Origin of the sequence: Paenibacillus sp. LPE1-1-1.1, from assembly GCF_040676435.1 — a bacterium.
In the GTDB taxonomy this organism is placed as follows: domain Bacteria; phylum Bacillota; class Bacilli; order Paenibacillales; family Paenibacillaceae; genus Pristimantibacillus.
In genome coordinates, this window is the sequence record NZ_JBEGHY010000001.1 from 56,433 (window position 1) to 114,103 (window position 57,671).

The window sequence follows — 57,671 nt, forward strand, 5'->3', positions numbered from 1 at the left end:
AATCGTATATGTTTAACCTGCGTTAGAACGCGGTCATACGCTTTCTTGATTTTGCTTCTGTGATCCGGCAGCAAGCTGAGCTTTGACATTGCCGCAATCTGCTCTGCGATCTCGCTGACCGATGAATGCTCCGTGTCTACATGATGCCCGAATCGGGCATCCGCGAGCCCGCTCACGCATCTTGCCATTTGCTGCTCCGCCCAACAATTTGGACGCTCGCCTCTGCCCCGAAGCCTTTTCTTTATCGTGGCTTCAGAAGCGCATAGCGCATAATGATGAACGTCTGCCCCGCTATCTCGGAGGCGTCCTACAATTTCATCAAAAAAAGGAGGATCTACGAGCGTCATCGGCACAATAATGATACCATCATAGTCCTCGTCCAGATGCTTCAGCATCGCATAATTCATGTCTCGCCACATGGGATATTGTTGAAAGTCGCTTTTATGCGTCGAGGATGGCGTATTCTTCCTGATAAAATAACCCGCGTTTTCCGGATCGTAAAGGTAAGAATGTTCCAATCTTCTATGCAATTCATGCGCTGTCTGCGTCTTACCCGCCCCAAAGGCGCCATTAATCCAAATGATCACGAGCAACACCCCAATATGTAACAGCTATCACTGTTCTATACTAACGATTACCTTCGCGATATTCAACTTCAAATTAAAAATCGGCAGTCTGTTATTCAAGCTGCTGCTGTCTGATGTAGATGATGTAATCCGTCGCTGCAGGCTCAAAGCCCGCTTCCCTTAGCTGCGAAGCGATTTGACCGCGATGATAGCTGCCATGCAGTGAAACATGGGTCAAAATATCGCTTAGCACCGTCGAAAACGGCGTTCCCTGACTATTTTTATACGAGATAACAGCAGCAAAATCAGCTTCGCCAAGTCGATGAAACAACGCTTGATATCCTTTTTTATTTTGTTCTGCCAAATGCTCACATTCCTCTAAGGAAAAGGTTGGCCATATGGAAATATTGGAAGCATCCTCTCCGTTTATGCGCGTAAGCCACACCTTCTCCGCCGAAAGAATATGGCAAAGCAAGCTTAAAGGCTTTGCTAACGGTAACGGTTGCCCGCTCTTTTGAAGGGCTTCAATGACTTGTTCGTTTGCCCACGCGATATGATTCCAGCTTTGGATATAATGGTTTTTTAGCGCCGATTGTGCAGATGAATCATTATTCGGAGTATTAAAATCCACCGTAACTCCCCCATTCCTATTATTGTTCACCCGATTTACTTTTCATTTTCCTGACTACGTACGTCAAGCAGTCGCTTTTCAACAAAATAGCCCGTTCGTTCCTAACGATTGAAAATGCCAGAGGTTTTACGTGCGTGTCCAATACCTCCCAGCCTGAATAGGCCTCTCGCAGCAATTGTTCAGCCGCCGCTGTATCCAGGTTTATCTCGACGAGCGGAAGCAAGCTTTCCCCGCTTTGCTGATCAAGCTCTACAATGTTCGTATTCAATATGATACAGTTTATACCCTTTGCTTTCGTACCTCTGTTCATTTGACCCAAAACTTTCATAAATTCTGTTTCCGATCTTACATGCTCAAGCGAGGAAACAGCGACGATATAATCAAACTCCTTCCACGGAATCGCATAATCTCCAATATCGCATGCAACCGGCTTTAACCACTCGCTTACGCCATGCTGCCTGCCGTAGGAGCTGAGCTTGAGCAATGCCGATTCCAACAGATCGACGCAAACCACTTGGCCATTTCTATGATGCTCTTGGATTGCCTTCGCAATCGGAATGCTGTTTCTCCCGACTCCGCAGCCTAAGTCCAGCACGGAAAGAGGTTCGGCACCATCGAATAAAGCAAGCAAATTTAAAACGGTTTTCACTGGCTTATGCAGCCATGAGCCTTCTTCGAATAATCGGTTTTGCTCATAACAGGCTTCATGATACTTTTTCTCTTCTTCCCGGATATAACGGATCCTGTCGCTCATGCCTACAACTCCCATCAGCAGTTATAGCTTTTTCTCATAACAAACACTGCTTTCACAATCCACATAAGGACCGAATCGATCGATCAATCCGTATCCATGCTTCCTATAAAAGTTTAATGCCTCGGGCTGTCCTTCCCCCGCTTCCAGCTTTATGCTGCGAAAATCCATTCGTCTCGCCCTGTCTTCCAGCTCCCATAAGATCAGTTTCGCTATCCCTTTATTCCGGTAAGCTTCTTCCACGAAAAACCGTTTCAGCTCGCAGGCTGTTCCATCAATCGGCTTAATAGCCCCGCATCCGACTGGCGTTCCGTTTACATAAGCAACGATGAATAAGATATCGTTAACCTTGGCATCCGAGAAATCAATGCCGAATATTTCCTCTGCCGGGTAGCGCTGAAGCAAATCCATATCGAGTTGACGGATCAGCTGCCGTAAGTCTTCATTTTCAGGCGAAACAACGGTCAGCTCGACTTTTCCCATCACGGCTGCACCTCCATATTCAAGTTTTGTCCGGTCAATCCGGCGCGGCGCAAAATAACCTAACTTAATAATCCGAAGCCAGCAGCTCTTTAATCACTTCTATATTTTTACCCGCACGCTGATTCAGAGACCTTTTATCCTTTAGTCCCAAGGATTGCAAGTCATGGCCCGGATCGGCAATCAATGGCTTTGACATAATGTCATCCAAGATTTGGGCAGCGGTTTTATACGCTCTATGAAGCAGTTCGGTTTCTGCTTTGCTCTTGACCAGCTTTATGATTTCAATAATATGCTCGGCGTACATAAGCTTTACAATGCTGTCCGAGGACATAACATGCCGGGAGGCGAATGCGATGATTCGTTCTAAAATATGGCTGTCCGGATGGTTTTTTGCGACCAAGAGCAGTTGAATTACTGCATCCCAGTTTCGAATGGAAAGCCCGTTTACGTTCATTTCGATTAATTCCGCATACCAAGCGGCTTCTTGTTCCTTCGTTATCTCGTAAGTCTTGTACTCTTCGTAATTTCCTTCGCGATGCATTTGAAAATAATTGCCGTAATGGTCGGTAAATATTTGTTTTGCCCGCGCGGCTTGCTGTGTCATCCCGTCACCTCCTTATATGGTTTAGCCAATTGCTTGTTCAAAGCGGATGCACAACTCTTCAATCTCATCGCGCCGAGCCAGCTGCTGAAGCCAGTTTTCGGGAATAGCATCCAAGCCGTAGCAGATACCTGCCAAGCCGCCGGTAACCGCCCCTGTCGTATCCGTATCCTCGCCCAAATTCACAGACCGAAGGACGGCTTCGGCGTAGCTGCCTGTGGTCAGCAAACTCCAGATACTTGCTTCCAGCGTGTGTACGACATATCCGGAAGACTGCACATCCTCCTGCTTTAGAAGCGACAAATCACCTTCAAGCACGCGCTCAAAGCATTTCTTATGTTCAGGGCGTGATTCCTTGAATAGCTCCGCAGCCGTCTCTCTCATTTTCCGCATGCTTGTCTCCGGATCTAAGCCGTCAATCAAATGAATCGCAAGCTCTAGGTAGATGACGCATGCCATTATTGAGATCTGATGCGCATGCGTGATCGCGGAAACCTTGGAAACGACAGCAAGCCGATCCTCGGGGGTTTCTTCCTTCAATACGTAAGCGAGCGGCAGTATACGCATTAACGAACCGTTTCCGTTGTCTTGCAGCTGTGTTCCGCCTGCCAGGTCAGGTCGGATGCACATTTGTTTGTACCTTCCGATTGCGGCCGCGGTTGCGATTCCGACATCAAAGGTCTCGCCATGCGGCGTCCAATAGCCATGCTCCAGCCACTTAACAAACCTTTCCGCAAGATCATAAAGATCGATTTGAGGAAAAGCTGCTGCGCTTTCCATTAGGCAAAAGACGAGCGAGCTGTCATCAGACCATGTTCCTGCCGGCTGCGAATGTGTGCCATAGCCGACCATATCCGTTAAAGGTTTTTTCTGTAAAGCTTGACGTGACAGAAATTCGACGGGAACGCCTAGCGCGTCGCCGACGCATAGCCCCAAAATGCCATCGCGTAATTTCATCATGTCTGCATCACCTCCATGATTATCCGGAATATCACAATAATTCCTTTCAGTATAGCAACATTGCTTTTATTTCGAAACTATCTTGCACGCAGCTAACAAAAAAGACTCCACGTCCAATATCTGACGTGAAGCCTCTATAATCGTAACAAGCATTTTATTGATTCCTATACTTCCAAGCCCAAGGCCCTTAATTCTTCTTCATACCTTCTGATCAGCGAATCCTTCTCGCTGCCCGTTAAAAATGCCGCGCGGACGCCATTCATGATCACGTGGGCCACCTCGGTCATCGAAAGTCCAAGATGCTCCATCAGCAGCTCGTATTCCTTCTGGATCGTCGTGTCCGAGACCGTCATATTATCCGTGTTTACCGTAACGGCAATTCCTTGCTCTAAGTATCGGCGAAGAGGATAGGCGTCCCAGCTTGGAACAGCCTTTGTCTGCAAATTGCTTAGCGGACACATCTCAAGCGGAATTTGGCGCTCTTTGACAAGTGAAACGACTTCGGGGTCTTCCAGCATCCGTACGCCATGTCCGATTCTCACGGCGCCCAAGCTTGTGATGGCGACTCTTACATTTTCCGCGCCGGCCGCCTCGCCCGCATGAATCGTCACTGGCATTCCGTGCTGACGGACATCCGCGAACAGCTGCTGGAACAGCTCCGCCGGAAAAGAAGCCTCGTCCCCAGCCAAATCGACGGCAACGACCCCTTTTTTATAAAATCGCGCTGCTTCTAGCACAACGTCCTTATTCAAATCATAGGAATGATTCCTCATACAGATGATGATCGCTCTCGCCGTCATTCCAAAAGCTTGCTCCCCGCGCTGCAGCCCGTGAATAACATGATCGATTACTTCATAAAGGGTTAATCCTTCCATGCGATGGAGCTGTGGCGCGAAGCGCACCTCGATATAATGAATGCGCTGCATGGCAGCCTGCTCAACAACCTCGAATGCTGCTCTCTCCAGCGCTGCTCCGGTTTGCAAATAAGGCAGTACATAACTAAACTTGCTCAAATATTCCGTCAAGCTCTCACAGTGCTCGCTTACTTGCATATGATTGAGCAGCTCCTCATGCGAGCTGACCGATAATGGATTTCCTTGCTCGTTAGCAAGCTCTCGCAATGTTTCCGGCTTTATGCTCCCGTCTAGATGCACATGCAAATCGACCTTTGGCAGCTGCGACAATAACGTCCTTACAGCTGCCGATTGTTCATTTATTAACGTCATCGCCAAATCCCCTTTCGGTATATTCATTCACCTTCGTTACCGCTCATATACATCCCGAAGCGGGATCTAGCTCCCGCGATACGTACTGTACCCTCCGGGAGCTACTAATAAAGGCACATGATAGTGCTTACTTGCATCCTGAATCCGGAATCGAATCGGAATGAAATCAAATATACTATCTGAGATAGCAGATAGATGCTCCATACGGCCAAAATATTCGCCAGCAGCAAAAATAAGCTCGTAAACCCCCGGCTGTATCTCATCCCCTGCCAGAAGAGGCTGATCTATTCTCCCGTCTGCATTCGTTTTATACGCCCCAATGAGACTGGGAGACTGCTCCGCTCCCGCTGCCACGCCCAAATACCACAGCTCTAGCGATATTCCCGCAACGGGTTTTCCGCCTGCTAGATCCAGTACATGCGTCGTTATCCGGCCGCTCATGACGGCTCTCCCCCCTCCTCCAAATCAGCCTTCGTCAGAGTGAAGCCTTGGAAGCCATATGGCGGACGAGGCTCCGTGTATACGCCTGCAGCCGTCGCGTTTTCCGGCTCGACGACCGTCTCCCAGGTACGGTTATTCGATTCGAAACGAACCTCAGCCAGCTGCGGAAAGGTTTTTAAAATGCTGAGTCCGATTTGATAGATTAAATATTGAATAGACGGCGAATTTTCGGAATGGAACTGCGTATGGGCCAGATCATGAATCTGCTCGGAAGGAACATAGCGGCTGCGGGAGCAGTCGGATGCATCCTCAGCTTCCTCATAAGTCCAATAGATATCAAGGAATATAAACAAAGGGCGGTCGAAGCTCTCGGGCAAGGTGGTATATTCATCGCGTACGAAGCCGTAAAACGAGCTTCCGCTTACCTTAATGAGCTGAATATGCGACAATGCGCACTCTTGCTCCGCGAGCGAGATCCCGCCGCCTGTGCGTATCCATTTTTGCGATGCGCTGGCATGCTCATTATGCGAACGGCGAAATACGAGCGGGCTGTCGCTCCAGCCGCTTCCTTCGGCTACCGTAACCGGGCTGAACGGGAGGCGGTCCGCTTTAATTTCAATGGCATCAATATGCGGATAACGCTCCAGAAACCGTTCGCTGATGAACGCGATGAGTCCCTCTGTCGTGCTACCGCCAAATTGTGCCGTTTGGCGCAAAATGAAATTTTTCATCGAGTCCGTTGCTACGACCTGCGAATTGTCCCCTTCGGTGAACGAGGTTAGCAGAACTTCGCTGCTGACCGAGAAAGTTATGTTATGGGCAAAAATAATGTTGCTGTCACCCGTAAACGGCGATTGGGGTATCGCTTGGACAACGAGCGGGGCGGCGTAGGTCCGGTAGCTCAGCACATCCCCTTTTCCATAATAAAGCGTGCGGCCGCTGCGTAATTTTAGCATAATCCTCCGTCCTCTCTCTACTCTATGATGAGATCTTTTAAACGAAACCCGGATATTTTCTCAATTTCACGCAAGGCCTGCTCCAATTCTTCCGCAGTAGAATTCCGAACTCTCGCTTCCATCGCTTCAAGGATTTGTTCCTTGTTCTTTCCTCTCACCGCGAGAATGAACGGGAATCCAAACGTATGGACATAGGTCTGATTTAAGCCGTAGAAATGCGCATACTCCTCTGCAGATAACCGGTCAAGGCCAGCCCCCTGCTGCTCCAAAGCGGAGAACTCCGCAACCGCTAGCCGCGTTCCGAGATCGGGATGCGCGCGCAATAAATCAAGGATCGTCTCGGCCCGGGATTCACGTACGACATTGATCATCGCGGTATGCAGGGCATGGACGGAATCAAATGGCCTAGCATGAAAAGCGGAGGATGCCACCCATGGCGAATGCTCGAAAATCGCGCCAAGCCACTCGATGAATTGCACGCGACTGCTCCCGTTTATTTGTTCCATCGTTAGTTTCATGTCCAATACCCCTCATGGACAGCCACGGCTGCTTCCTCAACCTCCGGAAACGGGCCGAAGACTTGAATGGCCTTTCTTCCCTGTGCAAATACGATCCGGCAGGGTAAATCCAGCGTCGGGTTTTGTTCATCATCGCCCGTTAACTGCGCCAAGCGTTTTTCGGAAATGCCGTAAACGACCGTGCCGACATTTCCCCAATAAATGGAGCCGGCACACATCGCGCACGGCTCTGCCGTCGTGTAGAGCGTAAAACGCCAAAGCTCGTCTTTGCTGTATCGTTTCGACGCTGCTTCCATAAGCGTTCTTTCCGCGTGGCCGGTGCAGTTGGATTCCGTAATTTCCACATTCCCCTGCTTGAGCACGATTTCGCCTTCTGCGTTTACCAATATCGCGCCAAAAGGCGTATTCCCGGCTTCCCTGGCCTGCCGCGACACTTCGATGCTTTCCAATAAATAAAATAAATGCGGATTCCGATTTGTCATGTCGTTGGACGCCTCCCTTCCATGGCTCGTTTTACTGCCCGCCATATCCCGCCGTAGCCGGTACAGCGGCAAATATTTCCCGATAAGGCTTCAGCGATCTCTTCATCCGAGGGATTTGGATGGCCATCCAGCAGCGCTTTAACCGATACGATCATACCCGGTGTGCAATAACCGCATTGAAAGCCGCCCTCCTCCAGAAATGCTTGCTGAATCGGGTCGATTCCGCCTTCAGCTATCCCTTCGATCGTCGTGATGCTTTTTCCCGAGCATTGATAGGCCATCGTTAAGCAAGAATTAACGGCTTTCCCGTCCATCAGCACCATGCATGCGCCGCAGCGGCCGATTTCGCATGAACGCTTCGTGCCGGTCAGCCCCAGCTCATCCCGTATCAGAGTGAGCAACCTGGCGGATGCCTCCGTCTCCATCGTATTAACACTGCCGTTAATGATGCATTGGAGCGCAAACGGCGTTTGAACAGGTTCAGTTTTATCGCTCATTGCCGATCACTCCTTCATCAGAAAAAATGGTTCCTCCTGCAAGAAACTCGGCTCAATCGGTAATTTTGTCACCCATTTGCCGCTTGCCTGGCGCACTGCCGCAGCTATGGCCGGCGCCAAGGTTACGGACCCGACCTCGCCAATGCCGCGCGGGCCGTATTCGTCATTTTCCGGCAAATGCTCAATCGGCTCGACCTCCACCTGTCCCTGCTGATCAACGATCGTCGGTACCAAATACGTATCCAGGTTACGCGTGATATAATGTCCCCTATCCATCACGGCATCCTCCATTAGCGTAAAGCCAAGCGCCATGCTGCTGCCGCCCTCGATTTGCCCGAGATAGCCCTGCGGGTTTACGACCGGCCCAGCCGCAACCGCATGATATTGCTGCAGTACCCTCACCCGTCCCGTCAGCGCGTTAAGCTCGACCTTGACCGCGACAGCTGAATAAGTGTACATAAAATGGGCGCCTACCCGGTCTGTTGAAGATATCGGGAAGGAAAAAGAAGTTTCGCAGCGGATCGGAGGGTCATTGCCTTTTGCGAGCTCCTCATAGGTAAGCAGCAGCGACTCATGCGATACGCCTTTTATCCCGCCTTCACTAAGTCGGAGCTCCTCTGCGGAACGGTTCAGCAGCGTTTCTGCCCGCATGAGCAGCTGCTCCGTAAATGGCTTCTTCAGCCTTTGCAGCGTCTTCCACATCATCGCGGTCGCGCGCGAAGCCGTCGTAGATCCGCTGTCAGGCACAATATCGGTATCGCCGATTATGATCCGGATATCTCCCGGGCCAAAGCCATACTGCTCGATAAGCATTTGCTCCAACGTTGCAATGAGACCTTGGCCGAACTCCTCGTAGCCGAATACCGCTTCGATTTTCCCGTCGGGGGCAAGCGCCAATCGTCCGCCGGCCGGATCGGGAATGCCTACGCCGAGTCCTGCGCCATGCATCGTAAACGCAGCGCCTATTCCCGTTTTTATCCACGGTTCTGAACTCGTCGATTCCGGCTCATTCGAAGCCGACCTCTCCTGCCACAAATCACTCTTTTCGATGGCCCGCCACACCTGCTCGGCACCCTCCGTCATGGCAATCGGCTGATCGAATGGACCGGGATCCTCTAATTTCCGCATATTCAGCTTCCGGAAAGCCCATGGCTCCATGCCCAGCCGTTCCGCTAGGCGATCCATTTGGCCCTCCAATGCGAAAATCGCCTGGTTGCCGCCAAACCCCCGGAATTCCCCTGACATTCCGTTGTTCGTAAATACCGATACGCCTTTAACATCCAAATGCCCGTACTTATAAGGGCCAATGACATGCTCGGTCGCGAAATTCAGCACCTCTGCCCCCAGCGTTGAATAGGGCCCGGTGTCCGATAGGATGTTGACTTGATGCGCCACCAATTTGCCCTTCTCATCTACGCCTGTTTTCATCGATATTTTCATGGGATGGCGTTTTAAGCCAGCGCGAACCGATTCTTGGCGTGAATTATGCATCTTGATCGGTCTGCCGGTCTTCACGGCCAGCAGTGCCCCGTAGGGCTGCACGTTCAGCTCATCCTTCCCGCCAAAAGAGCCTCCGATGGGACTCGATACGATTCGAATGTCTTCCTGCGGCTTCGAAAGAATCCGGGCCAACTGCATACGATCCATGAACCCATGCTGCGTAGGGGAGTAAACCGTCAACCGTCCGTCATTGCCCGGAACGAATAAGCCGCCTTCCGTTTCCATGTAGGTATGCATTTGGCGAGGAGTAACGTAGGTCTCTTCCACGATATGCGCACATTGTTTAAAGCCTTCGTCCGGATCCCCTCTGGAGAATGAGGTCCTGTGCATCGCGTTCCCCTGGGGATGCAGCTTCGGCGCATCATGCAAGAGCGCCTTTTCGGGATCATCCACTATTTGCAAAATTTCGTATTCCAATTCGATCAGCTCAAGCGCATGCTGTGCAATGGCAAGCGACTCTGCCGCCACCGCGGCAAGCGCATCGCCGACGTACCGCACAAAATCCTCGCATAAAACCGGCTGATCCGGATGAGCGATCCCGAAAGCATTTAGTCCGGGAACGTCCAAATAGGTTAACACCGCATGAACCCCCGGCAATTGCTTGGCTTTGTCCGTATGGATAGATAGGATTCGGGCATGCGGATGTTCACTGCGAAGGACAAGGCCATATAGCATTTGATCATGGGTCATGTCCGTTAAATAAGCTAAGCTTCCTGTCACTTTGGCTAGGCCGTCCGGGCGAATGCGCCATCGGCCCCCGCTGCTTGATCGGTTTAAGAGCATACGCTTCCTCCCCCTGTTTGCGCTTCGTTCCGGGCGGCCTTCCAAAGCTCGCTTACGATGACGTTTGCCGCTGTCTTTTTTCGATAACCGGCCGATGCGAACAAATCCTCGCGCGGCTCATACAGCTGCAGAATCCGATTGTATGCATGCTGAAGCAATTTGGGATCGACGGCTTCTCCGGTCAACTCCTTCTCCAGGTCCTCAAGTCTCAGCGGAATCGTTTGTCCTCCGCCAAGCGCTATGCGGATCTCCTTGACGATCCCCGTATTCGATAGTGCCCCGTTAATAGCACCCGTTACGACTGATGGCGTGAAAGCTTCACGTCGCCCAACTTTATGGTAAGCGCAAAAACGCCTTATTTTCGAGACCGCGGCCTGCTCGCTGTCAGCATCGTCTTCTCCCGCTTCCGACTGCCCGTAGAAGGGAAGCTGAATTCCGAGGAGGAGCCTCTCCATACCATGGCTGGAATCATTTGCAAAGCGCAGCCAGTCCGCAAGCATATCCCGCTGCTCCGCAGTCCCGTTAAACCAGATTACTTCAGCATCGTACGCGAGCAAAGCGGGAAGCGAATCACCGATATGGGAAGCGACATTGCCGCCTATTGTTGCCAATTGGCGAATGGATGGAGCGGCAATCCCTCGAATAGCCTCGGTGACCATCGGAAAATGACACAAAAGAAAATCATTCGTCCGACAGGCCTGCAGGCTCATTTGGCCTCCGATCAGAAGACCAGTCTCGCCGACTCTCATTTCATTCAGCCCCTTCACGGCGCTTAGATCGATTAAATGCTTCGGCATTGCAGCCGATCCGGATTCCCAATGCGTGCGGAGCAAGGTGCCTCCCGAGATATATACGCCATCCATTCCATGGGTTTGTTTCAAATGCCAAGCCTCCGCAGGCGTTTGCGGATGCCACACAAGAGGAGACGTCATGGTCTCCTGAACATTTTTGCCCATCGTTCTCCCCTCCGTTGTCTTTTAAAATCGTTGCTCCCGCACGTAAGGCACGCCAAGAGCTTCAGGCGAACCGGAAGGCTTGTTGCGATTTCGCCAGCCGAGGAACATCAGGACCAAAATCGTTACGATATACGGAATCATTTTTAAAAAATAAGAAGGAATGTCGCTCCCGATTAATTGAATACGGAAGCCCAGCATGTCTAAAGCGCCAAAGAAATAAGCGCAGAAGAGCGCGCGAACCGGGTTCCATCTTGCGAAAATAATTAAAGCTACCGCGATCCAGCCTCTCCCCGTCGTCATCCCTTCGGTCCAGGTCGGCGAATAAACGAGCAGCAAATCCGCACCTGCCAAACCGATTAAAATGGAGCCCGCGATGATGTAACCGTATCGACAAGCCTGTACGCGAATGCCCATCACATCTGCCGTGGCGGGATTATCGCCCATCGCCCGCAAATGCAAGCCCCATGAGGTCCGGTGAATAAACAAATGCAGAACGACGACAAGCACGAAGCTGAACCAGGTCAATAAATCTAGATGGGCAAAAATCCGTCCGATGAAGGGAACGGCTTCCAGCCAAGGCATATCGAGCTTAGGGACGGCTCTCGGCACCGGAAGGCCGCTGACCGGCTTGCCAAGATAGGCGCTGAGCCCCGCTCCGAATAACGTCATCGCCAGGCCGCATACAATCTGGTTCGCCTGCAGCGATACGCTTAAAAAGGCATGAATGCCACCTAATAGAATACTGATTCCGCATACGGCGAGCAGCGTAACGGTTAAGCTGCCGGTTTGCAGAAAGGTCAGGCACGCCGTGACGGCCCCCATGAGCATCAGCCCTTCAGCGCCAAGCTGAATGATGCCCGATCTCTCGATCAAGATGCCGCCAAGCGTTGCGAACAATAACGGTGTACCAGAGGATATGGCGGCCAGCAGCATTTGATACATGATTTCCATCGGTTAGATGCTCCTTTTCAGCGGATTTTTCGAAGCCGGAATTTGCTCATCGTCCCGCCGGCAACGAGAAAAAACAAAATGGCCCCCTGCAGCATTTCGGAGATCGAGGAAGGTAAGCCTATCGTTTGAACGCTGTATCCGCCTACGATCAATCCGCCGAATAAAAACGATGAAACAGCCAGCCCAACCGGATGTAGTTTAGCAAGCCATGCCACAATAATTGCCGTATAGCCGTAGCCTGGCGAAATCCCGTACATGAGCCGGTGCGTGACGCCGGATACCTCAGCCATACCGGCAAGCCCGGCAAGCCCGCCGCTGATGAGCATGACCAGCAAAATATGTCTGCTAATGCGGATTCCCGCATTTTTGGCCGCTTCGGGATTAGCGCCGATTAACCGCAGCTCATAGCCCCAGCGCGTGTATTTAATGAAGAAACCGTAAAGAACGATGGCGATAATGCCGAACAACAAACCGAGATGCAATCTCGTATCGCCGAGCACGGGCAAGGATTGGGCAGCCGTAAACATCGGCGTACCCGGAAAATTCATCCCCTTTGGATCCTTCCATGGCCCAAAAACAAAATAATCCATGGCCAGCAGCGCAACATAATTAAGCATTAACGAAGTAACAAGCTCATTTACTTGAAAGTAGGTGCGGGGAATCGCGGTTAACAACCCCCAAACACCGCCGGCAACGATACTGAATACGATCATGGCAGGAATGATAAGAATGCCGGGCATATTCGGAAAATAAATCGTAACCGCCGTCGCAGCCATTGCTCCGGCAGCAAATTGGCCTTCCGCGCCGATGTTCCATACGGATATGCGGTAGGCAATCGCCACGCCAAGTCCGCAGAGGAGCAGCGGAATGGCTTTCACGAGCGTTTCCGTTAAGCCGTAAGAGGTCCCGAAGGCGCCTGTAAACATTTTCTTGTATACAGGAAACGGGTTCATTCCGTTCGCAGCGATAAAGATTCCGCATACCGCGAGGGCGAGCAGTACCGATAGAAAAGGAATCCACCACGAGCTGCCTTTTTTTGAGCTGTCCATTTCAAAGCGATAGGATCGCCATTTCCATTTGCCCGGTTCAAGAGCTGGTTTCAAGGACGCCGTTCCGTCATGGATTACCCCCGGCTTTTGTTCGCTCATCCCGCTACCTCCTCCGCGTCTTGGAGACCGGCCATATACATCCCGATTTTCTCGCGGTCTGCGGCTTCACGGGACATCTCTCCGACGATTTGACCGTTATAGATGACCAGAATCCGATCGGACAGCTGAATGACTTCATCCAAATCCTCTGAAATAAGCAATACGCTCTTACCGTTGTCCCGCATGTCGGCTAATAACCGGTGAACTCCTTCCGTGGCACCAACGTCTAGCCCCTGTGTCGGGTGTACGGCTACCATCAGAAGCGGTTCTTGATGAACCTCTCTGGCGAATAACAGCTTCTGCTGGTTTCCGCCGGATAATTGCTGAACCGGCGTATCAAGTCCCGGGGTTCTCACATCGAACCGTTCAACCAAGCCTTCGGCCCAAGAACGATTCATTCCCATTCGCAGAAAACCAAAGCGCGAGCGTTCTTTTGACCGGTAGGACTTGAGCAATAAATTGTCAACAATGCCGAGACTGCCGGCAAGACCGCTTTTCATGCGATTCTCGGGTACGTGAGCAATGCCAGCCTCCATTGCGGCACGAACCGATCCGTTCTTCAGATCCTTTCCGTCAAAATATATCGTCCCGCGCTTCCATGCCTTTAAGCCCGTAAGCATCTCGGCAAGCTCCTTCTGGCCGTTGCCGGCAACCCCCGCCACACCTACGATTTCCCCTTCATTTACATGCAGCGAAATGAGGTCCAGCGCTTTCCTGCCTTGGTCTGCATACACGTCAACCTCCTGCACTTCCAGCAATCGTTTTCCTTGGGGACGCGGCTGGAACGTACGGCTTTCACCAAGCTCTTTGCCGACCATCAGCCTGGCCAGATCCCGCTCATTCGTAGCTGATTTTTCCATGCTGTGAATGAGCTTCCCTTTCCGCATGACCGAAATATGGTCCGATGCTGCCATGACTTCCTTTAATTTATGCGTGGTCAGTATGACCGTTTTCCCCTCAGCCTTCATATGCTGAAGCGTCTCAAACAATTGCTCGGCCTCGCCGGGCGTCAGCACCGAGGTCGGTTCATCCAAAATAATGAGACTGGCGCCGCGATATAGGGTCTTCACGATTTCGACTCGCTGCTGCTCCCCCACGGATAGCTGCCAGATCGGTCGGTCTACCGGAAACGGTAAACCGAATTGCCGGGCAATCGCTGCAATTTCCTGCTGCTTGTCATTCATCCAGCCCGCGCCTCGCCAAAACGATGTTTTTTCGCCCAAGACAATATTTTCGGCAGCCGTAAGCGTCTGAACGAGACGGAAGTTTTGAAAAACCATGCCGACGCCGAGCTTCATCGCATCCTTTGGCGAGCGGATTTTTGCTTGCTCTCCACGGAGGATGATCTCGCCGCTGGTCGGCCTGTACACCCCAGACAGCATGCACATCATCGTGCTCTTGCCCGCTCCGTTCTCGCCAAGCAGCGCATGGATTTGACCAGGCTTTGCGCGGAAATCGACCAGATCATTCGCTACGACGGAGCCAAAATGCTTAACGATCTGGCGCATCTCTACCGAATAGTTTTCATGCATGGGGTCCCTCCTAAAGGTTTGTCTAACAAACCTGCATCGTAAGCATGCTCCTACTCCTATCCAAAAAGCTGTGAATAAATCAACAAATCCCTTCATTCAGGGATTTGTTGACTTCTTCTTATAGTAAAAACCGGTTATTTCGGAATCGTGCCCTCTACTCCGCTGACGAACCAATCCATAACTAAAATGTCGTCCAGCGTCAGGGTCTTGCCCTCCTCAACCTTCACTGCTCCCGAAGCGTCCTTAATGGGACCCGTAAATACATGGAGCTCGCCGCTTACCAGCTTCGCTTTCGTTTCGGTTACCAACGTTTTCACGTCCTCCGGCACGCTAGGACCGAGCGGTGCGATATCCACCATGCCGTCTGCCAACGAACCGGAATACTGCTCGCTTTTCCAAGTTCCGTCGATGATGGATTGTACGGTTTTCGTATAATAAGGGCCCCAGTTCCAGATCGGATTCGTTAAATATGCCTCGGGAGCAAACCTTGTCATATCCGAGTCATTGCCGCCAGCCATAGCGCCCCGCTCGGCTGCAGCTTGCAGCGTAGCCGGCGAATCCTGGTATGCCAGCAGGACATCGGCTCCTTTATCCAGCAAACTTACGGCTGCTTGACGCTCAGTGGTCGGGTCATACCAGGTATTTGTCCACACTACGCTAACCTTCGCTTCTGGGTTAACGCTTTGAACGCCCAGCGTAAAGGCGTTTATGTTATAAATAACTTCCGGTATCGGAAAGGCGCCAACATAACCAATGATGTTTTTCTTCGTCATTTTTCCGGCTGCAATACCGCTTAAATAGCTGGCATCGTAGTTCTTGCCGAAGAAGGTACCCATGTTGTCATTCGTTTTATAGCCTGCCGTATGAAGAAACTTCACATTTGGAAATTTCTTTGCGACGTTAAGGGTGTAGTCCATGTAACCGAAGCTCGTTGTAAAGATGACGTCGTGGTTCTGGGCGAGCTCCGTAATAATGCGTTCGGCATCTGCGCTCTCAGGCACGTTTTCGACCGTATCCGCTTTGATGCCTAGCTCCTCTTCCATGAACAGCCTGCCTTTGTCGTGCTCAAAAGTCCAACCGCCGTCACCGGGAGGCCCGATATAAACGAATGCGACGCGCGGCAGTTTAGCCGGCTCATCTGTCGCACCCCCTTCGGCTGGTGCTTCCGTAGATGCATTTGCCGCACCCTCATTGGTTTTGTTCGCATTGCCGGAACAGCCGCTAATGACAAATGCGATGGCCAATATGAGGGATAAGCTTACGGATAATGCTTTTTTACGCTTTTTCATACGGTTCCTCCCCGAACTCTATTTTTTTCGAAAGCCGATAACGTACAAGTCAATCTTGTACACTGTCACTCTCTCATCGCGAAAAATTCGATAGGCCGCTAACATCGGCGATCATCGGATTCGCTAGTTTTGGTAAAAACCAACAACGTAATCTCAATATAGGACCATGTCATTTATATGTCAATATATATAACATTAATATTTTTAAAAGCGAAAAATATGCTGAACCTTGTGCGATTCGCACAATTCAACCGTTATTTATGTTATATATATTCACATAAGGATCATCTAGCACTGCAATCCCGGTCTGAAAAGTATTTTTTTGCCCACTCCAAATCGGCAGGCGTATCCACGTCAAATAGAGCCTGCTCATTTGCAGCCACTAATCCTTCCCCTTTGAAATTAGGCGAGCGAAATAATTGGCGCGCTCCCGCATCACCCTTTAACTCAAGTAAATCAGCGAACATGGACCGGGACAATATAGCAGGTGGCGTTAACACGATCTCCTTCTTCCGCGCATCCCGCATGGCAGTCGCAACAAAGTCGAGCTCCGGCCGCCTGGTCCAGTAATGGATCAGCTCCGCAATCATAGCAGCGCTAATAAACGGCTGATCTGCAAGAGCGATCAATACGGCATCGGCTGCCGGTTCATCTCTGATAATTTCTAGAACACCCTGCTTAATCGAATAGGACATGCCTTTTGACGATTCTGCGCAGGAAACAATGGACTGGGAAAGTCTTGCGGAAGAAACGGCAAAATCTGCCATTCCTTCCGCAGCAGCGATCCAATCTCCGGGATCATCCGGACTTACGACCACTTTAACGCTTGTAAGTGGACTGGTTAATAGAGCATGCAGCCCCAGGCTTGCGAGCGGCCGGTCTTTCGCCAGCTCGAGCGACTGCTTTCGCGTTCCCATGCGTTTGCTCTGTCCCGCCGCTAAATAAAGGGCTGAAATATGCATCTCTCCCACCCCCCTTTCGATGTCCGGCTTGACGCCCCGCGCGTATAGCAATTAATTCTGCCGCCACGCTTACCGCAATTTCAAGGGGACCGTCCGCCCCAATGGATAGTCCGATCGGCGCCCTTACGTTTGACGGAATTAGAAAGGTCTCGAATAACATGCGAATCCGCTTTTTTGAACCTAATATTCCGAGATATACAAGAGGCACCGGCAAAGCGAGCCGTATCATATCTTTATCCCTCTTCAAATTGTGGCTGCAAACGATCAAATAGTCATTGGATCGGAATTGAAGCCGTTCAACAATCTGTTCAGCCGTTCCGATGACGCACTCCGCTTCGGGAAAACGTTCCTCCGAACATAGGGAAGGCCGCCAATCCGCAATCACAACATGGAAGCCGATTTGTTTGACGAGCGAATAAATCGCTTCCGCATCTTGGCCTGCACCAAATAAGACCAGCCTTGGTCTTGGACTTATAACGACGGATAATTGATTAGGGGCATCATCCTTTTCCTCCCTATTGTCCATGTCATCAAAGTTATCCGATGCATCATGAAGCGTATACTCGATTTCATTTTCATCCCATCTGCGCACAAGCCTTACCGAATGTCCCGTTCCGTTACGCCGCTTCGCTTCGAGCAGCACCTCGCGCAGCCGGTTCTCGACGGGCTCGAGCAATATCCTTAGTTCGCCGCCGCAGCCGACAGCCTCTCCCCAAATCGCATCCTCATCGGCATTCAAGTTGTAGGTTACGCATTCGAATTGGCCCGATTCCCTTACCTTTGTTGCCTGTTCCTGCAAATCCAGCTCCAAGCAGCCCGGGCTTACCGAACCAATTTGCTTTCCGCTTGCCGTGAACAACATCGCCGCTCCCGCTTTGCGATAGGAATGTCCTTCCACGCAGAGGATCGTCGCAAGTACGCTTCGATCATTTCCGGACTCTATCGAATCCAACAGCTCATGCATATCCATCCGTTATCCCTCCCTAAGCCTCTGCCCGTACCCGGGATGCATTCAACGTTTTGAACGAATCCGAACCCCTACAAGCGCCCGATTAACCTGCGCAAAGCCTGATCCGCTTCTTTTAACACTATTTTTTTGTCGACCGTTCGCACCAGTTTGTTATCCATTACAATTTGCCCGTCAATCAAGACGGTATCTACGTCGCCTCTCGTTGCGGCATAAACAACTCTCGAATACCAATCCGCATCGTAGGACGGATAAACATGGAAATCCTCCAAATCAAGCAGTTGCAAATCCGCAAGCTTTCCAGGCTCGATACTGCCAATCTCCTTCTCTAAGCCAAGAACCTTGGCGCCGCCCATTGTCGCCATCCGAAGCACCGTTCTCGCGTTCATGATCGTTGGGCCATGCTTTACTTTCTGCATATAAGCGGTTAGGCGCATTTCTTGGAACATGTCTAAATTATTATTGCAAGGAGCGCCATCCGCGCCAATGCCGACATCGATGCCTTGCTCTAACAGAAGCGGGATCTCCGCTATGCCTGAAGCAAGCTTCATATTAGAGCCGGGACAATGGGTAACCTTAACCCCCCTGTCCCGGATGATTCTTTTCTCCTCATCATCCAGCCATATGCTGTGCGCCAAAATCAAATTCGGCTTCGCAAGCCCGATATGATCCAAATAAATCACATTCCGCATGCCGCGTTCCGCTTCAACCATTGCAATTTCGCCTGTATTTTCCGATGCATGCGTATGCACCATTACACCGTACTGCGCAGAGAGGTCACGCACGCCAATCAGCAGCTCTTCCGTACAGGAAACTACGAAGCGGGGGCAAAAGGCGTATTGGATCCTTCCGTTTTCCGCGCCATGCCATTTCTCCAACAAATCCACGCTGTCTTGAAGCGATTTTTGCGTATTCTCCTGCAGCGCAAGCGGAACCTCAGAACCGTGATCCATCATGACTTTACCCGAAAGTGCCCGAATGCCGCTTTCCTTAATGGCTTGAAACGCCGATTCCGTGTGATGGACGGTTTCCATGTCCAAAATGGTAGTTGTTCCGCTTCGAATTAACTCTCCTATACCAAGCATGGCGGAGTAATAAACGGAATCCTCGCTGTGCGCAGCTTCAAGCGGCCAGATTTTCTCTTTCAGCCAGTCGATCAGCGATAAATCATCCGCTCTTCCGCGGAAAAGCGTTTGACAGAGATGAATATGCGTCTGAACGAATCCAGGGAGCAGTACTTTGCCGCCTGCATCCACTATCCGATCGGCTGCGATTCCTTCCAGCCGTTCTCCTATTTGAGCGATCCTGTTTCCTTCTATTAATACATCGCCGGTGAAAATTTGGCCCTGCTCATTCATTGTCATCACGACGGCGTTCCGAATAAGTATGGTTGTCATGTGAACTCCTCCTCAAGCCTATATAGCGGTACTGAATAACATATTCAGTTTGATCGTTAAGCACGCTACATTTCCTTCTACTGACCAAAACAAATAATTTTAATTTTCTGACTTTTTATGCCGTAATTTACTGATTCACCTGGCAGACAGCAAGGCAAATCAGAAGTATGCCTACATTATGTAAGATTATCTAACATCATAATTCAGAATCGATAGTTAGGCAAGACTTTACACAAAATTTTCAAGCTAAAGCGATGTTTCTCAGCTGAAACTGACAAATACATAACGCGATTATCTGGGTACGAAATGGCATTCTCCATCCAAGCTGCAAAAAAACCAATCCTGCACAGCTTCGCCATGCTTGATTGGTTTTTTAACTCAATTGCTCACAAAGGTGCATGTTCTTTCCCGATGCAAGCGGGAAGGATATGTTCAAAAATAAGACGTCTTGACCAAATGGCATCATTTCGTTTCGTGATTTGCTTACGAACCACAACGACAAGATGATGCTGCGGAGCTGCCAGCAAATATTGACCGCCATGGCCAAAAGCAAAAAAACAATCGCAGACTCCGTTGTGGCTCTCGGGCGAATGCCACCAATGATAGCCGTAAGCCCCATAAATCGGCGGCTCATAATGAAGCAATCCGCGATGATGAAGCCTCGTTGACTCCTCAACCCAGTCCGCAGATAGAAGCTGCCGATCCTCGCTGCGGCCTTTTTGAACAAATAGACTCCCGATTTTAGCAAGATCTCTTCCGTACAAGTAGAGACCCGTACCGCCTTCGTTTACGCCTGCCCTTTCCACCCAGCGAGCACCCTTGAATCCTAGCGGACCAAATAAATGATCCCTTGCAAAAGATAAGGCCGACATCCCCGTTACTCTAGTGAGAATTGCGGATAATAAATGCGAACCGCCAGAGTTATAAGCGAAAGCCGCCCCCGGATCGGAGATAATTGGTTGTTTGAAAACAAATTGAACGGGATCTGCTGCTGCTTTAAAAGCTTTATAAGGCTTGTCAAAATCCGGCCAATCAAAGCCCGGCGTCATCGTCAGCAAATGCTTGATCGTGATTTGCCCAAGAGCGGCGGCGATCTCCGGCGGATGCTCCAGAAAATCGGTTATCGGCTGATCAACGCTTGTCAGCAGCTTTTGATCCAATGCAATGCCGATCAGCGCGGATAAAATGCTTTTCGTACAGGAATAAAGCGGACCGATTACATCCTTACCGCTCTCATACCATTCGCTAACAAGCTCATTCCCTTGCAGCACGATGACCGACTTGATTTTTTTATCGGAAAAATGTTTGCTGTAAGACTCGAGATCAAGGGTTCTCATTGACTTTATCGACCTTTCTTACGAAGCGTTTCTTTGCTGCTGATCCACCTGCTTAAGCTTTGGCATCCCAAGAGAAACAAACACGACAAATACGGATAAAACGGCAACCCATATGAAAATCGTATGCAAGCTTTCGGCAAGTACGCTTGGCTCGATTATTTCTTTGCCTCCTGTATGCAGCAGCAGGCCAAATATCGTTATGCCAATCGTTTGCCCTAACGTTCGGATAAAATTATTGCTGGCAACAGCCGAACCGCGCAGCTCCCATCCCACGGCGGAAGAAACGGCAACCGTTAACGAGGTCAGCGACAATCCAAATGAAAGGCCTGCCAGAAACGTATACACGATGAATAAAACAATCGAGGTTTCCGCTGTCATGAAAGAGAATCCAATGCTGCTAGCAAGCAAAAAACATGCGCCTGCCACGCTGATGAAGCGCAGTCCTATTTTTGAAATCCAATTGCCCGCCAATATCGAGCCCAGAGGCCACGCAACCGATAACGGTATCATGACGAGACCCGAATAAGTAGCTGTTTTGCCGTATACGCCTTGAATCCACAGCGGCAGATAAAAGATGACGACGACATTGATCACGCATAACAAAAAGCTGTCTAGATTCGCCATACTGATGATTCGATTGTGGAAAAGCTGGAAAGGTATAATCGGTTCAGGCGAACGTCTTTCGATGCGTGCGAAAAAGATGAAAAAAAGTACGGAAACAGCTAGAAGTACGGCTATCCGCATAATTGGGCTTGTACCATTTTCTCCCTCATCACGGATGAGCGTCATCGCATATAAGAAGCAGAACATGGCGATCGTAAAAGTGATAATGCCCGGATAATCAATATGTCTTTTCTTTTTCTCCAACGCTTCCTTCAGAGAAGAAGATAACAAATAAATAGCTGCTATGCCAAACGGGAGGTTCATATAAAATATAGCCCGCCAGGATATGTAATCCACCAATAATCCGCCGAAAAGCGGTCCGGATATGCCTGCAATTCCCCAAATGCTTGACATCCAGCCTTGTACTTTAGCTCGCTGCTCAAAGGAATACAAATCGCCGATAATCGTATACGGGATAGTTGTAAGGGCACCGGCTCCTAACCCTTGCAGCGCCCGGAACCAGATCAGCTGGTCCATCGTTTGCGCTATGCCCGAAAGCATCGAGCCGGCCAGAAAAATTAACGCGCCGATGATAAACATGGTTTTGCGGCCGAACAAATCGGAAAGTTTGCCGTAAACCGGCGTCGTAATGACCGTTGCCAGCAAATAAATCGAGATAATCCAGCTGTACTGCTGGACGCCTTGAAGCTCACCCGTTATGCTGGGCATTGCCGTACTGACAATCGTTCCCTCAATGGCTGCCAGAAATGTCGCAACGAACAATGCGATCGTTACTTTCTTACGGTTTTCAATAGCGTTCATTGTTCCTCCTTTCCAATTTTTACAAATAGTTTCGGATAAATTCCGATGATCTTCTTTCTATTATGATCGCTGAAAGCGTGAAATATCAATGTTTTTATTCCGTTCAAGAGGTCCGTGTCACAGCTGCCTGCTTCGATTGAAAGCAAATCCGCGTACAAACTTTTAACAGATACGGCTGCCGCTCCGCTTCTGACAATTGCCAAAATTGTTGATCCGCAAACAGCTGGCACAGCACATGTTCCGCTGTTTTGCTTGCTGCTTGCTCTTCTATCATCAACGTGATGCATAAGGTAAAACATAGTGATTCGTAACGCCTTAACGCCATCACCTTTTGCCTAAATTCAAACATGAGAATAGCCGCCCCTTCATACACATAAAACCTATTCCCTATTTTATCCTCTCGGCTTAAGCAATTAGTTACGAAATGGTTAAATTTGAATCCTTTCTAATTGTCTGACGTATGAATGGTATCCTTTCGCATGTGGATGTGTTACCATATTTGAAGTGAATTATTGTGAATTCTAATTTTTGGAAGGTTAGGATGCTGCATTATGTATGATATATTATTGAATATTATTGAAGAGATCGGATATTTCGCCTTATTTCTCGTCTTATGTCTCGGCCTAATCGGGCTGCCTATACCAAACGAAGCTGTCGTGATGACAGGCGGCGCATTAGCGGAATCAGGCGTTTTATTGCCGGTACCTGCCTTTATCATGACTTGCCTAGGGATATGCTCAGCCATGACATTCGGATATAGCATCGGAAGGTTTGCCGGCAGTAAATTATCCAATTGGTTTAGCAGCAAAAAAAACATAAGCAAATTTGTTGCTAAATCCGAGCAGCTTAGCGAACGCTACGGCGGCTATGCCATTAGCTTAAGCCTTTGTCTCCCTTTTTTAAGGCATGTAACCCCCTATGTAATGGGGTTGAATCGAATGAATTTCAAACGTTTTGCGCTTTTCGCCTATCCGTCTGCTTTCGTCTGGACCCTGATCTACTTTATTATCGGGACATTCGTAGGGGATCAGGTGCAAGCTCTCTCGGATAACATTTACAAATACGGCATTTGGATCGTTTTCGCGCTGGCAGCCGTTGTCATAAGCTTTCTTGTGTATCGATACGTGAAAAGCAGGCAGCAAAAGAATCAACTCGAGCGGCCGATGTAGTTATTTTCCAAACATGAGAACCTTCGCAATTTAGCGATGGTTCTTTTTTTGCAACTTTTGATCTAAAAAGAAGAAAACGAGCGATATATTAAGCATTCATACTATGTATGCGCTTTAACGAAATTATATTTTCTGTTTAATTGCCCACTTTTGATGTATAATAACGCTCAGTGTGCATCGGCCCCGACTTTTCTGAGAGTGAAAAGTCAAATTCAATTATTTTTAGGAGGTTTCTTTGCTTTGCTTACAAAACTAAAAAAATCATGGTTTTCGAACGTCCGAGGCGATATTCTGGCAGGAATTACGGTAGCCTTAGCCCTTATCCCGGAATCCATTTCCTTTTCCTTAATGGTAGGAGTCGGACCGATGGTCGGTTTGTATACCTCGTTCTGCATTGCAGTCATCATTTCCATTGTCGGCGGCAGACCCGGCATGATCTCGGCAGCGACAGGCGCCATGGCTCTCCTTATGGTATCGCTTGTCAAGGATCACGGCATCGAGTATTTGTTTGCAGCGACGATTCTGGCAGGCATTCTTCAATATGTAATGGGTGTTCTCAAGCTGGGACAGCTCATTTCGTTTGTGCCGCAGTCTGTCATGCTTGGTTTTGTCAACGCGCTGGGCATATTAATTTTCACGACTCAGCTTGTTCATTTTGTAGGCGCCAGTTGGATTATGTATGCTTTAGTTGCCTTAACGTTAGTAATTATATATACCCTGCCAAAATTCACTACGATCATTCCTTCGCCGCTTGCCGCGATCATTATCGTATCTCTCATCGCTGTAGCGATAGGAGCTGATCTCAAAACCGTCGGCGATAGAGGCTTAGTGGAGAGTACGCTTCCGCTGTTCCATATCCCGGATGTTTTATTCTCGTTCAAAACGCTTTGGATCATTTTGCCGTATTCCTTCTCGTTATCGATCGTCGGCATCTTAGAATCGCTTTTGACTGCTTCGGTGCTTGATGAAATGACCGATACATCCAGCAACAAAAACAAAGAAGTTCGCGGACAAGGCATTGCCAACATCGCAACGGGCTTCTTCGGCGGAATGGCCGGCTGCGCATTGATTGGCCAATCGGTCATAAACGCCAAATCCGGAGGCCGTACAAGACTATCCACGCTGGTTGCCGGGGCCTTCTTATTTTTTCTTATTATGGCATTAAGCGATGTCGTTAATAAAATTCCGATGGCTGCCTTAGTAGGCGTCATGATTATGGTCTCGATCAGCACCTTCGATTGGAAGTCTGTTTTCCAAATCCATAAAGTACCGCGGACAGATGCTGTGATTATGATCGTTACCGTAATCATTGTTTTAATTACGCATGATCTTTCGAAAGGCGTGTTTGCAGGCGTCGTACTGAGTGCCTTTGTATTCGTCGGCAAAATGGCAAAAATACGCGTGTCTACAGCAGCTGCTAAGTCCAATACCCGGACTTACAAAGTAACGGGCCAGTTATTTTTCGGAACAACCAGCCGTTTCGTCTCGTTATTTGATTACCATCATGATCCTGAGCGCATTACGCTGGATTTCAGCAGCTCGCATGTGTGGGATCAATCAGCCGTTACCGCGATCGCCAAAGTGAAAAGCAAATACGAGCAATTGAACAAGCAGGTCTCGTTCATTGGATTGAATGAAGAAAGCAAGCTGATCATTCGTAATTTAGGATTAACATCCTCAAGTGGCCATTAACAAAAAAAGCCCATGCAATCACACTTTTTCGGTGTGGTCGCATGGGTTTTCTTTTCGGATGGCTATTCTTGTTTATCAAGCTTTTCCTTTGCCGTATCGACAAGAAAATCAAACAGCTCGTCATCCTCTTCAAGCAAATCTTCTAGAGCAAGCAATTGTTCCTCTTTGCCTGATTCATGCAAGAAAAACAACCCGTAGCCCCATTCTTTCCCTTTCTTGCTGTGAAGAGCAATTTCATACTCATTCACATGCCCTTCGACTCCAAAATGCACCTTTCCAACGTAACCGTCTTCCTTTGAATAAGTCATCGATGCGTCCAATACGTTAATGTTAATCACTTACGATCTTCCTTCCTGTTCGTTCATTACGGTGTCAGTTGATTGATTTGGTTGAGCAGCTCATTGATCTTGCTGATCGTATCCGGAATGCCCGTTGATTCGAATACGGCTCTTCCCTGCTCGATATTGGTAAGCGCTTGATCAATTCCCTTTTGCAGCGTCTCGTTATATTCGGCAATCGATTGATGGAGCTCCTTGGCATAATCGGGCACCTGCAGACCTTCATAATGAATGACCTGCTCCTTCAGCGCAACGAGTTGATCTTTCAGATCCGTTCTCGCATCGAGATCATTCACCGCTTGTTCGGCAAGTGTATTCATATTTTGTCCGAAGTCCGTTAGCGATTGCAGGTAATCCGTCGTTTCCGTTGCAAAATTTACCGTTTGACCTACTTCTTCAATCATACCACAGCCTGCTGTCAGAAGCATTATAGAGAGCATTAAGATCGATATACTTCGTTTTATCATAAAATCCCTCCTCGTAATAATCGGCCCGATCCCGAGATGAACGCCTATCTTTGGTCTTGCATACATTACTATACGAGTCCGGCACAGGCTGGTTTCGTGTATCTCACAAGGAGATGATCGGGATGGACATTCAATTAACGGCTCTGCATTGGGTTTATTTAGGCTTTATTATTGCCATTATCGGATTCATGCTGATGCGCCGCGATACGACGATAATCTGTATTGCGGGGATTTTAGGCATCGGTATACTTGCAACCACCTCAGCCAGCGGTTCGGTAAGCGGCATTTTTAACAGCTTTATTTTTGCCATAAAAGAATTAGTGGGAACGATTTTAATTATATCCATTATCGTGGCCATGAGTCGCATACTCATTCGGACCGGAATAAACGAAATCATGATTTCGCCGTTTACCCGATTTTTAAGAACACCTGCGCTGGCCTTCTGGGGAATCGGCTTAATCATGATGGTCACTTCATGGTTTTTCTGGCCCTCACCCGCGGTCGCTCTCATCGGTGCCGTTTTGCTGCCGGTTGCATTGCGCGTCGGCTTGCCTGCACTGGGAGCAGCGGTTGCCATGAACTTGTTTGGGCACGGCATCGCTTTATCAGGTGATTATATCATACAAGGCGCGCCTAAGCTCACTGCGGATGCCGCCGGCATTCCTGTCAGCTCAGTCATGCAAGCCAGCATTCCATTAGTTATTGTCATGGGAGTCGTTACGACGGTGGCCGCGTATTGGATGATGAGGAGAGATCAGAAATCAGGCAAATGGCGAAATGGGCTTGTCGTCTCGCCGGCGGAGTCTACTCCAGACTACGACCTTAGTGCAATAGCTGACCGTAATGCGCTTTCTCTGCGCACGAAACGTTGGTTAGCGGCTATTATACCTATCCTGTTCGCTTTAGATGTCGTTGCGATGTTCATGCTGGATCTTCAAGGCGGGGATGCTACGGCGCTCATCGGAGGAACCGCGATACTCATTATGCTTTTTATCACGATGCTTACGCATCGCGGCAAAGGCTTCGAGAAAACAACGAGCTATTTAGTTGAAGGATTTCTGTTTGGCTTTAAGGTTTTTGGACCCGTTATTCCCATAGCCGCATTTTTCTATTTGGGCGACTCCGGGTTTCTTGCAATGTTCGGCGAGAAGCTTCCTGAAGCATCGCTTGGTATCGTTAACGATTTAGGCATTGCGCTTGCGCATGTCGTACCCGTGAATGGCGTCGTAGGCTCAATTACATTGACGGTTGTAGGCGCAGTGACCGGTTTAGACGGCTCCGGCTTCTCAGGCATATCCTTAGCCGGCTCGATCGCGCAGCTGTTCGGCCATGCCATCGGCTCAGGCATAGCCACCTTAACCGCTCTCGGCCAAGTTGCTGCGATATGGGTCGGCGGCGGCACGATTATTCCTTGGGCGCTTATACCTGCCGCTGCCATCTGCGGCGTTGATCCCTTTGAGCTCGCCCGCCGTAACTTGAAGCCTGTGTTTATAGGGCTGTGCGTAACAACGTTAGTTGCTATGTTCTTGATTTAGCCTGCTTTCGTTTGCGGAATAAAACAATTGCGATTGCGATAGCCGCAGCCGTTCCTATAGGCACGATGAAGGGAACGGAGTCTGATTTCGCGGCCGAATGATCGGTGCTGGCGGGCTGCGGAGGCAATGAACCGCTGCCCAATAGCTCGTAATGCCCGCTTGCTTCACTGTGCAGAACCGTTGCACTGCAGCTGGCTTCAAGCGATTTTCCGGTTGCTGTCGCAAACACCAGGTAGCGCTCGCCCTCTTTAAACGCAAAACCGCATCTGTCTTCATTCTCTGCGGTTAGCACTTCGATCGATGGCGTTACCTGACCCTTCCATACTTCGTTTACTTGAAAGCTTGCTTTGATCGTTTTTCCTCCCGAACGGAATCCAGAAAGGGTAGACGCCTTAACGGATGTTGCCGTTCCTTCAAATACGGCATCGCTGCTGCTTTTATTCTCTAAAACCGCATCCGATTTCACGCATTTGCAAGCTTGTGCAGCGGTCGGGAATGTTAAGAGGCCAGTTATGCTTAAAAATAAAAATAATACAATGCAAATCCGATACTTCCTGTTAATTATCATTCATGCTCCCCCGAATTCTCTCTATGATAGGCGGATAGCCTTTAAAATAAGACGTATATGAATGGGAAAATGTTGCAAGTATGGAAATAGGAAAAGGCAGACTCTAATGAAGCCGAAGCTCCGTTAGAAACTGCCTATTTTTCTTTATCCTTTTAACGTTTGCTTAGGCTCCTGCACGAGCTCCGTATTTGCGGGCCAGAAAGCTTTTTTGCCCAGCAATGTCGTAATTGCCGGAACTAAAAACGGACGGACGATGAACGTGTCCATTAGAACTCCGATAGCCGTGATCAAACCGAATTGGACGAGCACTTGAATCGGCAGAGACGCAAGAACGGCGAAGGTCGCTGCAAGAATAAGACCGGCCGAGGTGATCACACCGCCCGTTTCGCTTACGCCCTCCTTTATCGCTTGCTTCAGCGGCATCGTTTTGCGTTTTTGCCAAATGCTCGAGATCATAAAAATATTATAATCTTCACCAAGCGCAATAAGGAAAACGAAGGAATAAAGCGGAATTGCGCCTTGTATGGCGTCAACGCCCATAAAGTAATGCAGGATGATCCAACCTAAGCCAAGTGCCGCTGCATAAGAGAGCAAGACCGTACCGATTAAGTAAAGCGTTGCTGTTACCGATCTCAGGTATGCGAGCAGCAATACCATAATGAGACCAATAACTAAGGGAATAATGACGATATTATCGCGATCGGTCAGCGCTTTAGCATCGTACTGCGCCGCAGTTTGTCCGCCAATCCAAACCTTTTGCTTCGCATCCGTCACCTTTGCGCTTTCGAGCGACTCCACTGCCGCTTCTTGAAGCAGAGGAATCGTGTCCATCGCTTCTTGGGAGTATGGGTTCTTGCTCAGGATAACGGAATAAGAAATCAGATTCGGGTCAACCGGGCTTGCTTTTGGTTCCCCAACATGGTCGACAAGCGGCAAGGCGGCCAGCTTCTCTGGCAAATCGGCAGCCGTCCCTTCGGTTTGGGCAACGACTGTAATCGGAGCCAAATCCCCCGGCGCATAGGTTTCGGAGATAACCTTGAAGCCTTCTCTTGAGGGCATGTCTTCCGGAAAGGAAGACAATAAATCATAAGTGAATTTAATCTGGCTGGAAAAGCCAGCAAGTATGCCCAGAATGAAAACGGATGTAACGACCACCGTCCAAGGCTTCGCAATAACCAGGTTTCCTATTTTGGAACCCAGCTTTTTCTCGGGGGCAGGCTTGCGATAGGCTTTCCCTTTTTTGCCTGCACGCACCTGCTCCATAAATTCCGTACGCGGGATAAACGGAAAGAAAGAAACTCTGCCTATGATCGAAAGCATTGCCGGCACCAGCGTTAAGCTTGCGATTCCCATAATGAGTATGGATAAGCTGAAGGGTACAGCAAATCGGTCGTAAGCGCCGTATTGGGCTGCCAGCAGAGCCAGCAAAGAGAGAACTACCGTGAATCCGCTCATTGCGATCGCGCCCGATGCGTCCTTGAAGGAACGCTTCAACGCTTTTAATTTGTCGCTTTCGCGCGTCAGCTCCTGACGGAAATGCGAGATAAAAAACAAACAGTAATCCGTACCCGCACCGAACAAGAGCACTGTCATAATGGAAATAGCCTGCGCATCCACCGTTATCCAACCCTCGCCCGCCATCCAGCCGAGTAACGGACTCGTAACGGCATAAGCGAAGCCAACGCCGATAAGCGGGATTATCGCGAGAATCGGCGAACGATAAATGAGCAGCAGCAGAACAAGCACGATTAGCACCGTTGCGATCAGAAGCGAAACATCGGCTCCTTTGAACAAGTCGGTGGCGTCAACGGAAATGCCCGCAGGGCCGGTTACGCGTACGCTGAGCTCTGATGCATCGTCTACGGTTGTCTCAAATGGCTTCTCACCCGACGCTTCTTCGATCAACTTCTTTATTTCTTCGATGTTTTCTTTCAACACTTCAGTTTCCGTCTGCTCACCGAAGGAAATCGGCTGTACGAGCGTCGTGCCATCCTCTGAAGCGAATGCCTTTACAGCAGGCAGCGGCATCTGATGAAGCGGAATGACCTCCCCCTGCGCTTTCAACGGTTTTTCTATGATATGCTGCGCGGTTTGTTGAATGAGGCTGTAATCTGAATCCGACAATCCTCCTTCGCGATGCCAAACGACCAAAGCCGGTATGCCTGATGAGCCGGGGAATTTTTCTTTAATCATCTGATCGGCAATGATCGAAGGACTGTCTGCCTTAAGGTTCGGAGCATTGCTCTGCTCTTTCTCGCCAACAGCAGGTAGAAACACGCTTAGGAGCGCTGCAAGTATGATCCAAACGGCTACCGTGATCCATCGCGTTCGGCGCCCCGCGACCATTCCAGCAATTTTTTCAATCATTTTCTGAATCCTCCATTTCACATATTTCCTATTTTGGTTTAAAATTAATACATGCGGTTAATTAATTATATATACCCGAAGGTTAATTAATCAATCTCTATTTCTTACAATTTGATGAATGGAGGTCATGGCCATGAGCGACGAGCAAATAAAACGCAAGCCAGGCCGGCCTAAAGGCACAGGTTCAATTCAGACGATGCAGCAAATATTGCGTACGGCTGCTTATCTTTTTATGGAGCAAGGGTTTGAGAAGGTATCCCTGGAGGGCGTTGCCCAGGCTTGCGGAATAACGAAAGCCAGCGTTTATTATTATTTTAATAATAAAAGCATCCTGTTCACGGAATGTCTACAATTTGTGCTGAAAATGGCGCATGATCAAACCGCAATGCTTGTCCATAGCGATGGACCGCTCAAGGCAAGAATGCTGCAGGTCGCGGAGCGTCATATGAACAATGCGCATGTAGAGTTCGAAACGATGATGCGGGAAGCCTCCAGCGGTTTATCCGAGGAGCAAATTGCAGGTATTCGGGCCAGTGAACGCGCCATTCACGAATTAGTTTGCTCCGTATTCAAAAAAGCCATGGATGAAGGCGAAATCGTTCAAAGCGATCCCATGCTGCTTGCTCATGTCTTTACAGCTATGCTCACCGTAAAAAATCGCAAAGAAATTATCAATGACAAAAAAACGGTGGAACAAGCTGCGTCCGAAATCTTAGAACTACTGTGGACTGGTTTAGTACCGCGTTAGAATGACTATTAACTGGAGGTAATCGAATGTTTAAAACGGCTTTAGGCCGGCTGCGGGTAGTCGGATTCTATGAAGGGATTTCTTTTCTTGTGCTGCTCCTCATCGCAATGCCGCTCAAATATTGGGCGGATATCCCGCAGGTTGTTACCGTTGTCGGCGGTTTGCACGGGCTATTATTTGTCCTTTACTTATTTGCCGTGCTGCATGTATGGATCAAACACCGCTGGTCAATCTTTAAGGTTGCGGCCGCGTTTATTGCAGCCTTCCTTCCCTTCGGTACGTTTGTGCTCGACAAGAAGCTGCTCCGCAATCAAGCTTAAGCGCAATAAAAAAAACTATTCCTTTAACTGGGAATGGCTTTTTTTGTATTTTTATCACTTACTGAAAAGATTTTTTAAAATGGCTTTCAAATTATCGTGAATGGACTGATATTTCTCATCGTCAAGCTCCTCTGCCGTTACCCAAGCAAATGCCGAATGCTCCTCGTTGATGCATAATGGTGTTACGTCATCATTTCTTGGCCTTACTAAATAAGTAAACATTAAGCGGTAAAACTCGCCATCGCGAATGACAGATTGGATAGCGCGCACGTCCAGCTCCTTTAACAGCTCGATTTCGAGATTCGTTTCTTCGAGTGCTTCTCGGTGCAAAGCTTGGATCGGCACTCTTCGTATTTCACCTTTCCTGAAGGTACGCTCCAAGCGCCAGACCCGCCTTCACGGTCATCGGCTCTTTTGGTTAATAGAATTTTCGATTCATGGATAATCACGATTTCTACGGCGACACGATAATTCGGGTATTGCATCGATTCACCCCTGTTTTGCGAATTCGTACTCCATATACGAACAAGAAGACCAAGGTTAAAACCCCGGTCTTCTTGTTCTTTTCTAAATAGGCTGTTGCCCGTTTAGCTATGGAATTCCTGACCGTCATGAACGGCTTTAACATATCCCGCGCGGATAACAAAATCCCCGAAATGCTCCCCAGTCTCACGTTCCTTCGCGTACTGGTTAATAATCGGCTTTAACGTATCCAGAATCTCGGTTTCGCCGATATTCTCGCGATAAAGTTTGTTCAGACGTTCACCTGCAAAGCCAGCGCCCATATACATGTTGTATTTGCCGACGGCTTTCCCGATAAATGAGATTTCACCCAAAGCCGGTCTTGCGCAGCCGTTCGGGCAACCTGTCATCCGAATGTTAATCTCTTGGTCACGAAGACCGGCTTCATTAATAATCGGCTCCAGCTTATCAATTAGAGTCGGTAAGTAACGTTCAGCCTCCGCCATTGCAAGTCCGCATGTCGGCAGCGACACGCAGGATATTGAGCTTCTGCGGAGCGCAGAATGCTGCGCACCATCGGTTAGTCCGTATTGCTCGACCAATTCCGTGATTTTACGCTTTTTCTGGCTCGTTACGTTACCGATGATGAGATTTTGGTTTGGCGTAATACGGAAATCGCCCGAGTGAACTTTTGCGATTTCGCGCAGGCCAGTCATCAGAGGATAGCCCTCTTGATCATCGATGCGCCCGCTTTGAATATACAACGTCAAATTCCATTTGCCGTTGCTTCCCTTCAACCAGCCATAACGGTCGCCGCTATTATCGAATTGATATGGACGAACATTCTCAAGCTGCCAGCCGAGTCTATTTTGAAGCTCTGTTTTGAACCAATCAATGCCATGACGGTCGATTGTATATTTAAATCTTGCATTTTTACGAATGGAACGGTTACCGTAATCGCGCTGGATCATAACCGTTTTCTCTGCCAAAGCTACGATACGCTCAGGCGGACAGAAACCAATTACTTTACCAAGCTGCGGATAAGTCGCCGTGTCGCCATGGGACATCCCCATGCCGCCGCCAACCGAAATATTGAAGCCTTTTAACTTGCCGTCTTCAATAACAGCGATATAGCCGATATCCTGCGAGAACACGTCTATATCGTTATGAGGCGGAATCGCGAAACCGATTTTGAACTTACGCGGCAAGTACACGGGACCATAGATAGGCTCTACTTCGCCTTCTTGTTGGCCGTCAATAACCTTCTCACCGTCAAGCCAAATTTCATGGTAAGCGCGCGTGCGCGGCGCCAAATGATCATTTACCTGACGCGCCCAGTAGCTAACCTCGTCATGAAGATCCGATTGAAACGGGTTCGGGCTGCACATAACGTTACGGTTTACGTCGCCGCAAGCTGCTAAGGTAGTCATCAGCGCGCTGTTGATTTTCTGAAGCGTCGGCTTCAGGTTCCATTTGAGAATGCCATGCATTTGGAAGGTTTGACGAGTTGTCAAACGAAGCGTGCCGTTGCCGTACTTATGGGCTAATCCATCCATTGCAAGCCATTGCTCAGAAGTGGCTACGCCGCTAGGCAAAACAACCCGGAGCATGAATTGGAATGCAGGCTCCAGCTTCTGGCGTTCACGCTCGTTGCGCAAATCCCGGTCATCCTGCATGTAGCTCCCATGAAACTTCAACAACCGATTGTCGTCCTCCGGCAAACCGCCAGTAATCGGATTTCTTAACGTGTCAACCAATGCTCCGCGCAGGTAGTTACTTTCGATCTTAATATGTTCAACTTCACTTGGCGGCCCACCGATAGGCTTTACCAATTGCTCTTTAGCCATTGTTGCTGTCTCCTCTCGCAATCATTCACGATCTCTTGCTGATTAAAATTTATCTATTAATACACGTCACGCTGGTAGCGCTGCTGCTGCTGCATTTCATCCAAGTAAGCCGCAGCTTCTTCTGCGCTTAGTGAACCTTCTTGTTGAATAATCGTTAACAACGCTGTGTGCACGTCATGGGCCATATGCTTCTCATCGCCGCAAATATAAACATGGGCGCCTTCTTTGAGCCATTCAAACAGCTCGCGTCCTTTTTCCAGCAAACGGTGCTGTACGTAAACCTTCTCTTCCGTGTCACGGGAAAAAGCTACATCCAGCTTCGTCAGTACGCCGTCTTTAAGCATTCTCTGCCAATCCGTCTGATACAAGAAATCGGTAACGAAATGACGGTCGCCATAGAATAACCATGATTTCCCTTCTGCGCCAAGCTCCTCGCGTTCCTCTAGGAAAGCACGGAACGGAGCAACACCCGTACCAGGACCTATCATGATAACCGGTGCATCCGGATTTGACGGAAGCTTGAAATTCGGGTTTTCTTGAATGTAAATCGGAAGGCTATCGCCAGGCTGAACGCGGTCCGCGCAATGAATCGAACATACGCCGTAACGGTCCCGGCCATGCGCTTCGTAACGGACGGCTCTGATCGTAAGATGAACTTCATCTTCATTCGCTTTAAAGCTGCTTGCAATTGAATATAACCGAGCAGGTAGCTTCCGCAAAATGGAAACAAACTCGCTGGCCTTAGCTTGCCAAGGAGCAAAATCCTGTACCAAATCAAGGAGGTCACGGCCATTAATGTAATTCTTGAGCTCTTGCTCTTTGCCTGGAGCCAGCAGCTCGCGCAAAGCGGAGTTAGACGATAGCTCGGCAGCTTGCGTGAGCAAAGGCTTCGTCAGAACCGTAATTTCGTAATGCTTAAGCAGCGCTTCGCGCAGCGAGCCCTGCTCGCCATTCTTATTGATCGGAACGATTTCTTCAGGATTCCAATTGAATTCTTGGATAATTGCTTCCACCAATGCAGGGTGGTTCTCCGGAAGAATACCTAAGCTATCGCCTGGTTCATATTGTAAATTGGAGCCTTCCAACGACAGCTCCAAATGACGTGTTTCCCGATCAGAGCCGCGGCCATTCAAGTTAATATTCGCGAGCACTTCAGCCTTAAACGGATTCGTGCGCGAGTAAGCCGATTGTTCCGCTTTGACTTCACTTACCGTATCGCTTGCTGCAGCTGCAGCAGAGCCTGATGAACCGTTCAAGCGTTCAGCCAAAGCGCTAATCACCTGCGCCGACCAGCCTGCAACGGACTCGTCATAATCAAGATCACAATCCACGCGCGCTGCAAGGCGTTTACCGCCAAGCTCCTCAAGGCGTTGATCAAAATCCTTGCCCGTTTGGCAGAAAAACTCATACGAAGTATCTCCCAGCGCCAAGACGGAGAAATACAGGTTGTCGAATTGCGGTGCTCTCTTGCTGTAGAGGAACTCATGGAATGCACGGGCATTATCCGGCGGCTCGCCTTCGCCATGCGTACTTACGACCAACAATAAATTTTCAACCTTTTTCAAGCCATTCGTCTTGAATTTGTTCATTGGAGCAATCGTGACTTGCATGCCTTGCTCTTCAAGCTTGCGTGACAAGCTGGTTGCTAATCTCTGACTATTGCCGGTTTGGGAACCAAAGAGCACCGTAACCTCTCGGGAAGCCGCAGGCTGACTGGTTGTGGCGATGATTTCCGCTACGCCGGGCGCTTCTGTAATCGCTTGAATATCGGCACCAACGGATGGTGCTGCCGCGGAAGCTTGACGAGCGAACAAAAAGCCCGTAAGCCAAACTTGCTGCGATTCCGTCAGCGTTGGCAGAAGGCGGTTCAAAAGCTCGACTTGCTCTTGGTTAAAAGGACTGTTCGTTACCTGAAGTTGCAACAATATCCACCTCTCATAAACATAAAATCAACTTTTATTTTCATCGTCAGTAAAAAAACAGTACCTCATCAGTACTCTAATATTACTTAACCTAACATAATAAGACAAAACCTTCAATCGGGTACGCTCTTGCAAAAAAAGGCATTTTTATGCAAATGACGATTATTTGCCGAAAAAATAAAGAAATCAGGGCAATTTGCCCTGATTTCTTCGGATTTATTAGAAAAAGTAATGGTTTGGATATAAATAAGTGATAGGTCTTTTTTCGCGATTTCCCGGCTCAATTTCCTAATTGAAAACCATTCTCGCCGCTTCATGAAACGCGCCCTATTTTCTCCTATAAGGACACGCAAAATTTCTCAATAGGATTTCTTATTTACCCTATAAAATAATAAAATAAAAGAGTGCCGCTAACGCAAAACGATAATAAGCAAACCATGAAAGCTTGATTTTTTTCATCATGTTGATGAACGTGACGACGGCAATCATGCCGACGATAAACGCAGCGATAAGCCCAATTAAAAATAGGGGTAAATCATTCATCGTGAGAAACTCACGGCTTTTTAGAAGATCGATCCCGCTCGCTCCCGCCATGATCGGCACCGATACGAGAAACGTAAATTCCGCTGCCGCCTTCTGGCTAACGCCGAACAGCATGCCGCCCGAGATCGTGGATCCGGAGCGCGAGAAGCCCGGCCAAAGGGCTAGCACCTGAAAGCATCCTACCGCAAAGGCTTGCTTATAAGTAATGTCATCAAGCTCCTCTGCACTCGGCTTCTTTCGGACTCGATCGGCGATAATCATTAGTATCCCGCCTGCAACGAGGCCGATAAGAACCTTTTCTGCAGCAAACAGCTCCCCCTTAATGAACGAGTGAAGCAAAACAGCGCATGCGCCAGCCGGCGCCATTGCCAAAATAATATGTAAAGCATTCAAACCGGAACCTTTGCCTACCTTGAAATTAAGCAGGCTTGCAAAACGCTTTCGGTAGAGGACAAGCACTGCCAGCACCGCCCCGAATTGAATGACCACCTCAAAGGTTTTTGCGCGGTCCCCGGTGAAATTCAGCAGCTCTGCCGTTAATATCAAGTGACCCGTTGATGATACAGGTAAAAACTCGGTCAATCCCTCTACGATACCCATAATTATCGCATTAATTAAATCGCCCAACGTCCGATCTCCCCCTCGAATTTGGTTTGCTCTATTCGCTCATTATCAGCTTATGCATGTCCGTAGGTGCCCATTTCACTTTCGAGAAATTCCGTTTGAATTTCGATCTTGCGAATACGGTTATCGTCACGCTCTCGGATGATGAACGTAATGCTGTCATACGTCCAAGGTTCTCCGACAGGTAGCTCCGGCTTTTGATTAAACAGCCAGCCTCCGATGGAATCTACATCATCGCATGCAAGGTCGGTGCCGGCAGCCTCGTTTACGTCGCTAATCAACGCTTTCCCGTTAACTAGATAACGCTGCTCTTCCAATACTTCAATTTCCTTCACTTCATCCTCGTCAAACTCATCGCGGATTTCCCCTACGATCTCCTCGATGATATCCTCGATGGTGATCAGCCCCGCCGTTCCCCCGTATTCATCCAATAAGATGGCAATGTGGACGCGCTCCTGCTGCATTTTGCGAAGCAGCTTATTGATGGGCATAACCTCCGGTACCGACATAACCGTCTGCAAAAGCGAGTTGACCTCAATGTTACGATCCGATTCGTACCGCAGAAAAAACTGTTTCGTATTCAGGATTCCGATGATATTATCCTTGCTGCCCTTGGCTACGGGAAAACGGGTATACTGTTCCTTCTTGATGATCGCCAAGTTTTCTTCGCGGGATTGATTCACATATAGGCAAACCATATCGGTCCTCGGAACCATGATTTCGCGCGCAAGCCGTTCATCGAACGCGAAAATACGGTTCACATAGCCGTATTCGCTCTTGTTTATTTTTCCGCTTTCGTAGCTCTCCGATAATATGATCCGGATCTCTTCCTCGGAATGCGCTTCATGCTCGTTCGCCGGTTTTAAACCAATCAGCCGGACCAATGAATTCGCAGAACCGTTAAGCAGCCAAATGAACGGATACATCACCTTGTAGAACACAATGATGATCGGCGCCGTGAACTGGCTGACTTCCTCCGATTTGATGATGGCCAACGTCTTTGGAGCAAGTTCTCCAAGCACCACATGCAAATAAGTCACGATTAAGAAGGAGATAATGAAAGACAGCACGCCGCTGACTTCGCCCTCCAGATGAAATCGATCGAAAATCGGGTGCAGGATTAGCTCAATCGTGGGTTCTCCCAGCCAGCCGAGACCCAGTGCAGTAATCGTAATGCCAAGCTGGCATGCCGATAAATAACCGTCCAGCTTGTTCGTTACCTGCTCTATGGCTTTGGCGTTTTTCAAACCCTCGGAGACCATCTGGTTAACGCGGCTTGAGCGCATTCGAATAATAGCGAATTCCGTCGCTACGAAGAATGCGGTTAAAACGAGCAGCAATATGAATAATCCAAGCTTTAAAACCATCGTCTTCTCCCTCTTTTGCAAGCGGAGATGCGATTAGTAGCCTACCTCAACGGAAGCATTAACGATATAAATCAAATCGTTTTTATCCTCTTTGTCAGGTAGAACTACACCGCTAGTCGTGAGCATGCCGCCGTCCAGCACCTCAATCGTCACTTGGCCGTATGGCAGCACAGCTTTCACCTGCTCGACATCGAGAAGGTCATGATCGCAAGGAAGCGCTAGTCTTACGCGCACCTTCATGTTATCCAGCGTTCCGCCTGGCAGCACCGACCGCAGTCCCGGCATCGAATTGTGGTGAATGGCGTTTTGTACCGCACGCACCGATGCCTTCGTAATATTTTGACCGTGCAGATCGCATCCCATGCCTATTTCTATGAAAAATAAGTTGTCCACTTAAATATCCTCTCCCTCAGTACTAGAATTCATACCTGCTGGTTTGTTTACCAAGGCACATCGTCGTTACCGCTTGTCCCTTCGCCAGCCGGCGTATAGCTGTAACCGGAGTCCGCATCCTCAGCTGGCTGCTTGCTGCCAATACGGGGCATGACATCTACCAAATCAAGCGGCTGCACCAGCTCAACCGGCGACATGCCCTTCTCAAATTGAAAGAAATCGCCTTCGATGACCACGACATACCTGCCATTATGCTTTGCAAAATGTATGCTGTCGCCAAAGTCAGCCAATAAACCCTTTACCGTCACGTCGCCTAGTTTAAACGAAAACGGCAAATCCGGCTTCTGCTCTACCAGAGCCGCGGCAGCGACCTCTACCTGCTCCGGCGTCCACCATTCCTGCAGATCACGCTTCTCGCTGGCCGCCCACACCTCGACCGCATTTTCTTCCTCACGGCGCTCGGAGCTCTCATCCTCCTGCCATTTGTCAGCAATGAACTGGTGAACCATCTCGACAACCTGCTCGCCCATTACCTCGGGAAGCGGCTTCTCATAAGATACGTATTTCAAGAAATCCTCAAAATAGCGGGCATGCGACGCCTGATGGATTTTGAGCTCCCAATGCTCGAGCATTCCTTCTTCCGGCATATGCGGATATTGAATCGACTTGATGCTGCGGGCGCTGATCGCCATTTCGACCTGCGAGATCAAGTTTTTCTCATCGGAGATTCTAGCGATCTTCGGTTCAAAATCGCATTTTAGCAAAAATAAAAAAGGCTCATCGAAATACGTATTCAGCTTCGAGAGGGCAATAATAAACGCGCCACCCCTCACCGCGCTCGTATCCATATAAATCCGGACGAGCTCGTCCGCGATGCCGATGAACCGTTCCTTCGAATCGGCGTCGCGAAGCCGTTGAAACAAATTGTAGTTTTGATTGCTGCCAAGCTCATAGCCGGGCTCGACCATAAACCTGCCGATTTTCGTAGGGGCGTTGGCTGAATTGGGATTGCGCTCTACTTTTCTTTTGACAATCCGCTTAAATTCGTCATCCAGAAACTTTTGTATCTCGCTGTCCTCGTATGTATCCTCTTCTAATGTCTGATAATGCTTGAAGCGTTTGCCTGATGAGGTAGCGCTCTCCTCTCCATCGGTATGAATTACGAAAAAAGATAAATATTGCATGTTAAAATCCACTTTTATAATTCCTCCAAGCCAGCTGATGTCATCTCCTTAGGATAGCATATCTCGACTCGCCGCGACATCAGCCGTGAGAACCTCGCTTATTTAGCGCACTGAATATGCCAAAATGGCAAATTAACCGCAATAGTATAGCAAAACACGCAAACATGCCCCATTCCTCATTCCAACGCAAGAAGGATGGGGGTCAAAAGCAATGGGACTCGGTCTCTATCTGGTGTGAAGAAGCGGTAAAGAATCTTTCTCGCGGAGCATGATCGGTTAAGAAGTTGAATTAGACGTGGGGTTCAGAACAAAACGCAGATGGCTTGAGGTCGTAACCGAGAACGCGAAAGCGTTCCGTGGTTACTTTGCGCAAAAATTAAATCTCTGGTTAGTTACTAGTTCATAGGTGAACGAAGGCTGTTATTTAATGGCATCACAAGGCACAGGCTGGGATCGAAAGGCTGGCGTGCGTTTTATATCTTTATATCTGCGATGCCATATCCCTGTCGTTGTAGGGAGACATCGGTGAAATGAGCCATGACCACCGTCCAATTGCCTGCCTTCCCTACTCCTGCTGCTGCTTCTCGAATCGCAGTCCTCCCCACTTTTCTCAAGTTCGGAATAAGCCGCGGCTAAAAAAGATTCCGCTTGCTCGGCGATTTTTTTTCATGGTTGCCGTCATTCTGCATTTGCCTCGTTCTCCGCGAGCTTTATCATGACCCTGCGTTTTCTATACAGCATCGTTGCAGCCTCAGCCACATCGTTCAGCATGCCCCGATTGATAAAAGCACCAAACAGAATGCCTGCCACGGGTATCATTTGAAACAGCTTCTTCCAACCAAAATTATCCCGGTATACCGTCACGACTTCACGCCAGCCCTGCAGCTGCGACATCATTTGGCTGCTGCGGCCTGCTTTATCTATAGCGCCAAGCTCTTCTAGAATGGCTTTTTTTCCTACGATATCCGACGAAGCGAATTGCATCACTTTGACAGCAAAAACGCGCTCCTCCTTCAGCTTCGGGTCAAAACCATAACAGATGGCTATCTCTTGGATGATCTTCAGTGACAATCCGAGTATAGCCGGAATATCTACCGCCAACGTGAAAATCCCGCCTATTCCCGTTGTTGCGCCCTGGAGCGTAGCCATCGTCGAACGGCTGGATGCTAATTGCTCGGCAGACGCATTCATGACCGAAAGCGGCATTTGAGCCACATGCTCAATGGCCGGCGGCTCTTCTCCCTCGGTTTGCAGCTCGCTTTCCGGTCCAGCGTTCCGCTGCAGGCGGTCGATAACCGCTCGCTCCGATATGAGATATTTGCCGCCATTTTGAATATAGCTGCCAATCTCATCAACCGCTTGACCCAGCTTCTCTTGAATAATCTTCGGCGTTATCTTATCGAGCAGCATAAACGGCAGCCGTCCAAGCTTCTCCCAGAACCATAGATCCTTTTGTGCTTTCTCCCATGCTTCAATCTCCTGCAAGGAAACCTTTAATTCCTCTTGCGTATCATAGACCAGCGCCATTTCGACCACTCTCCTTCTTTCGCAAGTAATACGCGGATCGCAGCCAATCGGATTCGTTGTTCACATTATTGTTCTAATTTACGGCCCGTAAACAGAAGCATTATAAAAGAGAACGCAATGATCGCCGCGGTCCATGCCCACGCCATCGTCGTTTCCCCCGTCTCAACAGCAATATAAATGGCCGTAGGCACCGTCTGAGTCCGTCCTGGTATATTACCCGCAATCATCAAGGTTGCACCAAACTCCCCAATGCTTCTAGCAAATCCAAGCAGGTACGCCGTCGTCAACGATCTTTTTGCCAGAGGCATCGTAATATAACGAAATACCTGAATTTCGCTTCCTCCAGCCGAGCGCGCGGCATCCTCCAAATGACGGTCAATGGAAAGAAAGCCCGCTTTGCTTGTCTGGTAAACGAGCGGGAACGAAACAATGACCGCCGCGATAACCGCGGCGATCCAGGAGAATACGATGGGCTGTGCAAATAACCATTCATACGCTTGCCCGATCCAGCTGCCTCTGCCTAATAAAACAAGCAAAATGAATCCGACAACGGTTGGAGGCAGGACCAGCGGCAGCATGAAAAACGTTTCAACGAGGCTTTTGCCTCTAAAGGAATGCCGCGTCATGAAGCGCGCGACGAGCATTCCGATTACGGCAACGATGATGCTTGCAACAATTGATATTTTTAAAGATAGCCAAACAGGCGACAGCCATTCGTCCCAGTCCATTTCGTGAAGCCTCCGGTCAGTCGGTAAGATGCTATCTATTATACCGAAGACAGGCCTATTCGCCCAGCAGAGATGTGAGTTCCCCTCGGTAATACAGCTTCAGCTTGTGCAGGGCACGCGTGCAGCCCACGTACAACAGCTTCGCATCGAGCGAAGCATAAGCTTCTGCCCCTGCGTCAGCAATGAGCACCGCATCGAATTCAAGCCCTTTCGATAGATAGACCGGCACGACAGACAGTCCGCCTCCATAGGCAGGCTGCTTACTTTGCACCAGGGATGCCTCGACCCCTTGCTCGATTAAATACTGGTGTATTCGTTCGCATTCAAGGGCTGTCCGTCCGATCACGGAAATCGTTTCATAGCCGCCCGATGCCTGCCATTCTCGAACGGTTGCGGCAATGGCTGAAAGCCATTTTTCGCTGGATACCGGCTCGGTTACGACCGCATCGCCGCTGCGGAATACAGGAACGGCAGGCTTCACGCCGCCAATCATACTTCCTAAAATTTTATTCGCAAATTCAATAATTTCTATCGTTGAACGGTAAGAACGGTTCAGCTCATAGAACCCTATCTGCTCTTCTTCGAATAATACGGTCAGCTCGTTCCAGCTTTGAACGCCCGCATAGGCATGAATCCCCTGCTGCAAATCGCCTAAAACGGTCATGGATGCCGTCCGTTGGCATAGGCGAAGGACTTCCAGCTGAAACGGAGAATAATCCTGCGCCTCGTCGATGACGATATGATCGAAGGCCTGCTTCGGCAAGCCGAACAGCTGAAGCTGAATGTAAGCAAGCGGAGCTAAATCCTCCGCTGCCGCGATCCCTTTTTTCAAGCGTTCCGCCGTAGCCGAAGAAATGCGCTTTGGAATGCCGCCCGCCAATTGCTTGCCGCTAAATAAAGAAGCATAGAGCTGCAAGGAAGAGTAAGACGGAATTTTTTTGGTATAGCTATTGAACTTAGCAAGCGCCTTTGCTCTTACTTTCTTATCCGCAATGCCTTTCATTTTGAGCTCGGACTCAAACCATCTGCGAATTCGGCTCACTAAACGGTCACGCTTCTTCATTAGCGTCTCTTCGCCGTAATCCGTATCGTACCATTCGCGCATTTGCGAAGGCGAAAGCTCAAGGCCATCGATCGGTACGAAGGGCACCACGGGAACAATGCGCTGCTCAAAATCGGCGATTCCTTCATCAACTAGAGCTTTAAAGGCCAAATTCCCTTTAAAACGTCCGGAAGCATGCTCGATTTCATCAGCGGTTCGGCGCTCTTCAAACCAATAGGCCATCGTATCCGACGGATCGCTTACGGCTATCGTTTTCTCCAGCAGCTCAACCGTCCAGTCGCTGAAAGTGGTTTGTTGGATATCGCCTACGCCAAGCTCCGGCAATACGCCGGATATGTAGTCGAGGAACATGCGGTTCGGGGCAAAAATGATCATGCGCTCCGCGCGCATCCGATCGGCATATTGATAAAGCAAGAAAGCGAGCCTATGTAGTGCAACGGTCGTTTTACCGCTTCCCGCGACGCCTTGAATAAACAGCGCTTTGTTTCGGTCCGCACGAATAATTCGGTCCTGCTCCCCTTGAATGGTGGAGACGATATCGCGCAGCTTATTGTCCTTGTTCTCGCCGAGGCGATAGAGCAGAAATTCATCCGTAACGCCGCCCTCTTCCTGGCCGCGTACGTAGCTGTCGACCAAGCGAACGAGCTCTCCTTGCCGTATCATGAAGTTCCTTTTCAAATGAACGTATCCATCGATATCCCCGTCAGGCGATACATACGAGGCAGGCGCTTCGCCGCCCGTAAAGGAATAGAACACACTTGCTGCGGGCGCTCGCCAATCGATGACGAGCAATTCATTGCTGCCCTGCTTAGCTACGCCTGCTTTTCCGATATAAAGCGGCTTTTTGTCGCCTGCGGGCAGCTCTTCAAAATCAATGCGGCCGAAATACGGCTCGCGTTTCGAGATTTCTAGTCTTAACCTGCGCTCCTCTTGCTGCAAATCGAGCATCTGCTCCGTAAAGTCGTCACCCTTATACCGGGGTCCGATGGCCTGCAGCTGTGACACGATGTCCTGAAGTGATTTCGTTAATCGTTCTTGTTCTTCTTGATAGGCACTTTGAACTGTCAAGTCAGTTACCTCCTAAGTTTTGGTGTACGAGATAAAAAAAGAGAAGCCCCAATATACCATAGGAGGGCTTCCCAATGCAATCAAGAGTTTAGAGCGTTCCAACGAGCCAAACGGCTCCTATTACCAGCAGCAAATTCAATCCGAATAGAAGCGGGATACCCACGGTAAAAGTACGGTGCTTCGTCTTATGGCGCCATTTCTTCATCGCAAGCCAAGTGCCTCCCGCGCCGCCGATTGCGCTGAGCAGAAACAAACGTTTCTCAGGAACTCGCCTGCGCTGCTTTTTCGCGCTCTTTTTATCAAAGCCCATCAACGAAAAGGTGTATATGTTCATCAGTAGTAAATAGATAAGTAGTAGAGAATAAAGCATTTCTGCAGGCACTTCCTCTCATAATTGCCGGTAAGTCTAACACGGACCGGTGCCGAGGGCGGGTCACCGTGGCCTTGGCTTCGCTCGGTTCGTCGGCACGGCCGCATATGGATCATCTGGCCAATAATGCTTCGGATAACGTCCCTTGAGATCCTTTTTCACCTCGAAATAAGCATTTTCCCAAAAGCTGCCCAGATCGCGCGTCACTTGGACAGGCCGCTGCGACGGCGACAGCAGATGCAGCGTAACGGGCAGTCTCCCTCTTGCCAATCTCGGCGTATCCTTCATTCCGAAGAGCTCTTGCAGTCGAACCGCAAGAACCGGTGATTCGGGATCGCTGTAATCAACCGGAATGCGTGATCCGCTCGGCACGACGATATGCGTCGGAACCTGTTCGTCGAGCTCCTGCTTCTGCTTCCAGATAAGGCTGCTCTCAAGCAGCTGCAGCATCGGGAGCTTCTGTAAATCCGCACGGCTCTTCATGCCGTGGAGATGCGGCTTCAGCCACTCCTCGAGCGTGTCCAGCAGCGCTTCGTCTGAAGCATCCGGCCAGTCATCGCCGGCAAGCGACATTAGCTTCATTCTAGCCTTCAGCTGCTGCGCTTGTTTGCTCATTGGCAGCATTGAAAATCCCGTCTGTCGGATAGCGGCGAGCATTACATTCGCGACAGCATCTTCATCTGGCTGCTGAAGGATGGATTCTTTCACAATAATGGCGCCGAGCCGCGTTCGCTTGCGGGCCCGCACGGCTTGTGCCGATGCATCCCATTCCACAGCTTCCTCGCTTGTCAAATACGCCGGCAAATATTGCTCGATATCGCTTAGACGAAGCTCAGCCGCAATCCGTATTCGGCTTTCCGTGCCGGCGCCGTCAACCTCGCAAACCGCGAGATAAGGAAAAAGGGACAACGGCTGCAGTTCCGGCAGCACCGCGCCTCTCCCGCTCGCTAACAAATACCGGCCGTCGCCGCGCCGCTGCGCGATGCGGTCCGGATAAGCAAACGCCAGCAGTACGCCGATCGGAACCGAGTCCTGCGTTAAGTCCTGTTTACATGATATATCTTGGGGCATAGCCTGCCGTTCCCATTGCTCGGCCTGCGCCATGATTCGGTGCGCGGCTCCGGCGGAAGGATGCTCCAATCCGGCCTGCCTATGTGTTCCTCGGCCATATCCTGCCAATTCACCGAGCAGTTCAAGCCGCAGCTGTATATCGACATTCCGTTCCTGCGGAAGCAGGTCACGTTCGTTTAATAAAGCCGCTGCCTCGCAAGCGGCACGCGCAGCGCCAAAGCCGGCTGCCTGCAAAATCATCGCGCCTAACCGCGGATGCAGACCAAATTGCGCCATCCTGACACCGGCGGCTGTCGGTTTCCCATTGTCATCAATCGCATTCAGCTGACGCAGCAGCGAGGCCGCCTGCTCATAAGCTGCCTCGGGCGGCGGGGTTAACCATTCCAGCTCGAGCGGATCCTGTATGCCCCATATGGCAAGCTCCAGTACGAGCGAAGCTAAATCCGCCTCAAGCAGCTCCGGTTTGCTTTGCTCAGGCAAATACGGATGCTCCTGCGCCGTCCATAGCCGGAAACAGACGCCAGATGCCAAACGGCCTGCCCTGCCTCTCCGCTGATCGGCGGAGGCGGCAGAGACAGGCACCGTTTCCAATCTGCTCATTCCGGTTTTTGGCGAGAACTTGGGAACCCGCATCAGACCGCTGTCCACGACGATTTTGATGCCCTCGACCGTTAGGCTGGATTCAGCGATCGAAGTCGCGAGCACAATCTTTCGTTCACCGCGAGCACACGGCGCTATGGCGGCATCCTGCTTCTCGAGCGGGAGGCTGCCATGCAGCTCCTCGATCCGAACCGAAGAAGGAAGGCTAGCCTCCTTCAACCACCTTGCCGTGCGGCGGATCTCTGCCACACCCGGCAGGAAAGCTAAAACATCGCCGTCATGTGCCCGCAGCGACTCGATGATTGTCCGAGCCATTTGGGGCTCGATCGGCCCGTTCGCCCTGGCTGCCGCATAATGCGTTTCCACGGGAAATACCCGGCCTTCGCTGCGGATGATTGGAGCGCCGCCAAGCAGCTCCGCAATCGGCGCCTCATCCAGCGTTGCGGACATGACGATCAAGCGCAAATCCTCCCGCAGCAAGGACTGCGATTGCAAGCAGAGCGCTAAACCAAGATCGCCATGCAAATGTCTCTCATGAAATTCATCAAAAATAACGGCTCCAACCGGTTCCAGCGCAGGATCCTCCTGCAGCATCCGAGTCAAAACACCTTCCGTTACGACCTCGATTCGCGTATTCGGACCAATCCGGGTATCCAGTCTTACCCGGTAGCCGACCGTTTGCCCGACCTGTTCGCCTAATCCCTTTGCCATAAACTGCGCGGCTGAACGAGCAGCCAGCCTTCGCGGCTCCAGCATCAATATTTTCTTTCCCGATAACCATGGCTGATCAAGCAGCGCGAGCGGCACACGGGTAGTTTTCCCTGCTCCCGGCTGCGCGGTCAATACGGCATTCCTTCCGCTGCTCAGCGATTCCAGAAGCTGAGGCAATACCGTATCAATCGGCAGTAACCATTGACCCATACTGATTGCTCCCTCACCTTTAGCCATTTTATTTTACGATTCTTATCATCTGCACGACTGGCCGGTTATCGCCCGGAAGCGAAGCATCGCTGCTTAACAGCTGGGATGAGCCGTCACCGTCAAGAAAAATCCCGTCAACCAGCTTACCCTCGCCAACGGTTTGAATAATGGCTTCTCTAAATGAGGCCAATGTTCCCTTGGTTTCGCTCACGATTAAATACAACATGCCCGCTTCATCGTAAACGGCTGCCGAACGCAGCCGGTCATCGCCGGGAAACGGCGCATTTTCTATCACGGTTTGCAAGGCCCAGCGCGCATCGTCACCCAGGCTCATGCTGATCCCGCCTTGCGCCCAAAACCGCGTATGGTCCTTCACCTTAAGCTCGGAAGCTTTGCTTGCGACCTGCACGCTCAGCTGGTCCGAGGCGCCATCCCAAACCAGGGTTCCCCGGGCATATTTCACGTTCTCGCTGCCTGTGCCGAAGCTGCCTATGTCTTTGTTGACGGGGATGCTGTCTACCACTCCTATGCTTAGCAATTGCTCGCCATAAAAAAAGCCGCCGTTTATGCCGACCTTGCCTGACAGCGTAATATTATTATTAATCGTTTCCAGCGTCACGTCGGCCGGTCTCGTCATCAGCACATGCAGCGTCATTCCGTTGGTCGCGTTATGCGAATCATAGGTATAATGCAGCGCTTGCCCCGCTTCCAATAAATTAGCTTCATTGCGGTTGCCAAGCGCGATAATCATCAAATAGAGCATAATAACCAATGCAAGCAGGATGCCAACCAAAATTCCGATGACCGCAAACTTTTTTTTTCTGCTCAGCCGAGCAGGCTCTTTCATCTCCATTGCGGACCAATCTCCTTAATTCTAATCATTTAAACCAGCCCTTGCGGCGGAACCAAGCATACATACCGATTCCGATCGCGAACATAACCGTGATGACCGTAAAATATCCGCCGCTCCATTCTAGCTCTGGCATGTTGCTAAAATTCATTCCGTAAATGCCGGCCAAAAACGTCAAAGGCATAAATATTGTCGTAATAACGGTCAAGGTCTTCATAATCGCATTCATACGATGTGAATTTACCGAGATATAATTGTCCCGCAGGTCGGCCGTCATTTCTCTGCTCGTATCCATCATCTCGGACAATTTAAGCAAATGATCATAGATATCATGGTAAAAAGCCAAATAATCTCCCATGCCGTCGATACGGTCCGAATTTGTCAAGCGGTACAATAAATCTCTCATCGGTATAATTGTTTTGCGCAGGCGCAGCAGCCGGGACCGTATGTTGTAAATATCGGTCATGAGCGTTTGGCTTTGACCCTCGTCGCTGCCGATTTCCATATCTAGCAGCTGATCCTCGAGCTCATGCACGGCAGGAAAATATTGATCTACCAGCTTGTCCATCACGAGATAAGCGACGTAGAGCTGCCCCTTCTCGCCGATCTTCTTGCTGCCCATCAGCTTAATCCGCGCTTCTTCAATTTCTGGAGAAGGCTCGTAATGAAACGTTACGATATAATTCGGGCCGATGAACATATTAATTTCATTTACCGTTAAGGTCTTCCGTTCCACCTCGTGCAGCACAAAAAAATGAACATCGTCGTAATGGTCTATTTTGGGCCGCTGCAGCAAATGGTAACAATCCTCGATGGCGAGCGGATGAAAGTGGAAGAAGGAATCCAGCAGCCTGCACTCGTTTTCCTTCGGATTGTTAAAATCAACCCAATACCATTCCAGCTCGGTCGACTTTAGGTCATCCATCGTAAGGTCGGTCAACCATTCTTTTTGTTTCGTATAGCCTACAATCCGTATCAAAGGATAAGTCCTCCATTCTGAATATTGCGTAAGTCGTAGCACGGTCGAATGTTCAACTTCACCTATTTTACACGATATCGCGGCTGCTGTAATAATCAAAATCTATTTTTTTGGGACATTGCTTTCGTATTTATGGAGGAGGAGGTTCTCAAATTTGCGCAGCCTTGCTTCCAGGTTTAAATCCAGTGATCGATAATAATCATTATCAAATGCCGCTTCCTAAGGCTCACCGCTACTCTTCATGCTGGGTACGCGCGGCTTCAAGAACGGTCTCGTAAACTGCCTCTCCAATGCTGCAGCCAATGGTTGTCGCAGCGCCTGCATAGGCATGTACGGCATTCCAGCTTGCCGATTGCGTAACGCCGATTACGATAGCATCCGTCGTCGTACCAGTCGCTATGTCCCCGGTCGTTAATTCAATAATCCCCAGCTGCTGCAATGCGGCTGACTTGGCTTCCGTTGCGGTGATAACGGCATTTACCATAGCTGCTTCCGTCATTTGCCCATCGATCAAAACAATCACGTTAATCGTGCCCGCCGAATAGGCCGAAAAGGTGCTGCGAGGCATGCCTGCTCTCGCGGCATTTCGCGTGCCAACCGTTGTGCAGCATAAGAGTTTGAAACGGTCGCCTTCGAACTCCGTTACGGAAGCATGGCTCAGCTTCGCTGCCGTAATCAAACCGACCGTGGTATCCGGATTGCATTCCCAAGCCTTGCACTGCTTCACGATATCGCGGACAGGATCATCGCATTGGTAGGTAAGCGGCACCTTCCAGTTAATGATACGGTTTGCGGCAGAGAATCCTCCTGGATGGACCGCGCTGCTCAGCGCGTGCAGATTTTCAAGCAAAGCTAACTCAATTCGATCTTCGAGCAGCTGCAGGCTTAGCCCGTTCCAGAGCTTGGATTCATATAGATTCCCGTGACGGAAGGGCTGCGTCATGGCTTACCCTCCTTCGATTGTCCGAGCATCCCGTAAATAAGGGGCATATTCAGATAACGTCTAGCATGCTCCGCAAGACGGTCGAATGCAGCTTCACGTCTTTCATGAAACCGCAAATCCGCTGGCAAGCTTGATAATCCTTTTGCTTCCCGTAAGTTGTTTAACCAAAGCCTGCGAAAATCATCGTTATGCAAAATGCCATGGATAAAAGTTCCCCATTGCTTGCCGTCCTCCGTGCTCGCGCCTTCTGGCATAAGGTTGGAAGGAGTATTAAGATCAGTCCCCAACCGTTGTTCCTTCAATTGGAATGGCCGATGGACATGGACTAACGCCTCATCATGAGGCCAGATAACCTCGCCCATATGGATTTCATAACCCTCAATGCGAGCAGGAGAGCTTTTTTTGTTCAATTGTCCTGTCCCTGCAACACGAACCGTTCTTTTTTTCGCCGCAAAACGAACCTCAAACGGAAATAGGCCAAGCCCATCCGTTTCATTTACCATCGATTCTACATGGAGCGGATCATAAAGCCGGGTACCAAGCATTTCGTAACCGCCGCAAATGCCTACCACCGCGCCGCCTCCGGCAGCATGCTTTTGCACGCAAGCGGCCAGTCCCGTTTCCTTCAGCCAGATCATGTCCCCGATCGTATTTTTGCTGCCGGGAAGGATGACGGCATCCGGATATCCCCATTGCCCGGCATGCTCAATGTATCGAAGCCGTATATCCTTCTCGAATCGCAGCGGGTCCATATCCGTAAAATTCGAAATACGGGGCAATCGGATAACCGCGATATCCAACTCGCGCATCTCGTTCGCGGCATCTATCGGCTCATAAGCATGCTGCTTGCTAAGGGATAATGAATCTTCGTCTTCCAGCTCAAGGCCCGGCATAAAAGGCAGCACGCCGATCACTGGCTTGCCGGTCCGCGCTTCCAGCCAATCCAGGCCAGGCTGCAGCAGGGAAACATCGCCGCGGAATTTGTTAATGATAAAACCGCCGATCCGGTCACGTTCCTCCGGCTCTAACAGCTCCAGGGTACCGACGATGGATGCGAACACGCCGCCCCGGTCAATATCGGCAGCGAGGATAACCGGAGCGTCTGCCCACTCCGCCATCCGCATGTTGACGATGTCACGGTCCTTCAAATTAATCTCGGCGGGACTCCCCGCTCCTTCCAGTACGACAATGTCATGCGTCTCTCGCAAACGCTGCAGCGCTTCCCTTACGATTCCACCGGCTGCAGGCAAATAGTTCTCTCGGTATTCGGATGCCTCATAGTCACGCAGAGGTTCGCCATGCACGACGACCTGTGAGGACATCTCGCCGGTCGGCTTCAGCAGAATCGGGTTCATATCGGTCGTTGCCAAGATTCCGCAGGCATCCGCCTGCATCCCCTGCGCGCGACCGATTTCTTTCCCCTCCCAAGTAACATAGGAGTTTAAAGACATATTTTGTGATTTAAATGGCGCGGTGCGCCAGCCCTCGTTGGTAAAAACACGGCATAACGCAGCTGTGATCAAGCTTTTGCCTACATCAGACGCCGTGCCTTGGATCATTATCGTTCTGCCTGGCAGCGTATCCTTTTTAGTAGATTCCCGTTCATTTAATGACATTAAACACCACGACTCCTATACCGATTCATGCAATGCTCTAATGCTGCCAGCAGCTGTTCATTTTGCTTGCGGAGCTTGACGGCCACGCGAATATAGGTATGATCAAGTCCGGAAAATCTCGAAGCATCACGGATCAGTACGCCTTGCTTGCCCATCTCGAGCTGGAGCATGCTTGCGCTAATCCCAGCATCTTTGGGAATCCGAACGAGCAAATAATTGGCAGAGCTAGGATTCACCTCGAAGCCGATGGCCTGGAGCTTCCCGATTAACCACGGTCTCTCCTTCTCCAGCCATGATATCGTCCGGTCCGCATAATCCGTCTCGTCCAGCACGGCTTCGCCTATTAACTGAGCCAGCGAATTCACGCTCCAGGGCACCTGCAATCTCCTTAACCCGCTTAGCGTTCTCGGCATGCCGACAATATACCCCAGGCGAATGCCGGGTATGGAATAAAACTTAGTCATCGAGCGTATAACAAACAGCCTTTCATGTCTTGTCGCTTCCCTGAGAAGGCTGTAACGCGATTCTTCCGGCACAAAGTCCATGAATGCTTCATCTACGACCACATAGGCGCCTTTTCTCAAAAGCGTGCGGATGAGCTCCGGATCCACGAGCTGACCCGTCGGATTGTTAGGAGAGCCCAGCATAAACAATGAACCCGTTTCCGCGGCTCCGCATAAATGCTCCGAATCTAAACCCAATTCAAACTGATTGCTCGGCGAAAGCTTGATTTCATAGATTGCTCCGCCGATTTTCCGTATCGCGTCGCCGTATTCATCAAAGCATGGAATGGCCAGCGTCGTTAATTTGGGCTGGAGCGCACGCACGATTAAATCAATCAATTCCGCAGCGCCATTGCCAACCACAATGGACTGCTCATCGATATCATGCAGCTCGGAGAGCTTTCGTCTTAAACCGCGCACCGCCGGATCAGGATATTGCCCAATGACTTCCGCATAAGAATGAAGCGCTTGCTTCACGCTCAGCGGAGGCCCCAGCGGATTCATGTTCGAGCTGAAATCAATAAACTTATGGGCTGGTATATCAAAGGCTTCTTCTGCGGTCCGTAAATCGCCCCCATGACCGTATCTTTCCAACATCTATCCGTCCAGCTCCTTTTCAATTAGGCATGCAGCCAAATCACCGCGGCAAACAGAAGCGATGCTTCAATGGCTTCGTTCATCGCTCCATAGGTATCACCCGTTAAGCCGCCCAGCTTATGATTTAACCAAGCTGCAAGTATTCCTCCAACAATAAACGTACAAAAAGCAAAGATCAGCAGCCAAAGAAGCGCTTCTTCTCTCCCCATTCCGGCAAACCTCAAAACCAGCGCCGTAGCGGCAGCGGGCAAGAGGAGCGCAGCGGCGGCTTGAGCATGTTTCACCTCATGGAATAAAATAGCTATTCCTTCGCCCTTCCGGGCAAACGGCCAACCGGCAATCGCCGTACTCATCCAAGCCCGGCTCCACATCGGGATGACCACAAGCAGCGGTCCATAAAGCTTGATAATCTCATGCTGCATAAGCTCAGCTAGCAGCGAAGCTTTAAACAAAAGCAGAAATACGGCCGCAAGCACGCCCATTGCGCCTACCCGGCTGTCCTTCATGATTTCGAGCATTCGCTCACGGGAACGATGGCTGAGCACGCCATCCGCGGTATCCATCCAGCCGTCAAGATGCAAGCCGCCGCTTAACGCGGTCCAGAAGATAAGCAGAAGAACCGCGCCTGGCCAAGCAGGCACAAAAAGAGCTAACAACCAAGCAGCGGCATATAAGCAAGCGCCAATCATTGCGCCGGCTATAGGAAAATATACCACGCTTCGCGACAAAACGGCTCCTTGAAAAGGAACCGACACGGGAACCGGGAACCTCGTTAAAAACTGAAAAGCAGCGATGAGGGCTTGCGCCTGCAGCTTTAATTCACGATGAACCAACCTGCAATCACCCCCGCGAATAATATAAAGCTAACCCGGTACAACAATTGAACCGCAAGCACAATATCTCCTGCGGCTAGCTTGCGTTTCGGCCAACCCATTCGGGCCCGTTCGCTGGCAACGCCGAAATAGGTATTGCTGCCGCCCAGTTCTATGCCAATCGCACCCGCTACCGCGGATTCCGGAATCCCGCTGTTTGGACTTGGATGTAGGCGGGCAAAGGCGCGAATGGAACGCAGCGCATCCTTGGCGCTCATTCTCCGGTCGAACATTGCGGAAATCGTAAGCATTACGCCTGTAATCCGTGCCGGGATATAATTGAAAACATCATCCGTTCGTGCGGAGAACCAACCGAAATATTTATATTTCTCATTCCGGTAGCCAACCATGGAATCGAGCGTATTTACTGCGCGGTAAAGCATAGCGAGCGGAGCGCCACCGATTAATGCGAATAAAAAGGGGGACACGAGCGCGTCGACGGTATTCTCGGCAACCGTCTCGACCGCCGCACGCGAGGCCTCTCTTTCATCCAGCTTTGCGGTGTCCCGCCCAACGATGTAACCGACATATATTCTCGCTTCATCCAGCCGGCCTTCAATCAATGGTTGATATACTAACATAGCGGCTTCCTTGAGCCCCTTAACCGCTATCGTGGTTGAAATAAACCAGGCGCTTACCGCATAACCGAGCCATGGATGCACGGCATCCGCTGTCCAAACGAGCAGCCATATGAATCCAAAGCTGATCGCGAGCGTCATCATGGTTAACGCGATTCCTAATCCCCGCACTGCGGCAGGATGTTGCTTCCAGCGCTCCGGCTGGAGAAACCGTTCCGCGAAACGAATGAATCGCCCGATCCAAATGACCGGATGAGTCGGCCATTTGGGATCGCCCACCATCCAATCGATCGCGAGCGCGGCTCCTGTTAGAAGAAACAGCTCCTTGAAGGAATAAAATATCATAATTGCTCCCATCTAAAAGCATGAGATTTCAATTCAACGGGTATCCCTGCCGTCACAAGGAAAACGCGCTCGCAGACCGCGGCTGCCCTTTGATTCAGGCGCCCCGCCTCATCCCGGAACACGCGTCCAAGCGGATAAGCCGGAACGATTCCGTCTCCGACCTCGTTCGTGACGATAACCAAAGGATGAGGATAGCTTTGAATCCCTTCAAGCAGCTTTGAAATTTCCTGCTCCAGACGGGAATCCTCCAAAGCCTCCTGCTCGATGCGCAATAGCCAATTCGTCAGCCACAAGGTTAAACAATCAAGCAAAACGACTGGCGGCTTATTCCCCTTACCCGCATCCCGGGTGAATTCTTTCTCAAATCGGATAAGCTGCTCCGCTGCATCGAATGGATCCTCGAGCGTTTCCCAGCGAAAGCCCGAATCCTTGCGATCAGTCTGATGAACCGTGATCCGCTCTTGCATTTCATGATCATAGGGCTGGCAGGTTGCGATATAAATTCCGCGCCCCGCCACCCTCATCGCATATTGCTCCGCAAAGCTGCTTTTGCCGCTTCGCGCCCCGCCTGTTACCAATACTGCCAACTGACATCACCTAACCCTTGGATACGCCCGCGCTCTCGAAAGTTGCCATCTCCTGCATAAGAAGCAGCGCAGCGTCAATAAAATGAAAACCCAATACGGCGCCCGTACCTTCGCCAAGCCTCATCTCCAACTGCATCATCGGCAGTAAACCCATCGATTCCAGCAGCTTTAAATGACCTTGTTCATGGGAAAGATGCGAGGCCACCATATAAGGCATTGCTTGCTTTGCGATCCGTGACGCGACGAGCGCTGACGCCGAAGAAATGTAGCCGTCGATAACGACTAGGCAGCCATTCGCCGCCGCGCCGAGTATGACGCCGGCAAGTCCCGCGATCTCGGCGCCGCCAACCTTAGCCAGCACATCGATCGGATCTGCATCCGCAGAATCGAGCCCGTTAACAGCAATCGCCCGTTTCACGACCTCGACCTTGTTTAACCAGCTCGCGTCGTCAATTCCCGTCCCCCTGCCTACTGATTCTTCCGGCGATAACCCGGTTAATACCGTAGTCAGAGCCGCGCTCGCCGTCGTGTTGCCAATGCCCATTTCGCCCGTAGCAAAGAGTCGGATCCCTTGCGTCACCTGTTCATTAACAATATCAACGCCCACCATGATCGCTTGAAGGGCTTCTTCCCTTGTCATTGCCGCTTGCTTGGCCATATTGGCGGTGCCCCGCACAATCTTCCGGCTTAAAAGCCGATCATGCTCGAGATCGGCATTCACTCCGATGTCCACGCAAATGACCTCTGCTCCCGCCTGCTTAGCCAATACGTTGACAGCCGCACCTCCGTTCAAAAAGTTCAGCACCATTTGCGGAGTCACTGCCTGCGGGAACGCGCTTACCCCTTCCTCGCAGACGCCATGGTCGCCCGCCATAACAATTACCGCTTTACGCGATAAATCCGGCCAAAGCTGCCCTGAGACGCCTGCGATTTGTGACGCAATCGCTTCCAGTTTGCCCAGACTGCCAGGCGGCTTCGTTAAGGAGTCCGAGTGACGCGCAGCTTGAGCCGCAGCCTCTTCGTTGAAGGGTTTGATTCGCTTAATGGTTTCTAATAGCTGTATGTATAAATCGTTTGCCATGGCAATCGCTCCTACTCTCATATTTTACTATTCGGATCTATAATTCGGCTGCAGCATGATTTGAGGCGCTGAGGTCACGGGATGGGAGATAACGGTTGTCGTTGTCTCATATACCCGCTCAATGAGTGACGGAGTAAGCACCTGATGCGGCGTTCCAGCGGCGGCAACCTTTCCTTGATGAAGCACGGCCAGCTCGTCGCAATATAGCGCGGCTAGGTTTAAATCATGCAGGACAGCAATAACGGTTAGGTCCCGCTTCTGCTGCCATGCCCGCACCGTATCAAGAAGCTGCACCTGAAAGCCTATATCTAAGTAGGTTGTGGGCTCATCCAGCAAAATAATAGACGGCTCCTGCGCCATCACCTTAGCCAGAGCCACGCGCTGGCGTTCCCCGCCGCTCAGCTGATCCATTTTGCGATGCTCCAGCTCTTGCAGCCCCATTGCGGTAAGTGCCTCATTAACGATCGTTTCTGAATCTTTCTCGTCGCTGCCCAGCCAATTCTGAAACGGATACCTTCCCATGCTTACAACCTCGCGCACCGAGAATCCGACCGGAGGAAGACCGCTTTGCTGTAGAACAGCCATCTGCTTAGCCAATTCTTTGCGCGGATAGGAGGCTAAGGGGATTCCGGCAAGCCGTACGTCACCGCTTTTAGGACGTTCGACGCCCGACAGCACCTGCAGGAGCGTTGACTTGCCTACACCGTTCGGACCAATGATGCCGTACATCCGCCCTTTCTGAAACGTACAGGATAGTCCGTTCAGCACTACTCGTCCCTGAACGGTCTGAGTAATGTTATGTGCCTCTATCATATCGAGCCTCCTTGCTTCAGCTTCCGCCTATGCAGCAAAAAAGCAAAGAACGGCGCTCCGATCAGTGCGGTAACGACACCTAACGGAATTTCTTTTGGCGTTAATGCCATCCTTGCAAACGTATCAGCCCATAAGACAAACACTCCGCCTCCGATCGCTGACAATGGGGTAATGAATCGATAGTCCGGTCCCACCAATAAACGAATCAAATGCGGTACAACTAAACCGACGAAACCGATAACGCCGGACACAGAAACGGCCGCCGCCGTCAGCAGCGTGGAGCCGATTAAAACAACGAGCTTTGTCCGTTCTACGTTAACGCCTAGATGGGCCGCATGCCGTTCTCCCAAAACAAATAAGTTGAGCGATTGGCCATAGGCGATCAGCAGCGGCAATCCAAGCGCAAGAAACGGGATAAGCATATACACGTTATCCCAGCTTCTCATGGCAAGCGAGCCCATTAACCAAAACAAAATTTGATTGACGACTCCTTCAGACATCGAAACCATAAATGAAACAAAGGCGCCTAAAAAGGATTGAATAATGACCCCGGAGAGAATGAGCGTTTCAATATGCATAATCCCTTTATTGCGTGAAAGCCAAAAAACGCCAAGCAGCGTAACCGTTCCCGTTCCAAAGGCTACAAGCGGAATC

The 57,671-nt window shown here is 50.1% G+C and carries 56 protein-coding genes (2 of these 56 cut by a window edge); 5 read left to right on the plus strand and 51 right to left on the minus strand.

Features of this window, described 5'->3' with window-relative positions; genetic code table 11:
• The 24 genes from MRBLPE1_RS00325 to MRBLPE1_RS00440 form a co-directional block, all read right to left on the minus strand.
• Positions 1–587 carry the 5' portion of an AAA family ATPase gene (locus MRBLPE1_RS00325; RefSeq protein ID WP_364140097.1) on the minus strand. 4 nt of this gene lie to the left of the window's left edge, so the window shows 587 of its 591 coding nt (coding positions 1–587); the start codon lies at positions 585–587; its stop codon lies off the left edge, out of view.
• Positions 588–678: 91 nt separating this feature from the next.
• Positions 679–1,197: a DinB family protein gene (locus tag MRBLPE1_RS00330; RefSeq protein ID WP_364140100.1), complete on the minus strand. Its 519-nt coding sequence runs from the start codon at positions 1,195–1,197 to the stop codon at positions 679–681.
• A gap of 19 nt (positions 1,198–1,216) precedes the next feature.
• Positions 1,217–1,951 carry a class I SAM-dependent methyltransferase gene (locus MRBLPE1_RS00335; RefSeq protein WP_364140102.1) on the minus strand — a complete coding sequence of 245 codons (735 nt, stop codon included), beginning with the start codon at positions 1,949–1,951 and terminating at the stop codon, positions 1,217–1,219.
• A 21-nt stretch (positions 1,952–1,972) separates the two neighbouring features.
• Positions 1,973–2,431, minus strand: a complete 459-nt coding sequence (locus MRBLPE1_RS00340) for a GNAT family N-acetyltransferase (protein ID WP_364144392.1) — start codon at positions 2,429–2,431, stop codon at positions 1,973–1,975.
• A 64-nt stretch (positions 2,432–2,495) separates the two neighbouring features.
• Entirely contained in the window at positions 2,496–3,035 is a 540-nt protein-coding gene (locus MRBLPE1_RS00345; protein WP_364140105.1) for a hypothetical protein, read from the minus strand.
• Between the two features lie 21 nt (positions 3,036–3,056).
• Positions 3,057–3,992 carry an ADP-ribosylglycohydrolase family protein gene (locus tag MRBLPE1_RS00350; RefSeq protein WP_364140107.1) on the minus strand — a complete coding sequence of 312 codons (936 nt, stop codon included), beginning with the start codon at positions 3,990–3,992 and terminating at the stop codon, positions 3,057–3,059.
• A gap of 164 nt (positions 3,993–4,156) precedes the next feature.
• Positions 4,157–5,218, minus strand: coding sequence for an adenosine deaminase (gene add, locus MRBLPE1_RS00355; RefSeq protein ID WP_364140110.1), 1,062 nt, complete (start codon positions 5,216–5,218; stop codon positions 4,157–4,159).
• Positions 5,219–5,284: 66 nt separating this feature from the next.
• The gene (gene uraH, locus MRBLPE1_RS00360; protein WP_364140113.1) at positions 5,285–5,659 is read right to left on the minus strand and encodes a hydroxyisourate hydrolase; all 375 of its coding nucleotides are present in this window, start codon (positions 5,657–5,659) and stop codon (positions 5,285–5,287) included.
• Positions 5,656–6,615, minus strand: coding sequence for a factor-independent urate hydroxylase (gene pucL / locus MRBLPE1_RS00365; protein WP_364140115.1), 960 nt, complete (start codon positions 6,613–6,615; stop codon positions 5,656–5,658). Before pucL ends, uraH begins: the two co-directional genes overlap by 4 nt.
• A 17-nt stretch (positions 6,616–6,632) precedes the next feature.
• The gene (gene uraD, locus MRBLPE1_RS00370) at positions 6,633–7,133 is read right to left on the minus strand and encodes a 2-oxo-4-hydroxy-4-carboxy-5-ureidoimidazoline decarboxylase (RefSeq protein ID WP_364140117.1); all 501 of its coding nucleotides are present in this window, start codon (positions 7,131–7,133) and stop codon (positions 6,633–6,635) included.
• On the minus strand, positions 7,130–7,615 hold the full coding sequence (locus MRBLPE1_RS00375; protein ID WP_364140120.1) for a nucleoside deaminase: 486 nt from the start codon (positions 7,613–7,615) through the stop codon (positions 7,130–7,132). The genes uraD and MRBLPE1_RS00375 overlap by 4 nt, the downstream gene beginning before the upstream one ends.
• The gene (locus MRBLPE1_RS00380) at positions 7,612–8,112 is read right to left on the minus strand and encodes a (2Fe-2S)-binding protein (protein ID WP_364140123.1); all 501 of its coding nucleotides are present in this window, start codon (positions 8,110–8,112) and stop codon (positions 7,612–7,614) included. Before MRBLPE1_RS00380 ends, MRBLPE1_RS00375 begins: the two co-directional genes overlap by 4 nt.
• A gap of 6 nt (positions 8,113–8,118) precedes the next feature.
• Positions 8,119–10,395 (minus strand): xanthine dehydrogenase subunit D, encoded by a 2,277-nt coding sequence (pucD, locus tag MRBLPE1_RS00385; RefSeq protein WP_364140125.1) that lies wholly within the window; start codon positions 10,393–10,395, stop codon positions 8,119–8,121.
• Positions 10,386–11,351, minus strand: a complete 966-nt coding sequence (locus tag MRBLPE1_RS00390; protein ID WP_364140128.1) for an FAD binding domain-containing protein — start codon at positions 11,349–11,351, stop codon at positions 10,386–10,388. Before MRBLPE1_RS00390 ends, pucD begins: the two co-directional genes overlap by 10 nt.
• Before the next feature lie 21 nt (positions 11,352–11,372).
• A complete protein-coding gene (locus tag MRBLPE1_RS00395; protein WP_364140130.1) occupies positions 11,373–12,302 on the minus strand; it encodes an ABC transporter permease in 930 nt (309 codons plus the stop codon).
• A gap of 17 nt (positions 12,303–12,319) precedes the next feature.
• Positions 12,320–13,450, minus strand: a complete 1,131-nt coding sequence (locus MRBLPE1_RS00400) for an ABC transporter permease (protein WP_414698820.1) — start codon at positions 13,448–13,450, stop codon at positions 12,320–12,322.
• Positions 13,447–14,982 (minus strand): ABC transporter ATP-binding protein, encoded by a 1,536-nt coding sequence (locus MRBLPE1_RS00405; RefSeq protein WP_364140133.1) that lies wholly within the window; start codon positions 14,980–14,982, stop codon positions 13,447–13,449. Before MRBLPE1_RS00405 ends, MRBLPE1_RS00400 begins: the two co-directional genes overlap by 4 nt.
• Positions 14,983–15,116: 134 nt before the next feature.
• Positions 15,117–16,271: a BMP family ABC transporter substrate-binding protein gene (locus MRBLPE1_RS00410; RefSeq protein WP_364140135.1), complete on the minus strand. Its 1,155-nt coding sequence runs from the start codon at positions 16,269–16,271 to the stop codon at positions 15,117–15,119.
• A 284-nt stretch (positions 16,272–16,555) separates the two neighbouring features.
• Entirely contained in the window at positions 16,556–17,188 is a 633-nt protein-coding gene (locus MRBLPE1_RS00415; RefSeq protein ID WP_364140137.1) for an NTP transferase domain-containing protein, read from the minus strand.
• Positions 17,091–18,203: an XdhC family protein gene (locus MRBLPE1_RS00420; RefSeq protein WP_364140139.1), complete on the minus strand. Its 1,113-nt coding sequence runs from the start codon at positions 18,201–18,203 to the stop codon at positions 17,091–17,093. The genes MRBLPE1_RS00415 and MRBLPE1_RS00420 overlap by 98 nt, the downstream gene beginning before the upstream one ends.
• Before the next feature lie 68 nt (positions 18,204–18,271).
• The gene (locus MRBLPE1_RS00425; protein ID WP_364140142.1) at positions 18,272–19,597 is read right to left on the minus strand and encodes a 5'-deoxyadenosine deaminase; all 1,326 of its coding nucleotides are present in this window, start codon (positions 19,595–19,597) and stop codon (positions 18,272–18,274) included.
• A 386-nt stretch (positions 19,598–19,983) separates the two neighbouring features.
• Complete coding sequence (locus MRBLPE1_RS00430; RefSeq protein ID WP_364140145.1) at positions 19,984–20,934, minus strand: serine hydrolase domain-containing protein; 951 nt, start codon at positions 20,932–20,934, stop codon at positions 19,984–19,986.
• An 18-nt stretch (positions 20,935–20,952) separates the two neighbouring features.
• Positions 20,953–22,359: an MDR family MFS transporter gene (locus MRBLPE1_RS00435; RefSeq protein ID WP_364140147.1), complete on the minus strand. Its 1,407-nt coding sequence runs from the start codon at positions 22,357–22,359 to the stop codon at positions 20,953–20,955.
• A 103-nt stretch (positions 22,360–22,462) separates the two neighbouring features.
• On the minus strand, positions 22,463–22,708 hold the full coding sequence (locus MRBLPE1_RS00440) for a hypothetical protein (protein ID WP_364140149.1): 246 nt from the start codon (positions 22,706–22,708) through the stop codon (positions 22,463–22,465).
• A 202-nt stretch (positions 22,709–22,910) separates the two neighbouring features.
• Between MRBLPE1_RS00440 and MRBLPE1_RS00445 the strand changes: the two genes are divergently transcribed.
• Both MRBLPE1_RS00445 and MRBLPE1_RS00450 read left to right on the plus strand, forming a co-directional pair.
• Positions 22,911–23,528 (plus strand): DedA family protein, encoded by a 618-nt coding sequence (locus tag MRBLPE1_RS00445; protein WP_364140152.1) that lies wholly within the window; start codon positions 22,911–22,913, stop codon positions 23,526–23,528.
• A gap of 240 nt (positions 23,529–23,768) precedes the next feature.
• A complete protein-coding gene (locus tag MRBLPE1_RS00450) occupies positions 23,769–25,220 on the plus strand; it encodes a SulP family inorganic anion transporter (RefSeq protein WP_364140155.1) in 1,452 nt (483 codons plus the stop codon).
• A 62-nt stretch (positions 25,221–25,282) separates the two neighbouring features.
• On the opposite strand, the gene MRBLPE1_RS00455 is transcribed toward MRBLPE1_RS00450, so the two are convergent.
• Together MRBLPE1_RS00455 and MRBLPE1_RS00460 are read right to left on the minus strand one after the other, a co-directional pair.
• Positions 25,283–25,558, minus strand: a complete 276-nt coding sequence (locus MRBLPE1_RS00455) for a hypothetical protein (protein ID WP_364140158.1) — start codon at positions 25,556–25,558, stop codon at positions 25,283–25,285.
• Positions 25,559–25,584: 26 nt separating this feature from the next.
• Positions 25,585–26,025 carry a DUF6376 family protein gene (locus MRBLPE1_RS00460; protein WP_364140161.1) on the minus strand — a complete coding sequence of 147 codons (441 nt, stop codon included), beginning with the start codon at positions 26,023–26,025 and terminating at the stop codon, positions 25,585–25,587.
• 122 nt (positions 26,026–26,147) lie between these two features.
• On the opposite strand from MRBLPE1_RS00460, the gene MRBLPE1_RS00465 reads away from it, so the two are divergent.
• Positions 26,148–27,560, plus strand: a complete 1,413-nt coding sequence (locus tag MRBLPE1_RS00465) for a hypothetical protein (RefSeq protein ID WP_364140165.1) — start codon at positions 26,148–26,150, stop codon at positions 27,558–27,560.
• Here the strand turns inward: MRBLPE1_RS00465 and MRBLPE1_RS00470 are convergent.
• Positions 27,544–28,128 carry a hypothetical protein gene (locus MRBLPE1_RS00470; protein WP_364140167.1) on the minus strand — a complete coding sequence of 195 codons (585 nt, stop codon included), beginning with the start codon at positions 28,126–28,128 and terminating at the stop codon, positions 27,544–27,546. The two genes, MRBLPE1_RS00465 and MRBLPE1_RS00470, sit on opposite strands and share 17 nt — an antisense overlap.
• Positions 28,129–28,272: 144 nt before the next feature.
• The gene (locus MRBLPE1_RS00475) at positions 28,273–30,495 is read right to left on the minus strand and encodes an MMPL family transporter (RefSeq protein WP_364140169.1); all 2,223 of its coding nucleotides are present in this window, start codon (positions 30,493–30,495) and stop codon (positions 28,273–28,275) included.
• A gap of 133 nt (positions 30,496–30,628) precedes the next feature.
• Here MRBLPE1_RS00475 and MRBLPE1_RS00480 point away from each other — a divergent pair, with 133 nt between their 5' ends.
• Together MRBLPE1_RS00480 and MRBLPE1_RS00485 are read left to right on the plus strand one after the other, a co-directional pair.
• Complete coding sequence (locus MRBLPE1_RS00480; protein WP_364140172.1) at positions 30,629–31,243, plus strand: TetR/AcrR family transcriptional regulator; 615 nt, start codon at positions 30,629–30,631, stop codon at positions 31,241–31,243.
• 26 nt (positions 31,244–31,269) lie between these two features.
• A complete protein-coding gene (locus tag MRBLPE1_RS00485) occupies positions 31,270–31,563 on the plus strand; it encodes a DUF3817 domain-containing protein (protein WP_364140174.1) in 294 nt (97 codons plus the stop codon).
• Positions 31,564–31,617: 54 nt separating this feature from the next.
• On the opposite strand, the gene MRBLPE1_RS00490 is transcribed toward MRBLPE1_RS00485, so the two are convergent.
• The 23 genes from MRBLPE1_RS00490 to MRBLPE1_RS00600 all read right to left on the minus strand — a co-directional run.
• Positions 31,618–31,944, minus strand: coding sequence for an NUDIX hydrolase (locus tag MRBLPE1_RS00490; RefSeq protein WP_364140177.1), 327 nt, complete (start codon positions 31,942–31,944; stop codon positions 31,618–31,620).
• Positions 31,945–32,150: 206 nt separating this feature from the next.
• Positions 32,151–33,872 (minus strand): assimilatory sulfite reductase (NADPH) hemoprotein subunit, encoded by a 1,722-nt coding sequence (gene cysI / locus MRBLPE1_RS00495; RefSeq protein WP_364140179.1) that lies wholly within the window; start codon positions 33,870–33,872, stop codon positions 32,151–32,153.
• A 56-nt stretch (positions 33,873–33,928) separates the two neighbouring features.
• The gene (locus MRBLPE1_RS00500) at positions 33,929–35,794 is read right to left on the minus strand and encodes an assimilatory sulfite reductase (NADPH) flavoprotein subunit (RefSeq protein ID WP_364144398.1); all 1,866 of its coding nucleotides are present in this window, start codon (positions 35,792–35,794) and stop codon (positions 33,929–33,931) included.
• 381 nt (positions 35,795–36,175) lie between these two features.
• Positions 36,176–36,964, minus strand: a complete 789-nt coding sequence (locus tag MRBLPE1_RS00505; protein WP_364140182.1) for an undecaprenyl-diphosphate phosphatase — start codon at positions 36,962–36,964, stop codon at positions 36,176–36,178.
• A 50-nt stretch (positions 36,965–37,014) separates the two neighbouring features.
• Positions 37,015–38,328 carry a hemolysin family protein gene (locus MRBLPE1_RS00510; protein ID WP_364140184.1) on the minus strand — a complete coding sequence of 438 codons (1,314 nt, stop codon included), beginning with the start codon at positions 38,326–38,328 and terminating at the stop codon, positions 37,015–37,017.
• 33 nt (positions 38,329–38,361) lie between these two features.
• Positions 38,362–38,721 carry a Lin0512 family protein gene (locus MRBLPE1_RS00515; protein WP_364140187.1) on the minus strand — a complete coding sequence of 120 codons (360 nt, stop codon included), beginning with the start codon at positions 38,719–38,721 and terminating at the stop codon, positions 38,362–38,364.
• 47 nt (positions 38,722–38,768) lie between these two features.
• Positions 38,769–39,917: a DUF3900 domain-containing protein gene (locus MRBLPE1_RS00520; protein WP_364140189.1), complete on the minus strand. Its 1,149-nt coding sequence runs from the start codon at positions 39,915–39,917 to the stop codon at positions 38,769–38,771.
• Positions 39,918–40,583: 666 nt separating this feature from the next.
• Positions 40,584–41,432: an EcsC family protein gene (locus MRBLPE1_RS00525; protein ID WP_364140191.1), complete on the minus strand. Its 849-nt coding sequence runs from the start codon at positions 41,430–41,432 to the stop codon at positions 40,584–40,586.
• A gap of 65 nt (positions 41,433–41,497) precedes the next feature.
• Positions 41,498–42,160 (minus strand): molybdate ABC transporter permease subunit, encoded by a 663-nt coding sequence (modB, locus tag MRBLPE1_RS00530; protein WP_364140193.1) that lies wholly within the window; start codon positions 42,158–42,160, stop codon positions 41,498–41,500.
• Between the two features lie 55 nt (positions 42,161–42,215).
• Complete coding sequence (locus tag MRBLPE1_RS00535) at positions 42,216–44,291, minus strand: HelD family protein (protein WP_364140196.1); 2,076 nt, start codon at positions 44,289–44,291, stop codon at positions 42,216–42,218.
• 88 nt (positions 44,292–44,379) lie between these two features.
• On the minus strand, positions 44,380–44,661 hold the full coding sequence (locus tag MRBLPE1_RS00540; RefSeq protein ID WP_364140199.1) for a DUF1294 domain-containing protein: 282 nt from the start codon (positions 44,659–44,661) through the stop codon (positions 44,380–44,382).
• A gap of 63 nt (positions 44,662–44,724) precedes the next feature.
• A complete protein-coding gene (hrpB, locus tag MRBLPE1_RS00545; RefSeq protein ID WP_364140201.1) occupies positions 44,725–47,253 on the minus strand; it encodes an ATP-dependent helicase HrpB in 2,529 nt (842 codons plus the stop codon).
• 28 nt (positions 47,254–47,281) lie between these two features.
• Entirely contained in the window at positions 47,282–48,106 is an 825-nt protein-coding gene (locus MRBLPE1_RS00550) for a hypothetical protein (RefSeq protein ID WP_364140203.1), read from the minus strand.
• A 25-nt stretch (positions 48,107–48,131) separates the two neighbouring features.
• The gene (gene corA, locus MRBLPE1_RS00555; RefSeq protein WP_364140206.1) at positions 48,132–49,082 is read right to left on the minus strand and encodes a magnesium/cobalt transporter CorA; all 951 of its coding nucleotides are present in this window, start codon (positions 49,080–49,082) and stop codon (positions 48,132–48,134) included.
• A gap of 232 nt (positions 49,083–49,314) precedes the next feature.
• A complete protein-coding gene (locus MRBLPE1_RS00560; RefSeq protein WP_364140207.1) occupies positions 49,315–50,025 on the minus strand; it encodes an adenosylcobinamide amidohydrolase in 711 nt (236 codons plus the stop codon).
• Positions 50,022–51,641: a cobyric acid synthase gene (locus MRBLPE1_RS00565; RefSeq protein ID WP_364140209.1), complete on the minus strand. Its 1,620-nt coding sequence runs from the start codon at positions 51,639–51,641 to the stop codon at positions 50,022–50,024. The genes MRBLPE1_RS00560 and MRBLPE1_RS00565 overlap by 4 nt, the downstream gene beginning before the upstream one ends.
• On the minus strand, positions 51,641–52,741 hold the full coding sequence (gene cobD / locus MRBLPE1_RS00570) for a threonine-phosphate decarboxylase CobD (RefSeq protein ID WP_364140210.1): 1,101 nt from the start codon (positions 52,739–52,741) through the stop codon (positions 51,641–51,643). Before cobD ends, MRBLPE1_RS00565 begins: the two co-directional genes overlap by 1 nt.
• Before the next feature lie 23 nt (positions 52,742–52,764).
• A complete protein-coding gene (cobS, locus tag MRBLPE1_RS00575; RefSeq protein WP_364140212.1) occupies positions 52,765–53,574 on the minus strand; it encodes an adenosylcobinamide-GDP ribazoletransferase in 810 nt (269 codons plus the stop codon).
• On the minus strand, positions 53,556–54,536 hold the full coding sequence (cbiB, locus tag MRBLPE1_RS00580; protein WP_364140214.1) for an adenosylcobinamide-phosphate synthase CbiB: 981 nt from the start codon (positions 54,534–54,536) through the stop codon (positions 53,556–53,558). The genes cobS and cbiB overlap by 19 nt, the downstream gene beginning before the upstream one ends.
• On the minus strand, positions 54,533–55,123 hold the full coding sequence (cobU, locus tag MRBLPE1_RS00585; protein ID WP_364140216.1) for a bifunctional adenosylcobinamide kinase/adenosylcobinamide-phosphate guanylyltransferase: 591 nt from the start codon (positions 55,121–55,123) through the stop codon (positions 54,533–54,535). The genes cbiB and cobU overlap by 4 nt, the downstream gene beginning before the upstream one ends.
• A gap of 10 nt (positions 55,124–55,133) precedes the next feature.
• Complete coding sequence (gene cobT / locus MRBLPE1_RS00590) at positions 55,134–56,204, minus strand: nicotinate-nucleotide--dimethylbenzimidazole phosphoribosyltransferase (protein ID WP_364140218.1); 1,071 nt, start codon at positions 56,202–56,204, stop codon at positions 55,134–55,136.
• Positions 56,205–56,231: 27 nt separating this feature from the next.
• Positions 56,232–57,017 (minus strand): heme ABC transporter ATP-binding protein, encoded by a 786-nt coding sequence (locus tag MRBLPE1_RS00595; RefSeq protein WP_364140220.1) that lies wholly within the window; start codon positions 57,015–57,017, stop codon positions 56,232–56,234.
• Positions 57,014–57,671, minus strand: the 3' portion of a protein-coding gene (locus tag MRBLPE1_RS00600) for a FecCD family ABC transporter permease (RefSeq protein ID WP_364140223.1). It continues 344 nt past the right edge of the window; the window shows 658 of its 1,002 coding nt (coding positions 345–1,002); the start codon falls outside the window, past its right edge; the stop codon is at positions 57,014–57,016. The genes MRBLPE1_RS00595 and MRBLPE1_RS00600 overlap by 4 nt, the downstream gene beginning before the upstream one ends.

Bases quoted from the DNA above. Each gene is read 5' to 3' on its own strand.
- add (WP_364140110.1), bottom strand. From the start codon at position 5,218: ATGACGTTAATAAATGAACAATCGGCAGCTGTAAGGACGTTATTGTCG.
- modB (WP_364140193.1), bottom strand. From the start codon at position 42,160: ATGGACTGGGACGAATGGCTGTCGCCTGTTTGGCTATCTTTAAAAATA.
- MRBLPE1_RS00465 (WP_364140165.1), top strand. From the start codon at position 26,148: ATGGACATTCAATTAACGGCTCTGCATTGGGTTTATTTAGGCTTTATT.
- pucL (WP_364140115.1), bottom strand. From the start codon at position 6,615: ATGCTAAAATTACGCAGCGGCCGCACGCTTTATTATGGAAAAGGGGAT.
- MRBLPE1_RS00445 (WP_364140152.1), top strand. From the start codon at position 22,911: ATGTATGATATATTATTGAATATTATTGAAGAGATCGGATATTTCGCC.
- MRBLPE1_RS00525 (WP_364140191.1), bottom strand. From the start codon at position 41,432: ATGGCGCTGGTCTATGATACGCAAGAGGAATTAAAGGTTTCCTTGCAG.
- MRBLPE1_RS00485 (WP_364140174.1), top strand. From the start codon at position 31,270: ATGTTTAAAACGGCTTTAGGCCGGCTGCGGGTAGTCGGATTCTATGAA.
- uraH (WP_364140113.1), bottom strand. From the start codon at position 5,659: ATGAGCGGCCGGATAACGACGCATGTACTGGATCTAGCAGGCGGAAAA.
- cysI (WP_364140179.1), bottom strand. From the start codon at position 33,872: ATGGCTAAAGAGCAATTGGTAAAGCCTATCGGTGGGCCGCCAAGTGAA.
- MRBLPE1_RS00375 (WP_364140120.1), bottom strand. From the start codon at position 7,615: ATGACAAATCGGAATCCGCATTTATTTTATTTATTGGAAAGCATCGAA.
- MRBLPE1_RS00415 (WP_364140137.1), bottom strand. From the start codon at position 17,188: ATGGGAACGCGAAAGCAGTCGCTCGAGCTGGCGAAAGACCGGCCGCTC.
- MRBLPE1_RS00460 (WP_364140161.1), bottom strand. From the start codon at position 26,025: ATGATAAAACGAAGTATATCGATCTTAATGCTCTCTATAATGCTTCTG.
- MRBLPE1_RS00350 (WP_364140107.1), bottom strand. From the start codon at position 3,992: ATGATGAAATTACGCGATGGCATTTTGGGGCTATGCGTCGGCGACGCG.
- cobT (WP_364140218.1), bottom strand. From the start codon at position 56,204: ATGGCAAACGATTTATACATACAGCTATTAGAAACCATTAAGCGAATC.
- MRBLPE1_RS00440 (WP_364140149.1), bottom strand. From the start codon at position 22,708: ATGTTTGAATTTAGGCAAAAGGTGATGGCGTTAAGGCGTTACGAATCA.
- MRBLPE1_RS00540 (WP_364140199.1), bottom strand. From the start codon at position 44,661: ATGCTTTATTCTCTACTACTTATCTATTTACTACTGATGAACATATAC.
- MRBLPE1_RS00390 (WP_364140128.1), bottom strand. From the start codon at position 11,351: ATGGGCAAAAATGTTCAGGAGACCATGACGTCTCCTCTTGTGTGGCAT.
- cbiB (WP_364140214.1), bottom strand. From the start codon at position 54,536: ATGATATTTTATTCCTTCAAGGAGCTGTTTCTTCTAACAGGAGCCGCG.
- MRBLPE1_RS00335 (WP_364140102.1), bottom strand. From the start codon at position 1,951: ATGAGCGACAGGATCCGTTATATCCGGGAAGAAGAGAAAAAGTATCAT.
- MRBLPE1_RS00380 (WP_364140123.1), bottom strand. From the start codon at position 8,112: ATGAGCGATAAAACTGAACCTGTTCAAACGCCGTTTGCGCTCCAATGC.
- MRBLPE1_RS00425 (WP_364140142.1), bottom strand. From the start codon at position 19,597: ATGACAACCATACTTATTCGGAACGCCGTCGTGATGACAATGAATGAG.
- MRBLPE1_RS00400 (WP_414698820.1), bottom strand. From the start codon at position 13,450: ATGAGCGAACAAAAGCCGGGGGTAATCCATGACGGAACGGCGTCCTTG.
- MRBLPE1_RS00550 (WP_364140203.1), bottom strand. From the start codon at position 48,106: ATGGAGATGAAAGAGCCTGCTCGGCTGAGCAGAAAAAAAAAGTTTGCG.
- MRBLPE1_RS00420 (WP_364140139.1), bottom strand. From the start codon at position 18,203: ATGGATATGCATGAGCTGTTGGATTCGATAGAGTCCGGAAATGATCGA.
- MRBLPE1_RS00405 (WP_364140133.1), bottom strand. From the start codon at position 14,982: ATGCATGAAAACTATTCGGTAGAGATGCGCCAGATCGTTAAGCATTTT.
- MRBLPE1_RS00560 (WP_364140207.1), bottom strand. From the start codon at position 50,025: ATGACGCAGCCCTTCCGTCACGGGAATCTATATGAATCCAAGCTCTGG.
- MRBLPE1_RS00480 (WP_364140172.1), top strand. From the start codon at position 30,629: ATGAGCGACGAGCAAATAAAACGCAAGCCAGGCCGGCCTAAAGGCACA.
- pucD (WP_364140125.1), bottom strand. From the start codon at position 10,395: ATGCTCTTAAACCGATCAAGCAGCGGGGGCCGATGGCGCATTCGCCCG.
- MRBLPE1_RS00345 (WP_364140105.1), bottom strand. From the start codon at position 3,035: ATGACACAGCAAGCCGCGCGGGCAAAACAAATATTTACCGACCATTAC.
- MRBLPE1_RS00430 (WP_364140145.1), bottom strand. From the start codon at position 20,934: ATGAGAACCCTTGATCTCGAGTCTTACAGCAAACATTTTTCCGATAAA.
- MRBLPE1_RS00470 (WP_364140167.1), bottom strand. From the start codon at position 28,128: ATGATAATTAACAGGAAGTATCGGATTTGCATTGTATTATTTTTATTT.
- cobD (WP_364140210.1), bottom strand. From the start codon at position 52,741: ATGTTGGAAAGATACGGTCATGGGGGCGATTTACGGACCGCAGAAGAA.
- MRBLPE1_RS00565 (WP_364140209.1), bottom strand. From the start codon at position 51,641: ATGTCATTAAATGAACGGGAATCTACTAAAAAGGATACGCTGCCAGGC.
- MRBLPE1_RS00435 (WP_364140147.1), bottom strand. From the start codon at position 22,359: ATGAACGCTATTGAAAACCGTAAGAAAGTAACGATCGCATTGTTCGTT.
- MRBLPE1_RS00475 (WP_364140169.1), bottom strand. From the start codon at position 30,495: ATGATTGAAAAAATTGCTGGAATGGTCGCGGGGCGCCGAACGCGATGG.
- MRBLPE1_RS00595 (WP_364140220.1), bottom strand. From the start codon at position 57,017: ATGATAGAGGCACATAACATTACTCAGACCGTTCAGGGACGAGTAGTG.
- MRBLPE1_RS00395 (WP_364140130.1), bottom strand. From the start codon at position 12,302: ATGGAAATCATGTATCAAATGCTGCTGGCCGCCATATCCTCTGGTACA.
- hrpB (WP_364140201.1), bottom strand. From the start codon at position 47,253: ATGGGTCAATGGTTACTGCCGATTGATACGGTATTGCCTCAGCTTCTG.
- MRBLPE1_RS00410 (WP_364140135.1), bottom strand. From the start codon at position 16,271: ATGAAAAAGCGTAAAAAAGCATTATCCGTAAGCTTATCCCTCATATTG.
- MRBLPE1_RS00340 (WP_364144392.1), bottom strand. From the start codon at position 2,431: ATGGGAAAAGTCGAGCTGACCGTTGTTTCGCCTGAAAATGAAGACTTA.
- uraD (WP_364140117.1), bottom strand. From the start codon at position 7,133: ATGAAACTAACGATGGAACAAATAAACGGGAGCAGTCGCGTGCAATTC.
- MRBLPE1_RS00510 (WP_364140184.1), bottom strand. From the start codon at position 38,328: ATGGTTTTAAAGCTTGGATTATTCATATTGCTGCTCGTTTTAACCGCA.